We start from the raw sequence: 57671 nt of genomic DNA on the forward strand, positions 1-57671 counted from the left end.
TTGCAGCCTCACGAGTTCGAGCAGTGCTAGAAACGTGCAGATCAGAGCGTTGCGTGATTGCATTGGCTGCAGCAGACGCTTCAACCGCAGCGGTTTGTCTTCGAGCAGCAGACGGCGACGCAGATAATCGATCATTTGCCCTACTGTGACCGCGTCTTCATTCACTTGCAATATAGGACGCTCGTGCAGACGATCGAGAATCGATTGGAATGTCCGCACCAGATCGACAACATCCGCGGCCATCTCCGGCTCGGCGCCTTCGTCTTCTCTAAATTCTTTCAGTGCCGGATTGGTCCAGACCGCTTCCTCGATCTGCTGCTTCTGCAGCAGCATCTGCGCGGCACTTTTGAACTTCTCATGCTCCAGCAGGCGCTCGACTAATTCATTGCGTGGATCTTCCTGAGCTTCGGTCGGGGCGTCGGGATCACGCGGCAACAACATCTTCGACTTGATGTGAATGAGCAGCGAGGCCATGTAGATGAACTCGGCGGCTACGTCCACATCGAGTTGCTTCATTCGTTCTACGTATCCCAGATACTGCGCGGTGAGTTTCGCGATAGGGATGTCGTAGATGTCGATATCCTGCTTGCGAATTAGATCGAGCAGAAGATCGAGGGGGCCCTCGTAGACTTGTCCCACGGTCACCGCGAAAGGGAATTCGCTGGGCTCGCGCTTGATTGGTTGCGTCTGCGTCATCTCACTTCGTCGCCGCCTGCCCCGCAGGCGCTTCGTAATCCTTCGACATCTTCATCGCCACCCGAACTTCCTCCATCGTAGCCTCAGCGGTGCGGCTTGCGCGACGTGCACCATCTTCGAGCAGGTCCCACGCCTCTTGCGGATTCTGCTCGTAATGCCGCCGCCGCTCCTGCATTGGATTCAGCACAGCAACCAGAGCGTCGGCTGCCCAACTTTTGCACTCGATGCAGCCGATTCCCGCGCTGCGACAGCCGGCGTAGACCTTCTGCAGTGTATCGCTAGAACTGAAAATCTTATGCACATCTCCGACAGGGCACACATCCGGGTTCCCCGGATCAGTGCGGCGCACACGAGCCGGATCGGTGACCATAGTCTTTAGCTTCTGCCTGACGATAGCTTCAGGATCGCTCATCAGAATCGAGTTGCCGTATGACTTCGACATCTTGCGTCCGTCGGTGCCCGGCAATTTGGGCGACGGCGTCAAGAGCGCCTGCGGTTCTGGGAAAACATAACTACGCTGCGGATCTTTATCGGCAGACTTGACCACTCGCGGGTAGAACCCATTGAAACGGCGTGCGATCTCACGCGTGATCTCGATGTGCGGAACCTGGTCCTCACCGACCGGCACAAAATCTGCCTGGTACATCATGATGTCCGCCGACTGCAGCAGGGGATAGCCTAGAAATCCGTAGGTGTTCAGATCCTTGTCGCGAATATTCTGCTGCTGCTCCTTGTAGGTTGGCACCCGTTCCAGCCAGCCCAGTGGCGTGATCATCGACAGCAACAGATGCAGCTCGGCGTGCTGCGGGACGTGTGACTGAATGAACATCGTGCACGTCTGCGGATCCAATCCAGCGGCGAGATAGTCCAGCATCACTTCAATCGAGCTTTGCTTCACCGCAGACGTGTCGGCGTAGTCGCTGGTAAGCGCGTGCCAATCGGCGATGAAGAAGTAAGAGTCGTACTGGCGCTGGAGCTTCACCCAGTTGGCGAGTGCACCCACGTAGTTGCCCAAATGAAGTTTGCCCGTCGGACGCATACCGCTCAGGATTCGCTGCCTGCGTCCAGAGGTGTTCGGGTTATGCGTGGAAGTTAGAGATTGAGTAGGAGCGTGATCCATCAAAGTCTTAGCGATAGTAAGCGAACGTCAAAGATACTCATTACTGATCCCAGAACTGCGCCGAGAAAATTACCGCCGAACAGCACTAGCAGCCAGAGGAGGGAAATGCCAGCAATATCAAAGCCGCGACGCACGCCTTCCGGTAGAAAATGTCGGATTACGTGACTGCCATCGAGGGGCGATAGAGGGATCAGATTGAAAATTCCCAGCAAGATATTTAACTCAAGTGCTAGATGAAAGAATAACGCGATCGGCATGAGTGAAGACGAGGTATCGACAATTCCATTTCGTGCAAGCGCTTGAACAATCATCAGTCCATTTATCGAGCTCTTACCGATGATAATCAGTACAACAAAGCAGCCAATCGCCACAACAAAGTTGCTGATAGGGCCCACGACCGCCGTGAGGACGTCATCAAGAACGGGATTCTTGAAGTTACGCGTGTCTACCGGTGTTGGCTTTGCCCAGCCGAGCAGGGGAATACCTGTAATCGCCGCGATCGCCGGCAGGAGAATCGTTCCAACAATGTCGATGTGGCGAATGGGATTGAGCGAGATGCGTCCCAACATCCGCGCCGTGGGATCCCCCAACCGATTCGCCATCCACGCATGCGACGACTCATGCACGCTGATGGCGAACAGAAACACGACGATTTCGAAAACAATGATTACAACCTTGAAATTCATCCGCGGAGATTCGATGGTAACAGGTGCAGGGGACAGGGAACAGGTTGTAGGACGCAGGAAAACAAGCGATTAGCGTCGGCGTCTTTCCTGTTCCCTCTCCCCTGTCCCCTCTAACCGCTCCGGAGCTATCGTCTTCACCTTCACCGTCTTTGCCGGAATTCCAGCGACTACGTTGAACGGAGGCACGTCTTTCGTTGCCACGCCCATAGCGCCGACCAGTCCATGCTCACCGACTTTGACTCCGCTCATTACGGTGGCGTGATAGGTGATGCGAGCTCTCGGACCGATCTCTGTCTTCTGGTTGGTGATGATCATGGAGTCATTGAGGTCGTGCTCGTGGGAGTAGACGTTGGCGTAGTCGGAGACCGAGCTGCCTTCGTGAATGATGAGTTCGCCGCGATCATCGAGCAGAACATACTTATGGATGACGCAGTTGTCTTCGATAGTAAGGTTGTAGCCGAATGATACCTCGATTCCGTGGAACAGCTTCACGTTCTTCCCAATGTGTTTGAGCACATGGCGGGCGATCATGTAGCGCATGCGGTATCCCAGCCAGTGATTCAGACCTAGAGGCGACCGGTCAAACATCATCCAAAGCCAGATCAGTGGCTTGCGCGGCTCATATTTTTTCGCGTCGATGTCCCCGTAATACTCGGGTTCTAGCGTGACGTTGCGCGGATCGAACGAATGAGCAACTGCTCGACTCGCAAGCTGCGAGGTCACCGAAGCGTTATCGTACGGCTCGTTTTCGTCTGCGAGCGCGTAAGGCCGACCGAGGTAAATCTGATGTAGGGCATCGCGCACGACCTCGCTACGATGTGTCGGATTGGGATTGTCGAATTCTTTATCGAGATGATCGATGAAAGCGAGAAAGCTCTTCTCGGCGTCGGGATGAAGCGTGCGGTATTCGTAGCGCGGCATGCAGTTTCGAGAGGGAACCCAAAAATTCTACAAGACAACGTGGAGCCGGGCGCCTCCGCCCGGGTGTTTGGGTGGAATTTCGCGATTGTGGGATTCGGCTGCTGAAGGGGCAAAACATTCACGCAGTTGGCGACCTTTCCAACACCAGGCTGAAGGCAGCCGGCTCCACGCTAGCTTCGCTTTCCCGAAGTGAACTCCGCCAACTTTTTCAGCTTCTCCCGTGCGGCGCCTGAATCCAGAGACTCCGCCGCAATCGGCATTGCCGAAGCAATCGAGTCTGCACGACCTGCAACCACCAGAGCCGCCGCAGCATTCAATAACACTACGTCGCGCCGGGCAGATTTTTCCCCAGCGACGATGTTCCGAATGATCTCGGCGTTCGCTTTCGTGTCCCCGCCCTGAATTTCCGAAATGGGAGCGCTACGCAGCCCGAACTCCTCAGGGGAGATTTCGTACTCGCGAATCTCGCCATTGCGGACTTCAGCGATGTGAGTCGGGCCGGTAATCGTGATCTCGTCGAGCCCGTCTGTCCCGTGTACAACCAGAGCGCGCTTTAGACCAAGCATTTGCAGTGCGCGTGCGAGCTTTTCGACCAGCGCAGATGAATAAACTCCAACGACCTGCGCCGAAGCGTTCGCTGGATTGCACAGCGGCCCAAGAAGATTAAAAACTGTGCGCAAGCGTAGTTCGCGTCGCGCGGGTTGGACGTACTTCATTGCCGAATGCATGGAGGGCGCAAAGAGAAATGCAATGCCAACTGCGTCCAGGCATTCAGCGACCCGCGCGGGCGGCAGAGTGATGTTGATTCCCAGTGCTTCCACTACATCGGCCGATCCGCAGCGCGAGCTCACACTGCGATTGCCATGCTTGGCGACGCGCACGCCCGCGCCGGCAACAGCGAGCGCCGTAGCAGTAGAGATGTTGAAGGTGCCGCTGGCATCGCCGCCTGTGCCGCACGTATCGACCAGAGCGTCGCGTTCCGTGCCGCTCACGTCGAGCGCTGAGTCACGAAGAGCGAGAGGAGCTGAAGCTTTGCGAATCGCTTCCGCAAATCCGACTATCTCCTCGACCGTCTCGCCCTTCATGTGCAGTGCGACCAGCAACGCCGCAATCTGGGCGTCGGTTGCGCCGCCGGAAAGGATTTCCGACATCACGTCGCGCGCAGCGTCGCGCGAGAGCGATTCGCGATGGTTCGCCACCTGATGCAGGGCTTCAATGATCATCGAGGTCTTTTCAAGCTAACTCACTGCAGGGTTGGGTTCAACTGCTGAGGAGATGAATGCGGGACAGAACCGCTGGCGCTAGTCAGCGGTGCAGTCGCTTGTGTCGTGGCGGCGGCACGCGCGCAATTCATGCAGCATCGTGCAACTCGGAGCTGGCCATCTGACCAGCTCCGATCAATCGCCTACCGGCGGCGGTTCTGTTTTATCCTGCTAGACCGGAGAACTCGATGCACAAATCCCTGGTAGTCCTATTCACGGCCACGCTCCTCATCGCCCAAGACGTTCCCAATCCGCCCAAAGACTTCGACGGCAAGAGTTGGTGGGACCACGTCAAGGTCCTGGCCGACGACAACATGCAAGGACGCGAGACCGGAAGTCCCGGTCTGCAGAAAGCAGAGGCATACGTTGTCGATCAGCTCAAGCAAGCTGGTGTCGAGCCCGCGGGCACGCAGGGCTACTACCAGCCGGTGAAGCTCACGTCACGAGCAATCGACGAGAAAAATTCGAGCATGGCGCTGATGAAGGAGGGCAAAGCAGAGCTGCTCACGCTTGGTGAAGACGCGTTCTTCTCCACTCGCGTTGACCTTGCGCCCAAAGTGGAAGCGCCGCTCGTCTTCGTGGGCTATGGATTGAAGATTCCAGAAGAGAGCTATGACGACCTCGCCGGGCTCGATCTGAAAGGCAAAATCGCGGTTGTGTTTTCTGGAATTCCGGCTAATATTCCCGGCCCACTCGGATCGCATTATCAAACCGCCGCAGAGCGATGGAGGGTATTGAAAGAAGCCGGCGCGATCGGTGCACTGTCGATTCCCAATCCGGCATCGATGGACATCCCGTGGTCGCGCATGAGTCTTTCCCGCACGCATCCCAGCATGCAGCTGGTCGGTGCTGAGTTCAACGACACGGCAGGCGAGAAGATCGCGGGAGTTATCAATCCCGAGCACGCGGATAAATTCTTCGCGAATTCAGGACACAAATTTCAGGAAGTCGTCGATGTTGCGAAGGAACGCAAGCAGCTGCCGCGCTTTCCTCTGAACATCTCGTTGCGGGCTCGCACTAAGACCATCAGGCACGATGTGCAATCGGCGAACGTGATTGGCAAGCTCACAGGCAGCGATCCCAACTTGAAAGACAAGTACGTAGTGCTCTCCGCGCATATTGACCACCTCGGCATTGGCGAGCCCATTAACGGCGATAAGCTTTACAACGGTGCGATGGACAATGCATCAGGAGACGCTGTCCTACTCGACGTTGCATCCGCTCTGAAGAGCGCGCAGGAAAAGCCCAAGCGTTCGCTTCTGTTCGTGTTTGTGACGGGAGAAGAAAAAGGTCTGCTCGGCTCAAAGTACTTCACTGCACGTCCAACGGTTCCGAAGAATGCGATAGTGGCCGACATCAACATCGACATGTTCCTGCCGCTGTACCCGATGAAGTCGGTGATGGTCTATGGACTGAATGAATCCGATCTGGGCGATGATCTGCGACGCGTTGCGGAGAAAGATGGCGTCGAGGTGCAGGACGATCCTGAGCCGCAGCGCAACAGCTTCATCCGCAGCGATCAGTACAACTTTATCCGCCACGGAATTCCCGCGATCACGATGAAGGTCGGTTACAAGCCCGGCTCGGCGGACGACAAAACGTTCCACGACTGGCTGCATCAGCGGTACCACGCCCCTTTGGACGATCTGAGCCAACCGGTTGATCAGAGCGCGGCAGGAAAGTATGAGCAAATCATAAGTCAGCTCATGCTGACCATCGCCGACAATTCGAAGCGTCCGGAATGGAAGCAGCAGAGCTTCTTCCGCAGGTACGCCGAGAGTGTCGGGGGGCAATAACAGAACCGCCGACGATAGGCGGTGGGGCAGCCGCGTTTGTTGCGGCTGCGTGCCTTATTAGGTTGCAGATGGCATTGCGCAGCCCGGAGCTGGCCATTCAGTCATCTCCGGCACACATCGACTGCCGACGTTCCCTGAATTCATGAACACGCGCAGAGAATTTCTCACGTCCACGATCTCCTGCGGCATTGCCGGACTCTGCTCCTCGTCGGCCTCCACCGCCATCACAGCTGCGATCCCGAATGGGGAAACACGCTCCTACTGGCTCACTGTTCTGGAAAAAGTCGCTCTACCCGTTCTCGACGGCCTAGCGAAGCGCCGATTAAAGAAAGTGATGCCGGTCGAGGCTGCCTATCCCGGCGATCGTGCCAAGTACACACATCTCGAGGCCTTTGGTCGGTTGCTCGCGGGCATCGCTCCATGGCTTGGCGCCACTGGACTGGATCAATCCGAAGGCACACGGCAAGGACATCTCCTCAACCTCACCTATGCCTCTCTCGATGCTGCTACCGATCCCCGCTCCCCGGATTTTATGAATTTTTCTGACGGCAATCAGCCGCTGGTAGATGCAGCGTTCCTAGCGGAAGGCATTTTGCGTGCTCGCGATGCTCTATGGAACCGGCTGGATCAGCGCGTGAAGCGTCAACTTATCGACGCGCTGAAATCCTCGCGCTCGATTCCCACTCCCGATAAAAATAATTGGGTAATGTTCGCCGCGACGGTTGAAGCTGCGCTACACGTTTTCGGTGAGCAGACGATCGAAGATCGTCTTGAGCGCTGTGTCGAACGGATGCTGAGTTGGTACAAAGGCGATGGCGTTTACGGCGACGGAGAGTTCTTCCACTTCGACTACTACAACAGTTTCGTGATTCATCCCATGCTGGTCGACGTGTTGGCCGTGCTGCAGCAGAAAGACACGAAGGATGCTTCGCAGTACCAGAGTGAACTGAAGCGTGCTCGCCGTTATGCGGAAATTCAAGAGAGGCTGATCGCACCAGACGGGACTTACCCTGCGGTCGGTCGTTCAATTACTTACCGCTTCGGGGCCTTCCACGCGCTTGCGCAGATGGCATGGATGCACGAACTTCCCGAGCTGGTGACACCGGCGCAGGTCCGTTGCGCTCTCACTGCTGTCATTCGTAAACAGATCGAGGCGCCGGGAACATTTGACGAAAACGGTTGGCTCCGCATTGGATTCGCCGGACACCAGCCGACATTAGCTGAAGGCTACATTTCAACCGGCAGTTTGTATCTCTGCGCAACCGCATTCTTGCCGCTCGGACTGCCTCCGTCCGACCCATTCTGGAACAGCGCTGACGCGCCGTGGACGTCACAACAAATGTGGTCGGGAAAAGCGCTTCCGGCGGATCATGCGCTCGTTGATGGGAAATGAAGCATGAAAGATCCGCCGCTGGTAGGCGGTGGGCCGGAGATGGCGAATAGGCAGCTCCGGGTCACGTCGACTCCGAATGTGTCTTAGAAGCAGCCGGAATATCGGAGGCTGTCGAGGGCTCGGTCCAGCGGCGGTTCTGTTTATTAATGCCGTCGCGGCTCTGTCGGTGGGACTGGATTCGGCAAAGGCTTGCCGCTTGGACCGATACGGGCAGGAGTCTTGCCAATCACACCGTCGCTGGTTCCGCGCAGATCTTTCAGAATGCTCTGGCGGTCGCGCGAGTAGTCGGATGCAAGGCGAGTGAGCGCAAGTGTGACGATATCGTGATGATGCAACTCCTCCATGCCCGATTGTCTCCGCGCGTCGAGCCATAGGCGATGGACGAGCATCACGTCTTCAGTTTTTAAGTCAGGATTGTGCGGGCCAATACGGAAGCTCCGCACTTCCGGACCTGGCAGTACGACTTGAAACACAAACTGATGTTTCGGAGGCAATGCACCTTCCCAAGCCTGCCCCATGCGGAACGCCTGCTCCTCGGCGGTCATCTTCGTTGACAATCCAGCCACCACGCGTGCGGCTCCCAGCGAATTCGCCGTCTGCACAATCGCGGAAAACACATCGCGTGCTGGGACGACCATCAGAGAAATGTGCTTTCCATAGCTTTCTGCGATGCTGACGCACTTGGTGAACAGCGTCTGCTCATGATCGCTGAAGATCTGCTCGCTGGAGAGATCGACCTCGCCGCTGCCCGGTCCAGTAAGTCTTGCGGCAAGGACGACCACATCATTCTCCGTTGTGTCGGTACTCTGCAGCACCCAACGCAATTGCAACAGCGTGTTGTAGTCACGAACGGTGACGAGCGTGCAATCCGGACGCACGCCGACGGCTTCACGCTCGATGCGCTCTTCGTGGAGTAGTTGAAAGTGCTCCTTCATCTCCTTTTCCGCGTGCTTGAACTTCTTTGCATTCGTGTGCTCGGAGATAGTGAAAATGACGAAGAACGCCGCGGCGAACATCACGCCGCTGACGGTCGCTACCTTCTTGGTCGCGAGATTCACCAATGCGGTCGTGAGCAGCACCATGAATACTGAGAGAAGACCGAGCGGGATCTCTTTACCGAAGATCCGTATATTCGGAGGAACCTTCCAGCCGCGCTCGCCTTTGTACTTGAAGCGCAGCACCAGCATGGCGAAGCTATTGAAGGTGAAACTCCAGATCACGCCAAACGCATACGCCTCGCCCAGGACATTGACGTCGCCTCGGCTGAGCAGAATCGTGATGATCTGCAGGCCGACGATCAGATTGACGATGCGATAGCTGGTCCCGTATTTACGCTGCGGCTTGCGGAACCAGTCGGTCAGAACTCCATCTTCTGATACACGATTCAACACGCCATTCGATCCAATGATCGAGGTATTGATCGCGCCGGAGAGGATCAGGAAACCAACGACGACGACGAACGTGCGGAAGAGCAGTCGGAGCACCAGCGGGCCGTTGAACCACATCACCAGCTCTGCCAGGAGATTGTTCTCGTAGCTCGCGACTGGCACTTGCTGCGGGATGATCATCACCGCGAGCAGCGTGCCCACTCCAGTAAATAGGAAGCTGTAGATGGCGACGATGATCGCGGCGCGCTTCAGGTTCTTCAGCTTCGGATGCGCGATTTCGCGATTTACTTGGGCCAGGGTCTCTTCGCCGCTCATGGCCAGCACAGAGTGCCCAAAGGCCATAAGGATGCCGAAAAGGCCAAACGCACTGGCGACACTGGTGTGCTGCAGGAATCCGAGCGAGGTCTCGTTGAAGTGCAGGTTCGAAGGCGTCGGCCACGGCGGCAGCTCGCCACCTCGCTTTAACAGCGTGATCACCGCCCAGCCGAGCAGGAGCACGACCATGATGCTGGTGATCTGCATTACGCGGAGGGCCTTGTCGCTCGATTCCTCGATGCCTTTGATGTTTTCCCACCAGTAATAAAGCGTGACCGCAAGACAGATCACGACCGACGCAGTATTCACATTTAGCTGCGGTGTCCCGTGAAACATCGCGTGGATGCCCGGGCCGATCCAGCCGTGGGCGTCCGCTTTGCTGAAAAGCTCGTTAACGAGACCGGCGATGTACTGGCCCGCAGATACTCCCGAAATGGGACCAGTGAGGATGTAGTCAAACATCAGCGCGGAGACGCTGAGCTTCGCCAAGGTCCCGCCGAGCGCTTCCTTGACTACGCGATAGACGCCGCCGCGCACGAACATCGAGCAGCTCTCGACGTACACTGCGCGGACCGCGAACGAGAAGAGCATCACTCCCAAAATGAACCAGGGAGCAGAGCGTCCAAACGCGTCTTCGGCGATGCCGCCGACGTAATAAGCGGATGATCCCAGATCGTTGAGAACGATGGCAGCTGCGCGCCAATACGAGATAAACGTAAGCGCCACCGAAGAGGCGACTACGATTCGTACCCGGTTGGAAGGCGTGAGTATCTGGGAACCAGAGGACATTCGTTAGCAGAACCTGCTGCCAAACTCGTCCCGCAGGCCTGGCGGGCAGAGACAATCAGGCGCTTAGGAGGCTTCGCGAGGTTTAACTGTACGCTTGCGATTTTGTACGGTCAATCTCAGCCGCATCGTCGCTTTGAGCCAGCAGTTCGAGATCTTCGACGAAGCTAATCAGCACAACCACCATCGAGCCCACGATTCCGACTAAGAACAGAACGACGAAGATCCCGGACGCGGTTTGGAGCAGCGCATTCATGCGCTATACATTCTAGCGGATGCGAGAGAGCGGCAGCCGCAATTCTGCAGCACAAAAGACGTATATCCCCCATCAATTAAATTTATTTGGGCGCGGCCAACTGCTCAGATACTCTACTTTGCATTCTGCTCTGCTGCTTTGTGACGAATTCATTCTGAGGAGACGCATGTCGAACGAACTTCGAAATTTTCTCGCCATTCCTTACGACGAATTGGAACAACTGAATCTGGACGCGAAGGAGAAGCGCAAACAGCGAGTTCCGTTCCACGAGGTGCAGGAAGAGCGTCTTCGTTATCTCACTGACGAGAAGCGCATCAAGGCCGTTACCGTCTTATTCAGCGACCTCGAAGGCCGTCTGCACATGCTCGACTACGACAAGAAATTCCTGCTGCGCGCCTACGACAACCTCACATTCGACGGTTCTTCGATTCGCGGCTTCACTGCGCAGCGCGAGAGCGATCTGCGCCTGGGAATCGATTGGGCAGCGTTTTATTGGGCTCCAGCCGACATCTTCGGTCCGGGAAAAGTTCTCGTTTTTGGCGACGTGATCGACAAGGGCGGAACACCTTATACAGCCGACATTCGCGGCATGTTCAAAGAGTGGGCGCAAGCTCTCCACAAGAACGAAGGGCTCACGCTCAATGCCGCCAACGAAATCGAAGGCTTCCTGTTTGAAGGAGCGGATGCGGAACGCCGATATCACGAGACCGCCAAATTCAACTACGTGAACACGGGCGGCTATTACCACTCCCTGCCGGGCGATCCGCTGCGCAGCTTCATCGATACAACTGCAGAAGTGCAGCGTGCCATGGGATTCCAGAATGAGAAGGATCACCCGGAAGTCGCTCCTTCTCAATTTGAAATTAACTATAGTTACGGCGAAGCCGTAGCCGCCGCTGATCAGATTCAACTCTACAAACTAATCTGCCGCCAAGTCGCTACCAAAATGGGATATACGGCGTCGTTCCTACCTAAGCCAGTCGTCGGGGTAAACGGCAGCGGAATGCACACCAACGTCTCTGTTAGTAAAAACGGAAAGAACACTTTCTGGGATCCAAAAGGGGAAGAGAAGCTTTCCAAAAACGGTTGGGGATTCATCGATCGAATTCTCACACACGCGAACGACATCTGCCTGATGCTGAATGCCAGCGTGAATGCATATCGCCGTCTCGATCCTCACTTCGAGGCGCCTAACCAAATCAAAGCATCGCCTGTGGATCGTGGCTCGATGATCCGCATTCCCATCGGCAACGAAAAGACCTCGCGCGTGGAAGTCCGGTCTGTCGGTCCGGATGCGAATCCATACATGGTGATGTACTCGGTGTTCCGTACAGGTCTCGAAGGTGATGTATCGAAGATCAAGAACTTGCGCCAAGCGGAGCGTTATTTGCCGGATAACATTTACACCGCAATTGATAATTTCCTCGGCGCAGAATGGACGACGAAAATGTTGGGCGCCGACGTGAAGGGGCGTTACGCAGACTTAAAGAAAGCGTCAGCCGATCGATGCCCTCGCCTGCTGGGAACATTCGTCAAGACGCCGGAAGTTCAGTATCACCACGATGTCTACAATCAGTACCTCTGGAATTTGTTCTAGAGAGCGCCTATCGCAAGAGTTCAACTTGAAACCCACTCATTGGATTCATGAGTGGGTTTTTTGCATGCCGCCAACTCAGCACGGTTCCTTTGCCACTGTCCTGATCTCAAAGGAAAATTCGCTGATACGGGTGATAGCCTGTATCCGGTAAACTTGCGTTGATGCGACCATCTCCTCGGACCGGATGGCTGCTGGCACTCCTCTCTGCGATCCTGCAGATACTCTGCTTTCCATCGCCGAGTTTCTATTTCCTCTGCTGGATTGCGCTAGCCCCTCTGCTGGTCGCCCTAATTGATCGGCGCTACTCACCGACTATGCTTCGCGGCGTACTACTCGCGTATTGCAGCGGGGTGATCTGGTACGCAGGCACCTGCTACTGGATCTTTCACGTCATGCATGTATACGGCGGCTTGTCTGAGCCTGTGGCCGTCGGGGTGCTCATTTTGTTCTGTCTGTATCTCGCGTTGTATCACGCCCTTTTCGGACTTCTACTTGGGCTGCTCACGCGAAGCCGCTCCTTCGCCAATGGTCGCGTGTTGATTTTGGTCCCAGTGCTATGGGTTGGAGTTGAACTGGCTCGTGCTCATATCACGAGCTTTCCCTGGGATCTGCTCGGATACGCGCAGGTCAACAACGTTCCGCTGACGCGCATTGCGGCCGTCACAGGTGTGTACGGACTCTCGTTCGTTGTTGCTCTGGTAAACACGATCTTTGCACTCGGATTTCTGCTGCCGCAAGAACGACGCCTGGGCGTTGCCCTTGTCGCTTTGCTTGGAGCAGTCGCCCTTCAGTCTGGCGCGGCAGTGCCGTATCCGCCGGTACATCCAGACCATATTGCCGATCTCGTGCAGGTAAACCTTCCTATCCTGCAGACCAATTGGGCTCCTGCCTTTTATGACCAAACCATTGCGCAGCTAGTTCAACTGAGTAGCGAGGCTGCAAAAGCGATGCCTCAAGATTCAAATTCGCGTTTGATTGTTTGGCCGGAGTCTCCCGCTCCCTTCTTTACCAGTGATCCAAAATTTCGACACTGGATGTTCGCGCTGGCGCAAGACTCGCGCGCTTACCTGATCATCGGCAGCCTTGGCGTGAGCCCCGGAAACAAACGAGACAATTCTGAAGTGTTTAATTCTGCGCAGTTGATCGAGCCCGACGGCAGCATGGGCGCGCGTTACGACAAAATCCATCTGGTTCCGTTCGGGGAGTTTGTTCCATTTCGGCGCCTGTTGAGTTTTGCCGAATCTTTAACACATGATATCGGGGACCTCTCGCGTGGAAATGAGCGCAATTCCCTGAACGTCGATGATCATAGAGTCGGCACGTTCATTTGCTACGAATCGATTTTTCCTGATGAAGTGCGCAGGTTCGCGCAAAATGGCGCCGAGCTGTTCGTCAACCTTTCCGATGATGGCTGGTATGGCGACTACGGCGCGCCAGGTCAGCACCTCAACATGGCGCGGATGAGAGCGATCGAGAATGGACGCTGGCTGCTTCGCGCCACCAACGACGGAATCACGGTTTCGATCAGCCCACTAGGGGAGCTGGTCGCTACGGCTCCACGCAACGTGCGAACTGTCCTGCAGGCGCCTTACGGCTTCGAATCGGGAACCACTTTCTACACTCGGCATGGGGACTGGTTCGCGCATGCCTGTGCGATAATTTCAGTACTGGCTCTGATCATGGCCGCGCTCAGCGGACGTTTGCCACAACGGCTTCGCCAGTGATTTCTATGCAGACCGGGGAACCCAAAATGATGGTTGAAGAACTGGAACGCGAATACGCGGCCGTCCGCGCGAAGGCCCATGATCTGCGGGAGTATCTTTGACGCGCCTCGACTGCGCGAGCAGCTCGCCGAAGTAGAAAAAAAAGCCTCCGATCCCAACTTCTGGTCAAATCAGGAACTCTCGCAACAAGCCATGCGCGAACGTAAGCGCATCGAAGCCGCGCTGGCGAACGAGAACGATCTAACCCGTCGCACGCAGGATATCGAAGCTTATTTCGAACTGGCGCGCGAAGGCGAGAACGTCGACGGCGATCTCCGCCGAGAAATCAACAATCTGCGGGAAGTTGTCGACAAGTTGGAGACGCAGACGCTGCTGGCCGGAGAAAACGACGCGCGCAACGCGATCGTAACAATCCATCCTGGCGCGGGCGGCACGGAATCGCAGGATTGGGCGGAGATGCTCATGCGCATGTACCTGCGATGGGCGGAGCGTCAGGGATTTGAAGCCGTCCTGAACGACTACCAGGCGGGCGAAGAAGCCGGCATTAAATCAGCGACGTTCACCGTGAACGGCGATTACGCCTTTGGATTACTCACCGGCGAAATTGGAGTACATCGTCTCGTGCGCATCTCTCCGTTCGATCAGGCGAAGCGGCGTCACACCTCCTTCGCCAGCGTCTTTGTCTCTCCGGAGATCGACGAATCGATTCAGATCGACATCAAAGAAACCGATCTCAAGATCGACACGTACCGCTCGGGCGGTGCGGGCGGCCAGCACGTGAATACTACTGATTCCGCCGTGCGCCTCACCCACATTCCAACCGGCATCGTCGTGAGCTGTCAGAACGAGCGCTCGCAGCACAAGAACCGCGACCGCGCCATGAAGATTCTGCGTTCAAAGCTGTACGAATACGAGTTGGAGAAGAAACGGGCTGAAACCAAGAAGCTGGAAGACTCCAAGCTCGATATTGATTTCGGATCCCAGATTCGCTCCTACGTGCTTGCCCCATATCAGCTCGTCAAGGACCATCGTTCCAAAGTGGAAGTCGGTGATCCCAGCCGAGTGCTCGATGGAGATTTGGCCCCCTTCATTCGCGGATACCTTCTCATGCGCCGTGAAGCAGGCGTCTCCTAAAGCCGAATGCCACGACTCATCGAAATGATGAAGCAGTCGGCCGTGCCGGCGGGCGTGATGCGCTCAGCATCGCGGGGCGCTCTGGCCGTATCTCCAGGAGAAATGCTGGAGATTCTGATTTACCTGAGCGATCACGCCATTTTCGGGGAGCAAGCGCGAATGACATTGGCGGGGTTTGACGAAGTTGGTTCGATAACAGCGCTGGCTGATCCGAACACGTCGCGCGAAGTTCTGCATTATTTCCTTGCTCCCCGCAATCGTCGTCCGAAGCTGCTGCCCGTCTTGTTCGAGAATCCTTCGGTTTCGGACGACATTCTGGCTGCAGTTGCTGAGACTGCCAGTCGCGAAGTTTTCACGATGCTGCTGGTGAGTCCGCGCGTGACAGGCTCGGCGAAGATTCTGAAGCGACTCCTCGGGAATCCCAATATCGCTCCCGAGGAGCACGACTCATTAACACAGAAGCTGTCATCGTTAGGTGTGGATGTGGCGGAGATGGGGACCGTCACCGACACGCACGTTCTGGAGTGGCTCAAAGAACACGCCGCCGAACTAGAAGCCGAGGAGAAGGAAGCCAGACCGTTTGCTCTGATGGGCGGTGTGGACGAGACCGGCGACGAACAGTCCGCCGAAATCACCCCGCAGGCTCTGGAGACGGCAAAAGGAAAGAGCGCGGCGCAAGATGAGCGGCTTTCGGTGTTGCAGAAGCTGGCCAGAATGAAAGTAAGCGACCGCATCAAAGTCGCGATGACCGGCTCGCGCGAAGAGCGCAACATTCTGATTCGAGACTCGTCAAAGCTCGTCTCTTCTGCCGTGCTGGCTTCGCCGAAGGTCAGTGATCAGGAGATCGAAAGCTTTGCCAACATGAAGAACGTGCGCGAGAACGTGCTGCGCGATATCGCGCGGAACCACAAGTTCATGAAGAACTATGTGGTGGTTCGCAACCTGTGCAACAACCCTCGCACCCCGCTTGATCTTTCCTTAGGGCTAATCAAGAACCTGCTAACTCCCGACCTAAGAACGCTTTCGATGAACAAGAATATCCCTGAGACTCTGCGTAAGATGGGTCTCAAGCTCTTCAAGATGCGAACAAGTCCGGGTGGCAAGGGTGGAGAATAGGCGAGTAGTCAGGTCACAGCAGGGAAAAACTATGAAGCCGATCGTCAGCGATGAAATAGGCGAACTGCTTGGTCGGGTGAAGACGATTGCAGTAGTCGGTTTATCTTCCGATCCGATGCGGCCGAGTTTTGGCGTTTCGCAGTACATGCAGCGCAAGGGTTACCGCATCATTCCGGTGAATCCGAACGAGAGTTCCGTTTTGGGAGAGAAGGCTTATTCCACCCTGTCCGAGGTGCCCGAGAAGATTGATGTCGTAGACGTGTTTCGGCGGCCCGAGTTCGTTCCCGAGATCGTGGAAGAAACAATTCGCTCGAAAATTCCTGCCTTGTGGCTGCAGGAGGGAATAATCCATGAAACCGCGGCCAAACGTGCGCGAGATGCAGGAATTACCGTCGTGATGAATCGCTGCATTCTCAAAGAGCACCGCGCCAGAAATCTGTAACTCTGAATACCCCATCGGATAGCACAGATGTTACGGATTTTGTCTTTTTGAGCAATCCGTTTCCCAAGCGTCGGCGTGATCCGTGGTTGGTGTTTGGTTCGAATCGATTTTCAGCGCACGGCAGCCGGAGCTACGGCGTGCACTTCTTCGACAATTGCCTGCCAGTTGATCTTGTATTTAGCCAGCAACTCGTCCGCTTTACCGCTGTGAGGAACCTCGCGCACCGCCAGACGATGCACCCTCACTCCTTCTGGTCCAACTGCCTCAGCTACGGCATCGCCGATGCCCCCGGCCGCATAGTGATCTTCAACTGTAATGATGGTGTTGTTGGTTGCTGCTGCCGCTTTTAGAAGCGCGTCCGTATCCACGGGACGAACGCTGAAAAGATCGATCACCCGGATTGGAATGCCTTGCCTCTTCAGTTCGTCATAGGCCTTCAATGCCTCTGTCAGAGTAATACCGCCAGCGACGACGGTGACTGCATCATCCTTGCTCTGGCGCAACACTTTGGCTTTCCCAATTTCGAACTCCTCGTCGTTCTTATAGATCACGGGCTGCTTGGGTCTTCCGCTGCGAATGTAGAAGATTCCATGGTGAGACGCAGCAAGATCGACGGCGTACCAGGCGCTTACGGCATCGCTCGGATAGAGAACAACGGATTCCGCCATTGCGCGGAAAAGGCTCATGTCTTCGAGTCCCATCTGCGATGATCCGTCTTCGCCGATCGACACTCCTACGTGCGTGCCAATGAATTTCACATTCAGATGAGCGAGGCCGGCCAAACGAATGAAATCTGCTGCGCGGGTAAGGAAGCAGGCGAAGGTCGAAGTGAACGCGATTTTTCCCAAAGCGGCAAAGCCCATCGACATGCCGACCATGTTCTGCTCGGCGATGTAACCCTCGAAAAAGCGCTTCGGAGCGACCTTCTGGAAGAACTCGGTGTATGTGGAGTTCTCAACGTCGCCATCGGTACAGACGACGTTTTCATTAATCTTGCCCACCTGCTCCAGTGAATGTCCGCAGGCCTCGCGCGTGGCGATTTCCTTCCCAAGCTCATATTGAGGAGAAGGAACATGCTTATAGGCACCGTATTGCTTTGGTTTGCCGGTCGGCTTAGACGGTTTCGGCGCGGGCACACTCGATTTGACGAACTGCTTCTCGAGCTCAGCAATTGCTTTGTCAGCTTCTTCTTGCTTCAGTGGCTTGCCGTGCCAGCCATCTTTGTCTTCCAGGAAAGAAACGCCCTTACCTTTAAAAGTGCGTGCCAGGACTACAGTGGGCCGACCTTTGGTCTGCTTCGCGTTGTCGAACGCTTCGAGCAGTTGTTTCGGATCGTGGCCGTCTACGACCAGTGCATTCCAACCAAATGCCGCCCAACGCTGCTTATAAATGTCGAGGTGATGCTGAAGCATGGTTGGTTGGCTTTGGCCGAGACGATTCACGTCCACAATCGCGCAGAGATTGTCGACCTTGTGATGGTCCGCCAGTTCCGCCGCTTCCCAGACCGAGCCTTCGGCGTTCTCGCCATCGCCGAGCAAGGCGTACGCGCGAAAATTTGATCCATCGACTCGCGCATCCAGCGCCATGCCGAGCGCGACGCAAATTCCTTGCCCTAGAGAACCTGTCGGAACAGAGACGAACTTCAGAACCGGAGTCGGATGGCCTTCCAAATCGGAATCGATTCTCCGCAGCGTAAGCAGATGCTCGCGCTTGATGAATCCCAGCTCTGCCCAGGTGGAATAAAGAACTGGGGCAGCATGACCTTTCGAGAGTACGAATTTGTCGTTGGCGGGATTGTGGGGATCTTGCGGATCGAAATTCATCACCGAGAAGAAAAGGCACGCCATGATCTCAGCGGCAGACATGCAGCTGGTGGGATGTCCGCTGCCGGCGGCGGTCGTCGCACGGATCGAGTCAATTCGGAGTTGCGTTGCGATATTGTGAAGAGAGTCGAGCAGATCTTGCGAGTAAGCCACGGGGAGCTCCACGAGTGAAGTGGAATGCGGGTACAGTTCAGTCTATTTTCCGACGGCAGGGAGGTCAATTCGACGGCAACAGCCTATTCACCACGGAGACTTTTCAGCTTTGTCATTCCGAACCGCTGCCGTTGCGGTGAGGAATTCCTATTGACTGCAATGGTCTTCGCGTATGCGTAAGATCAATTGTCGCCGTGAGGTTACTCGAAAGTCTTCTCCCTGCAACACGCAATGCAGTCGATAGGGATTCCACCGCCAAACGGCAGGCCTCGGAATGACAAGACAAAGCAAAGCCTAGCCGCGGGGCAAGAAAATGTCGCGTTCCAGTCGCAGATCCAGCATCTGGCCCTTGTTCAGTCGGATGTTGCGTCCCGTCAGCAAGCCTGCTCCAGTTCCGAGTCCGCCGCCAACGCCGGCGCCAATGGCCGCACCTTTTCCGCCCCCCGCCGCTGCTCCAGCCATCGCGCCGATTGCTGCCCCCGCAGCCGCAGTTTCAACCTCACGACGCGCATCGATCTTCGTGTGTTTGATCTCGCCTTCTGGCCCAGTGTCACTCTGGACGCTGTGCTCGCCAGGAACGCCGGCGACCATGGCGGCGAGTGGCACCCAACCGTGACGAGTCTTGATCTCGTCGAAGCTCAAGAGCAGTTGTGAGTGGAATCCGCGCTGCACATCGCTGACATGGCCTTTGAGCTCGGAGCCCATCGGAATCGTACTGCCGTCTTGCGCGACAAGATCCTGCGAGAGCTTGGCTTTAAACTTCTTGCCGACAGAGTCCTTGCTGCTGTCGAGGGTATCTTTCAGCTGGACTTCGAACTGGGTGTCCGCCGGAATCACGTTTTGAGCTGTTGGACCCTGATTGCGGTTGGTGAGCACCGGTCCCTGACCCTGGCTCATGTCGATTTGTGCAAACGCTCCCAATGCCGGCGCAATCGTAAGGCCCAGTGTTGCGGCCGCGGTAATCCATAGCCTTTTCATGCAGCTACCTATCCTCCGAATCCGCAAAGCGGACACTCATTTCGATGATGGTTTAAACCCAGAAATGCGGCAAAAGTGGCGACAGGAAGGTAACCAGTGCAAATAGCTGATTTCACGCTGTCCGGCTGGTTACCATTAGCTACCTTCAACCGCCCATTTAGAACCCTGGTAACGCAGCCAGCTACTTTCTTTTTGCCTGAAGCCACAAAGCTGCATCATATTTTTCAGCAGGATGCTGTCATTGGGCATCTTGAAAGTGGGGGTCCAGACGGGCAATGGACAAGAACAAACAACTCACATATGGCCTGGGCGGCCTGGGAGTGTTGCTGGGAGGACTCGGCGTGTTTCTCCTGAGCGACCGTGGCCGCGAGATTGTACGCAACGTGGCACACCATTTAGAGCGAGCCCCTGAGAGCATCGAGCAGTTCACAGAGGCGACTCAGGTGGAACTCGATCGCATTCAGCAGACTCTGAACCAGATCGCAGCACGACTCGAGGCGACTAGCTAAGCTTCGGCCATACACACAAGCTGCACTCCCCATCAGGTCCTTCTTTCCCGAAAATCGACGCCAAACAAAACAGGATTCCCTGGGGCGAATTCGGCAGCGAATTGTTTATCTTGCCAGCTCGTATTCTTCAAATTCCAACCAACGGGCAGACTTGACCCAGACCAGGGAACGTCGCAACGATTAATTGGAATTTTGCAGTTAAATGCTGAATACAGCATCACTTGCCACAGCGCGTACAACGACCCGAACTCAAAAGCAGGGTATCGGCAGCGAATCCTAACGTTGACTGTGCGGTTCAGCTTCGGAGTCAAGCGGCAAGAGAGTTTTGATACTCTGTCCTCATGCTCACCTGCAGCGCAATTTTGTTCGATTTAGACGGTGTTCTCGTGGACTCCACGCCTGCAGTCGAGCGGGTCTGGCGCAAGTGGGCCGAGGACCACAACATCGATCCCGACTACGTGATGCAGTGGGCACACGGCCGACGCTCCATCGAAACGATTCGCCGCGTGGCTCCGTACATGGACGCCGCCAAAGAGAACGTCAACGTGGAGCGCCGAGAGATCGAAGATCTTGAAGGTGTGACCAAGATCGAGGGGGCATCGGAACTGCTAGCCTCAATCCCTCCAGACCGTTGGACGATTGTGACCTCGGCAACACGTCCACTCGCCGAAGCACGCATGAACTACGTAGGTCTGCCGCTTCCCAAGGATGCGATCACAGCGGAACTCGTCGAACGCGGAAAGCCACATCCAGAACCGTTTCTGAAGGGTGCGCAGTTGCTAGGTCTTCCTCCTGGCGAATGTCTCGTAGTCGAAGACACTGCAGCAGGCATTGCTGCTGCCAAAACGGCCGGCATGATGGCCATTGGCCTCACGACTACCTATCCCGCTCACGATCTCCGAGAAGCCGATGTGGTGGTTCGCTCCTGCGCTGACATCCGAGTCGAAGTAAGAGAAGGCCAGGAAGACGAACTCAAGCTCCAGCTCTATTTCGAGTACTCCCCTGCAGAAATCTAGACGGATTCATTTCGACCATTCCGGCTTAAAATAGGGAGTGCTTGCCCCTCTAGAACAACCAGCACCACCTATTCCATCCAAGGAGTCCGCATGGCGCTAAGCCGGACGGAGCAGAAGAAGACCGCAGTTGCGGAACGGCCTCAAGAAGCAAAAAGCTACGCGGGACTCACCAGCGAACAACTGATCCAGATGTACCGGATCATGTATATGTCGCGCCGGATCGACGACCGCGAGATCCTCCTCAAACGCCAGCAAAAAATCTTCTTCCAGATCTCCGGCGCCGGGCATGAAGCGCTCATGGTCGCTGCTGCGTTTTCCTTGAAGGGCGGCTACGACTGGTTCTATCCCTACTATCGCGATCGAGCGCTCGTGCTTGCACTCGGTGTTACTCCGGAAGAGCAGTTGCTTCAAGCGGTGGGCGCTGCGGACGATCCCGCTTCGGGCGGAAGGCAGATGCCCTCTCACTGGGGGCACAAAGGCCTGAACATTGTTACGCAGTCGTCACCCACGGGAACCCAACTGCTGCAGGCGATCGGATGCGCCGAAGCCGGACACTACCTCAATCGTCACCCAAAAGCCGCCGAGCGGCGTGATCCCAGCGACTATTCCGGATATAAGGACGTTGTCTTCCACGGAGACGAAGTGGTCTATGTCTCCTGCGGTGATGGCACCACCAGCGAAGGGGAATTCTGGGAAGCGATCAACGGCGCTTCCAACATGAAGCTACCCGTCCTGTTTGTCGTTGAGGACAACGGCTATGCCATCTCTGTGCCCGTCGAAGTGAACACCGCGGGCGGCAATATCTCCAAGCTGGTTTCCAATTTCCCGAACTTCTATTTTGCCGAGTGTGACGGCACTGATCCGGTTGAGTCATATGCGGCGATGCAGGCTGCAGTGAAGCACTGCCGCTCCCGCAAAGGTCCGGCCTTCGTTCACGGGCATGTAATTCGTCCGTACTCGCACTCGCTCTCGGATGACGAGAAGCTCTACCGTCCGGAGTCGGAGCGTTCCCGCGACGCACAGCGCGATCCGATTACGCGCATGCAGTTGTTCCTCATTCGGGAGAACATCCTCGACGAAGAGGCGATCAATAAACTGGAAAAAGACGTCGATCGCGAGATTCAGCGCGCGACAGATCACGTCTTGGGCGCGCGCTTCCCTGAGCCAGTCACGATTAAGGAGAACCTATACTCGCCAAGCCTGGACCCGACTTCTGCCCAATTCGAAACTCAGCCCAAGAGTTCCGGCGCAGAGAAGACAATGGCCGATCTCATCAACGCCTGCCTGCGCGATGAGATGAAGCGCGACGAGCGCATCGTGATGTTCGGTGAAGACGTCGCCGACTGCAGTCGCGAGCAATACCTGAACGAGAAGCTGGTCAAAGGCAAGGGTGGAGTTTTCAAACTCACATCAGGATTGCAGTGCTCGTATGGTTCCGACCGCGTCTACAATTCGCCCCTTGCCGAGGCATCGATCGTGGGACGCGCGACCGGTCTGGCGACTCGAGGACTGAAACCGGTAGTTGAAGTCCAGTTTTTCGACTACATCTGGCCGGCATTCCACCAGATGCGCAACGAATTGCCTGTGATCCGCTGGCGCTCGAACAACGGCTTCTCTTGTCCGGCCGTGATTCGCGTGGCCGTCGGCGGATATCTCACGGGCGGCGCGATCTATCACTCCCAATGTGGCGAGAGCCTGTTCACCCATACTCCGGGAATGCGGATCGTCTTCCCCTCCAACGCCCTGGATGCCAATGGTCTACTGCGCACTGCAATTCGCTGCGATGATCCCGTGCTCTTCCTCGAACATAAACGCCTCTACCGCGAAACCTTCGGACGCGCTCCGTATCCCGGCCCCGACTACATGATCCCATTTGGGAAAGCCCGCATCGTTCGTCCGGGTGATGACATGACGCTCGTGACTTATGGCGCGACCGTCCCGCGGGCTTTGCAAGCAGCTCAGCGCATCGAGCGCGAACTCGACATCAGTGTCGAATTGATCGACCTGCGCACGCTGAATCCTTACGATTGGGAAGCCATTGCGACTTCTGTAAAGAAGACCAACCGCGTGATCGTCGCGCACGAAGATACGCTGAGCTGGGGTTACGGCGCCGAGATAGCTGCGCGAATCGCCGGAGAACTCTTCGAGCATCTGGACGCGCCAGTCAAACGCGTGGCAGCGCAGGATACATTCATCGCCTATCAACCGCTGCTCGAAGACGAAATCCTGCCCCAGGCTGACGATTTCTATCACGCCATTCAGGAACTGGCGGAGTACTGAGAGAGCTGCTAGCTTCTAGCTGCTAGCTCCCAGCTAACAGTCGGCGTTTTCGGTTTTTGCTAGTAGCTAGCGGCTAGCGGCTGCTCTCCTTTTATGGTCCTCTCAGGAATGTTCTCCGGCGATGAACGCACACGCAAAGAACAGGAGATGCGCGAGCAGCATCGTCTGCCTCCTGGACAGTCCCTCACGCTCAAGTGGCCAGTTCTGCACTATGGATCAATCCCGCGTTTCGATCCGGAGCACTGGGATTTTCGCGTAAGCGGCCTGGTTGCTCACCCGCTGCGGTTCACCTGGAACGAGTTCAATCAGCTTCCCAGAATTCAAACCACCAGCGATTTCCATTGCGTGACGCGCTGGAGCCGCTTCGACAATCGCTGGGACGGCGTGGCAATCGGAGAAATTCTATTGCGCGCAGCTCCGCTGCCGAGTGCGACCCATGCGTTGATCCATGCTGAGCAGGGCTACACCGCAAACGTTCCGCTGGCAGATTTGGATCGCGATGATGTCCTGCTGGCTAGGCATCATGACGGCGAGCCGCTGACGCCGGAGCATGGCTATCCCTTGCGGCTAATTGTTCCGCAACTTTACGCGTGGAAGTCTGTGAAGTGGGTGCGCGGCCTGGAACTACTCAATCATGATCAGGCAGGCTTCTGGGAGCAGAACGGATATCACATGCGTGGTGATCCGTTTCAGGAACAACGATTCGATACGGATGGAGAACGACGGGCAGTACAACAATCGTCAGTACCGTCCGCGGCAGCGGATGGGTAAGTGCTGAATGTGAATCACCCATCCGCTACCGCGGACGGTACTGACGGTGCGATTAGGCTTCCTTCTCGTCGAAATCAGCGAGCGACAGGTTCAGATTTCCTGCGTTGGTCGCATAGCCCAGCGCGGTGGCTTTGCTGATGACTCCCTCGCGCGTCATGCCTTCCAGAACGCCGTCGAAGTACTGCATGCCTTCTAGCTCGCCATCTCTCATGGCGTCGAGCAGTGATTGGCCTTCCTTCTCGCCTTTCTGAACGTAATCGCGGGTGCGCATCGTGGACTTGAGAATCTCGATTGCAGCTACTCGCCCTTGCCCGTCTTTTCTGGGCAGCAGCCGTTGCGAGACGATGTAGCGGAAGGATTGCGAGAGGCGATTGCGGATTGCAGTCTGTTCCGCAATTGGGAATTCGCCGATAATTCGTTCTACTGTTTTTGCCGCATCGATCGTGTGGAGAGTCGAGAAGACCAGGTGGCCGGTTTCGGAAGCGGTCATCGCGATTTCAATGGTCTCGCGATCACGCATCTCTCCAACGAGGATTACTTTGGGCGCCTGGCGCAGCGCCGCACGCAGAGCCAACGCAAATGTAGGAGTATCGCTGTGCAATTCCCGCTGGTGAATCGTCGATTTGCCGTGCGGGTGCATGAATTCGATTGGATCTTCGATCGTCACGATGTGATATGCCTTCGTCTCGTTAAGCAGGCGGATAATGGCGGCAAGCGTAGACGACTTGCCCGAACCCGTCGGTCCCGTGACCAGCACGATCCCATTCTTGAGGTTGCAGATCTCTTTAAGCTGTGGCGGAAGCTTCAGATCGTCAAACGATGGGATGCCCATCGGGATGATACGCATCACAATTGCGTACGTGCCGCGCTGGCGAAACACATTAATACGGAATCGGGCCAGATCGGGAATGCTGTACGAGGCATCGCACGCGCCGTCGTTTTTCAGTGTTTCTGCTGCGCGTTTGTTCGTGCCGATAAGGTCCGCAGCGATACGCGCGGTGTCCTGCGCGGTGAGAACCGGCAGTCCGGGAACGACAACGAGCTGTCCGCTTAACTCTACCTGTGGCGGGCGAAACGGCGAGATGATCAAATCGCTTACGCGGGGATTAAACTTCACCATCGCCGAGATCAGGGCCGGTGTCGAAAAAGTTTGCTGCGCCGGTTTTGCGGCTGCGCCCTGCGGAGTGACAGATGTAGTAGTTGGCGTAGTCGCCATAAGGTCCCTTCTGAAACTAAATTTATCGGCTACTTCTTGACGATCGCGTTGTACCCGTCGCTGGCCAGCTTGCTCTTCATGGCTTCAGCATCTTTCAGTTCGGCAAACGGGCCGACCTGTACGTGGTAGAGATTGTCGCTGCCATTGTTCGAAGAGATGAACACTGGGTAATTCTTCTTCTGCAGGGCTGAGACCAGAGCCTGTGCGTCTTCCTGCTTCGTGACAGCGGCGACCTGCACGGTAATGGCTCCCGAATCGGGAGTCTCAGCATTAGCCGAAGTATTTGTTTGAATCGCGGCAACTGGCGTAAGAGTTGGGGAAGGCGCCGGGGCAGAGTCAGTGTTCGATGCGCTTTGGTTTTGTGGCGGAGCTTGATCGACCTGCGCATTTGCAGCGCTGTTCGGATCGCTCGCCGGGAATGGCGGCGCATCTTGCGCCACAGCGGGAGCAGTCACAGTGACGCCGGCCAATGGCTTAGCACCGCTGGAAGCGCTGGTCTTTCCCGACTGTCCAGTCTGGATCGCCATTGGACTCGCACTGTGTCCGACCGAGTAGCCCAGTCCGAAGAATGTTCCACAAAGAAGCACGAGACCAAAGAAGATGGCCAGCAGCTTGCCCGTGCCCAATACGATCTCGGTGTCTTTCTCCTGGTCAACCTGTTGCGAAAGCATTGTTGTTGCCATATGTCTAAGCGGTCTTGTTCGCCTGCGAATGTATTTCCAAAATCTTGTTGAAGCTGTTCATGAACTCAAGCGGCAGCGGGAAGACAATCGTCGTGTTTTTTTCGACGCCGATCTCGGTCAGCGTCTGCAGATACCGAAGCTGGATGGTGATGGGCTGGGTCGCCAGTACCTGCGCTGCATCCGCCAGCCGCTGTGCGGCTGAGAATTCGCCTTCCGCATGAATGATCTTTGAACGCTTTTCACGTTCGGCTTCCGCTTGCTTTGCCATCGCGCGCAGCATGCTCTCCGGCAGATCGACCTGCTTCACTTCGACGTTAACCACTTTCACGCCCCACGGCGCGGTGTGCTGGTCAAGGATTGTCTGAATTCGCAGGTTCAACTTTTCGCGATGCGAGAGCAACTCGTCGAGTTCGACTTCTCCCAAAACGGAACGAAGCGTAGTCTGCGCAAACTGCGAAGTCTGATAGACGTAATTGGAAACTTCGACAACCGCCTTATTCGGATCGATCACGCGCAGAAAAATAACCGCGTTTACTTTCAGCGTAACGTTGTCGCGCGTGATGATGTCCTGCGGAGGAACCTCGAGCGCTTCCTGCCTGAGAGAAACGCGCACCATGCGATCGATCGGACCAAAGACCAGAATCACTCCCGGACCTTTGGCACTTGTCAGCAACCTGCCGAGCCGGAAGATTACGCCGCGCTCGTATTCAGCGAGAATCTTGATCGAACTAATAAGGTAGAGCCCAACGATGATGATGATGGCGTAGATTAGGTAGTCCAATTTCAAGTCCTCGCCTTGCCGAAAGATGTACGCTGGGCAACTGGAGCGGATTTTACCCCAGAAGGTCAGCTACTTAGCTCAAGCATATGCCTGAGTTGAAGTTACGAGAGTGTGTTGATGGAAGTGGAACCAACAGGTACACCCGCCGTGGCCGGCTCGACCGTCAGAGTGAGGTCGTGGACGGCGGTCACCCGAACCGAACTACCCGGATCAATCGGAACCGAAGCGTGGGCGTTCCAGATTTCGCCGTGAACAAAGACCTTTCCGTCGGGTCGAAGCAGGGTCTGAGCAACGCCAATCTCGCCGATCAGGCCGCGCTCTCCGGTCACGACCTTGTTGCGCCGCGCGCGTACGGCGATGTCCACCAGAAACATGGTTATTAACCCGAAAGGTACGCTGACGGCGACGGCGGTGAGCAATCGAATCCGCATCTGCGGGATTGGTCCGTCGACCAGCAGCAGAGCGCCCAGGATCAGCACGGCAGTACCCCCGAGACCAAGCGCACCATGCGTTGCAAACTTGGCCTCAAGAGCGAACAGCACAAACGCGGTGATGATCAGTGCCACGCCGGCAAAACGCAGCGGCAGTAAATTCAGCGCAAAAACCGCGAGTATGACGAAGATGATCCCGATCACGCCGGGAATCACCGCTCCGGGGTGGTTGAATTCGAAGTAGATCGCGAGCGCACCGATAATCAAAACCAGAAATGCGGTATTGGGATTGATGAGGAACCCGAGTATTTCTTCCTTCAGCGTGAGTCCATAGTCATCTATGTGCGCGCCGGCAATATGAAGCGTGACCTTCTGACCGTCGAAGCGCGTGACGCTCTTGCCATCCATTTGCTTGAACAGATCAGTCGTATCTTTTGCCACGTAGTCGATCAGGTGCTGCTGCAGCGCTTCCTGATCGGTGAACGACTTCGATTGCCGCACGGCACTCTCAGCGACCTCGACATTGCGTCCGCGCTTGGCGACGAACGATCGCATGAAAGCGGCCGAATCGTTCTCGACCTTCTCCTTCATGATGGGATCCATGGTCGTGCCCATCAGCACTGGATGAGCTGCGCCGGTGTTCGTGCCCGGCGCCATCGCGGCGATGTCGGCGGACTCGAGAATGTAAAAGCCCGCCGAAGCGGAGCGGCTTCCGGTGGGGTAAACGTAGACGATGACAGGAACCGGAGAGGCAAGAATCTTGCTGATGATGTTCCGTGTGGAATCCACCAGTCCGCCGGGCGTGCGAATTTCGATCAACACTGCTTGCGCGTGCTGTCTGCCGGCTTGCTGGATTCCACGCTCGATGTACTCGTCGGAGATTGGATTGATGGTTCCATCGACCGCGACCCGCAGCACGTCTGCGCGAGCTGATGCCGCCATGCCGATTACTGCCAGGAGCATCAGCGCGAACCAAATTGGGAATCGACTTTTCACTGGTTTTGCGGCGCCGCGCTGCTCAGCTTGGACTCAAGCTGCTGCTTGAGCTGCAAGGCAGAGGTATTATTCGGTTCCATCCGGAGCGCCTCCGCGACAGCCTGATTGGCTGCGTCCAGCTTATTCTCTTTGAGATTGAGCTGTCCCAAAGTTACATACGCGTCCGGCGTAGGTTGAGTTCGCAGAGTTGAGTCCAACTCGGTACGCGCTCCGGTCAAATCGTTGAGCGCAATCTGCGCATTGGCGAGGCCGACGTGGGCCTCGGCATTCTCCGGATCGAGAGCCAGCGCTTTGCGGAAGTTGTCGCGCGCCTCCTCATAGAATCCCTGCCGCAACTGCTCCTTGCCCTCATCGACGTGCATGGCCGCATGCTTCTTCGGATCGGAGTGCGCCATCTGCGCTTCTTCGGCCTTCTCGATGGCGAACGCAAGCTGGCGGAAGGAAGCCTCGTCATAGTTGCGCTTGATGCGCTCCAGCGGAGCACGCATTCCGGCGGATGAACCGGTAACGGTGTCGAGGTAAGCCTTGGCCTCAGTGTCTGACGGGCGCAGAGCCAGCGTTTCCTTCAGCTGCTTGGTAGCTCCCGCCGTATCTTTTACTCGTGCGAGCGACAGAGCCAGGTTGAAGTGATAATCGGCATCGGTAGGGTCCGCTTGCACCGCACGCTCTAAATATTCCACTGAGCTTGGCTTCCGCCTGCGGGCTTCGACGACTCCGAGGTTGTTGAAAACCTCAGTAAGCGGCAGACGCGAGGCCACGAAGTTGAAAGCATCTGCGGCGCGGTCCAGATTGCCGGAGTAATACGCCGACAGCCCAAGGAAGAAGTTCGCTTCTGCGGCGTGCTTATCCGAAACGGGAATCTTGCTGAACCACGAGATCGCCGAGGCGTAGTCACGCTGCGCAAAGTAGGTCTTGCCGAGCTGCAGCATGGCTACGGAGTAATTCGGGTTGAGCCGTACAGCTTCTTTGAAGTGACGAATCCTGTCGGCTGCGTCGGTCGCAATTACGCCGCGCACGTAGTTTTCCAGCGCGTCCAGGCGAATGTCCTTGGTTTCGGCGATGAAGTCCTGCTTGGTTGCGGCGAGGTCAGGACGAATCTGATGCATCAGGTCCCAACTTGTGCCCGCCTGGATATCGGTGAGCTGCAGCAGCGATCCGATTTCGGTCACCGCGGGAGATAAATGAAGGCGGCGCATGTCGAGGAGCTGCGCCTTTGCCGTGAACATGTTGCCGTCGTAGTTGTAGTTGCCGAAGACGACATAATCCACGTCCATCTGCTGCGCGATCAGCAGCAGAGTGGCGCGCGAGAGTTGCGCGTTGGCCGGTACGCCTACTCGATCGAATGCGTTCATCCGGTCTTCGCGGCTGATCACGAACGTGTTTTCCGACTGCATCCGCTGGCCCAGTACCTCCGCGAATGCCTCGCCAATCCATTCCAGTCCAGGAGCTTTCGAGTCGTTATGAAAGGGAAGCACGAGCACAACTTTGTTGCTCGGTTGGGAGGCCTCACTGAGTGCTGCCTTGGCTGGCGCGTGTTGTGCCGTCAAGTTCGGGAGTCCCAAAATGGCGCAGCACACGGCCAGGCAAGCGAAAATGCGGGTACGACTCAAGATAGGGAGATTATATCTCTGGAATTCGGCAGCTCGGCTCAGCTCGCCTTGGCGCGATCGGCCAGCGCCAGATGGTGAAACCGCATACTTGTGACCTTCACATCTTCGCCGGGATAGTTGCGCGCAGCTTCGATTTCTGCAATGCGCAGAGCATTGCGCATGTGTTCCGAACAGAGATCCATGCGAACGGGATGTCCATTGGAAAGTTCAACAGCAACTCTGTAATGAGCGAGGTTCTCGCACCGCGCGAATTCGCGCAGATTGAGATGCTTAAGACGACAGTCTGGTAGTCGGCGCTGCACTGAGCTGGTTTCTGGGCTTTATCGAATGGATTCGTCCCGCCACTCAAATGTTGCACTCACACGTGGGCGCAGTCGCGAACGCGCAAGGTCAGGGGAACAGAAGGAACAGAAACTGGAGCGGGAGACGGGGATCGAACCCGCGACATCCGGCTTGGGAAGCCGACGTTCTACCGCTGAACTACTCCCGCTCAGCAGAAGCTTCGGGCAACATCTTAACAGCATGACTGGAGGCCGTCACACATAGGGCCGCCGGACTCCACGTCCGGCAAAGACTCTCACCATACCCTGCACACCTGGTCTGCCGGCTTTGTCATCGGCTGATCCGGCTTGCAGGAAAACGCTTGCGTGAACTCCGGCATATTTACGACTACGCCATTGATGCGGTACTCCGCAGGCGAGTGCGGGTCGGTTAATGCGCGCAATCGCGCATCTTCGGGACGATCATTCTCGCAGGCCCACTGCGCGAAACCCACGAAGAAGCGCTGATCGGGCGTGAGATTGTCGACCGGCTGCAGGTTCTTGTCTGCCGTGGCGCCTTTCCAGGCGATGTACGCGAGGATCTCGCCGCCGAGATCGGCCACATCTTCGCCCAGCGTCAGCTTGCTGTTGATATGGACGTCATCTACGACGACGTACTTCGCATACTGGTCTTCGACGCATTGCGTGCGCTGCATAAATTTGTTGGCATCGGCCTTCGTCCACCAGTCTCGCAGATTGCCCTTAGCGTCGTACTTGCGGCCCTCATCGTCGAAGCCGTGTGTAAGTTCGTGGCCGATGGTGCCACCGGTATCGCCGTAGTTGGGAGCATCATCCATCTTGGCGTCGTACAGCGGCGGCTGCAGGACACCGGCAGGGAAGTTGATGTCGTTCATTGACGGGTTGTAATACGCGTTGACCGTCGGCGGAGTCATACCCCATTCGCTGTGGTCGACCGGCTGACCAATCTTGTTCAAGCGGCGATGAGCCTCGAAGAAGCTCGCATTGCGCACGTTGCCAAGGAAGTCGGTCGCGGTGATCTTCACCGAACTGTAATCGCGCCACTTGTCCGGATATCCGATCTTGTTGCGCATTCCTTGCAGCTTCAGCAGCGCCTGCTGTTTCGTTTCGGGACTCATCCAGTCGAGCTGCTGAATGCGCTGCGCCATCGCATCTTCGATACGTCGGACCATATCGAGCGTGCTCGCCTTCAGCTCCGGCGAGAACACGCGCCGAACATAAGCCTGCCCAAGAGCTTCGCCGAGATCGTCGTCGACGTACTGCACGCATCGCTTCCAGCGCGGCTGCTGCTCTTTCGCACCACGCAGATACTGGCGATAGAACGCGAAGTTCTCGTCCACGAACGGCTGTGACAGATACGGCGAGTAGGCGTTCGCAACGTGGAAGCGCAGATAATTCTTCCATTTGTCGAGCGGTTCGGACGCCAGCTCGGCGTTCAGTGCTTTGAAGAAAGGTGGGGCGGTGACGTTCAGAATCTCGAACGACGGCGCCTTTTCTGTCTTGAAGAAAGCCGCCCAATCGAAATTGGGAGCGAGTGTTTCGAGTTCCGCAACCTTCATCTTGTTCTTGCGCTTGTAAGGATCGCGACGCTCCACGCGCGTGAGCGATGCCTGCGCCAGGCGCGTTTCCATCCGCATTACATCCTGTGCTTCTGCCTGCGCTTTGTCAGGCGAATCGCCCAGCAGCTCGAAAACTTTCTGCACGTGTTGCAGATAGCGCTCGCGGGTCTCTTTCGATTTCGCATCTTCCTTCGTGTAGTAATCGCGATCTGGCAGTCCGAGCCCGCCTTGATTAATGCCGGCGATCTGCTGCTCGGAGTTGTCAGGATCCTGAATCGAGGATGCGCCGAACATCGTCGCCGCGGGTGATGCCTCAAGCTGCAGCCGCGCAACCAGCGGTGCGAGATCATGTACCGATTTCAAATGTGCGATCGCTTCCAGGTCCGGCTTGATGGCCTGGATGCCACGGCTATTCACCGCAGCTTCATCCATGCACGCGGCGTAGTAGTCGCCAATTTTCTGCATAACTGCATCGCGCTGCTTCGTGCGCGATGCGTCTTCGAGAATGCCGCGCAGGAACTGCAGATTGTCCTGGTACAACTTGCCGTACACGCTCCACGAAGTCTGGTCCGGAGGAATGGGATTCTTCTTCTGCCATCCGCCGCATGAATACTGATAAAAATTCTCGCAGGGATTGACCGAGCGATCGATCGAGGTCACGTCAAGACTGGGCGAATAGGGAAGGGTCGCTTCCGTGCCGGACACAGCGGCTGAGGCGCTCGATTGGGCAGTTTGTGCGCACAGTGATCCGATACAGAACACGAACAAGGTGATGGTCGCGAAAGTTCTCATTCAAATCAGCTCCGAATCCGAACGGAAAGAGTAGCAGAAGCGTGGGCTTTTTCCATGCATGGAGGATGTAACCGAAGCCGAATCAGCCTCTACGATATACAAGCTGAGACGAATCAATCGCAACCGGTCCTGAGTGGGATAATCGGGAGTAGAGGCTGATTGCTATGGACGATCGCGAATCTGCTTTTCAACACACCCGCCGCCATTTTGTACGCACGTTGCCCGTTTTAGGAAGCGCAGCCGTTCTGGCGTCCACTCCTCTGTTTGGGCAGGAGAAAGAGAAGGAAGACGAAGAGGTCTCAACGAACGAAGACCTCATGCGCGAGCATGGAATCCTTAAGCGTGTGCTGCTGGCCTACGATGAAATCATCCGCCGCATTCAGGCTAATAAAGATTTCCCGCCGCAGGCTGTGACAGATGGTGCGACTATCATCCGCAAGTTCATCGAGGAATATCACGAGAAGCTGGAAGAGGAGCACCTGTTCCCACGCTTCCGCAAAGCCGGCAAGCTGGTGTCGCTTGTGGATACGCTTTTGAAACAGCACCAGGCGGGGCGGCGCGTCACCGAGCGCGTACTGGCGACAGCATCTTCGCTGAAGAGCCGGGACGATCGCAATCGGCTGGCAAACGATCTCGAGGCGTTCGTTCGCATGTATGCGCCACACGAGGCGCGTGAAGATACGGTGCTCTTTCCCGAGCTGCACAAGATCGTTTCACCGCATGAGTACGACGCAATGGGCGAGCAGTTCGAGAGCATCGAACGAAAAACCTTCGGCGGCGATGGCTTCGATATCTATGTCGATAAAGTCGCGGCTCTGGAAAAGCAGTTGGGAATTTACGATCTTAACCAGTTCACACCGAGATAATCTTTAACGCCAAAACAAAAGGGGACGAGAGTCGTCCCCGGTATTGCTCGTTTCAGAGCTGCTACTTCTGCACGCTGGTGCGCAGAACATCGGTGCTGCTCGGCGTATCTGGCTTCGCGGTGTCCTCCGCGGTTACGAAGATGTCGAAGTTGTGATATGGCACCGAGGTCTTGAAGCTGGCCGCTTCGTCCTGGGTATTCACGCGCAGCTCTCCTAAGATCTGCGGCTGCTGGCCCGACGGCTGAATCCATACGATGTAATTTGAGTGTGCAGGACTGAGCCGATCGGCTGGCGCCAGATGTTTTGCCTCCAGCTCGATTGCCAGATTGCCATTCCGATCGGTGTTCACATGCACCACCCCCATCGCCGCCGGATTCGATTCTCCAGCGCGCATCTTGAATTGATCGGCTAATGCTGCCGTAACAAACAGCAGCACTGCCGCGCCGATTAGTGTGATCGTCTTGCCTGATTTCATTTGGAAGCTCCTCCCGTATCTGTTTCATAAAGATGAAGAGTGCGGAACACGGCGTTGTCCAGCGGTCAACACGCGCCTTCGCCGTTAGACAACGAAGACAATAGTAGGTTCCTGTACACTCTCCGGCTGAGGATTCGAAATGCGAAAATCGCTGCTTTCATTGCTGCTCATTGTCTGCTTAAGTCTGATTCTGTCAGCGCAAACACAGAAGCCTTCCGGATGGCCTCCCAGTGCTGATCACACGACCATTCCACTGTGGCCGAACGGTGCGCCGGGATCTTCGACTGCAAAGGGACCAGAGCAGGACATGACGACCAGCAAAGACCATCAGGTCGCCGGACGTGCCGTGGTGCGTCTCGGCAACGTGAGTTCTCCTACGGTCACGCTCTATCTAACACACTCTGGCTCAGCCAGTGCAGACGGCGGTCCAGCAGTGGTGGTTTTTCCGGGAGGCGGGTACCGTATCGTCGCTATCGACCTTGAGGGAACGGAAGTCTGCGATTGGCTGAATTCGATCGGAGTAAATTGCGTGCTGCTGAAGTATCGTGTGCCCGATACCGGTCCATTTCCCAAATCGGAAGCAGCGCTGCAGGATGCGCAACGCGCGGTGGGCATGGTCCGTGAGCATGCGGCAGAGTGGCACATTGATCCGAAGCACGTCGGAGTGCTTGGATTCTCGGCCGGTGGACACCTTGCCGCGGCTCTGAGCACGCACTATGACCGCCGTCTTTATCCCGCAGTGGACGCCGCCGACCGGCAGAGTTGCCGTCCCGATTTTGCCATCATCATCTATCCCGGCTACCTTGCGTTTTCAGAGAAGAACTTTCAATTCAATCCAGACATTCCGGTGACTTCGTCCACACCTCCAGCGTTTATCGTGCAGGCAGAAGATGATCCCGTACACGTAGAAAATGCGGTTGAGTACTTCATGGCGCTAAAGAAGGCGGGAGTTCCAGCCGAGCTGCACACGTATGCACAAGGCGGCCATGGATATGGACTGCGCCCAACAGCGCTCCCCGTAACCCATTTGCCGCAATTAGCTACGACATGGCTGCACACGATCGGAGTGCTGCCGGGCAGCGGAGAGTAGACGCACAAGCGTTCCATTCACGGAAATGCTTTCCGGATCTTCACCGTGCGGTCGAGGTCATCGACGACCTGAAGCACCTTCAACCGCAAGTCGGGATCGATGTTGCCGGCCTGCAGCCATGAATGAACCTGAGCGTCGGCCTGCGGTGACTGCTGTCCGTCAATGAATGCACCAAGCCAAGCCAGCACGAAAAATATTTTGCGCTCGCGTTTTACCTGCGGCAGCGCCTTCAGTGCCGGCTCCAGGTATGGAGCCGTGAGTTCCGACTGATTCCAGTAATTGAACGCGGCGAGGCTCTGCTCGACCCAATCTTCAGGGCGGTCAGCGTTGCGTAAATAGTCGTCAAAGTATTTCTTCTTGCTGGCCGCATCGGGACGCGCGGCTTCGGCCACATAAGCGTATTTGAGACCGTCGCCCGAGTGATCGCGCTCCCGTTCTGCGGCGAAGATCTTGTCGGCTTCGGTATCCTTTGTTGCGATCAGAGCAGTGACCATGCTCCAGCGATCTAGCGGACGGAGCTGAACTCCGGGTACTTGAAGTTTACCGTTTAACAACCGCTTCAAGCCAACCCGTCCAAAGTCGGTTTCGGCCACCGCACGGAAGGTTCGAAACCAAATGATACGCAGTCCTTGTTCCTGCGAATTCAACATGCAGTAATGCGCGAGTTTCTCGAATTCCGGCACACGTTCAGCTCGCGTTTGCTGACTGATGTACCGATGCAGCGCCGTTACGGTATGCGCGGTCAAAGATTGCGCCAACGACTCGTTCGTTTCGTTGGGAAGGAGTCGCTGCGTCAGGGACAGATATTTCTGGGGACCAAACTGCGCTTCGCGCACTGAGTCCCAGAGCGATCCCCAGAGCAGCGTGCGTTCGAACAAGTCGTCTATGTCACCGAGTCTCTGCTCGACTGCGGTCTGGCTCGTCGGATCGAGAAGGAAGCGGCCGTAAGCATAATCCTGATCATTGGCAAACACGAAAGCAGGGCACGCCTTTCCCGCAGCCGCAGCCACGGCTGCCTCAGCGGTTCCCAATTCGGCGCGAAGACGCACCGGCGCAGAGTTGCCGTACGAAAGCAGTATCTGAGTAGCGATCGGCCATACGCCGCCTTCGTTCAGGACATTGTGCTGTCTGAGCGACAAGTTCGTTAATCGGCCGTTGCTGCAGTTCCAGGAGACGTCCACCTGCGGCATGCCGCGCCGTCGAATCCATGCATCTGCCCAGTCAGAAAGCTTGCGGCCTGACGCGTGTTCGAAGGCCTTTACCAGATCGCTCCACTCAGCATTCCCGTATTGGTGCTCTTTCAGGTATATGCGGAGACCATCGCGAAAGTGTTCGTCGCCAAGAATGAAGGCAAGCTGACGCAGCAGCCCGGGAGCTTTTGAGTAGACGATCGCGCCGTAAGCTGACTTGGCGTTCTGCAGGTTGTCGATGTCCTGATAGATCGGCGTAGTTCCCAAAGTGGAATCGATCGCATAAGCTGCCGGTTTGATCGAAAGATAGAATCGCTGCCAAACGTTCTCAGTGGGCTTGAGTTGATCCAGCGTGCGGTACGCCATGTATTGCGCGAAACCTTCTTTCAACCACAGGTCGTCGAACCAGCGCATGGTGGTGAAATCGCCGAACCACTGATGTGTGAGCTCGTGTAGAGTGAGCAGATCACGGCCGATGCGGTCGCTGTGCGTGGGAGCGGTGCGAAACAGGACCGACTCTTCGCGAAGAAAGGTTGCTCCAGCGTGTTCCATGCCGCCATAGGCAAAGCCTGGAATGAGGACGAGGTCGTATTTAGGAAACGGGAATGGCTGCGCGAAATACTCGGCGAGGAACTTCATTCCAGCCGCCGTCACCTGCTGGAGCTCGGGGACCTCGGGAAGCGCTTTTTCATATTGGGATTTACGGACATAAACGCCTGGGAGGCCAGTCGTTTCGTGCACCTTGCGGAATGGGCCGGCCGCGAAGGCAAATAGGTAGGTGCTGATGGGCTCGCTTTCAGGAAAGATGGCCTGAATTCGATTGCCACGGTCGAAGAACTTACCTGACGTGTTCGAAATCGCCATCCAGCTGTTTGGAATCTGCAGAGTCAGGCTGAAGCGTCCTTTTAAATCCGGCTGATCGAAGCATGGGAACGCCATGCTTGCATCCATCGGAACAAAAAGCGTGTAGAGGTACTCGCTGCCATCGTCCTTGTCTTCAAACTGAGTGATCGCCTTTCCCGCTGGCGCTACCGGAGAGGCGAAATCGAGACTGATCTGGTTTTCTCCCACTCTGAGCATTTCTTCGGGCAGCAGAATGTGTCCGTTCTCGGTTTGGACCAGAGCCTCCTTATCGTTTATTCGAAGGTTGCTCGCGGCACCGTCGCGATAGTCGAGTAGGACTGCTTCAGGCGACTTCAGTTCGAATGTGAGTTCCTCGTGTCCGATGGTTGTTGCCGCGTGAGGCACGAGCGTGAAGGAAAGATGATAGCGAACGTTGGAAATGAGGCGAGCACGCTCTTGCGCCAGCTCCCGCGGGATTCCGCTCGGTGCGGACGCGAGACAAGGAATGGCGAGAAGAAAAACAAAAGAAATCAAACCGACGCAGCGCATAGCCGAGCAGTGTAAACGGCGATAGCGCTAATTGAGAAGTCAAGCCCTGCAAAGCCGGCGGGTTATTGATGAATAGAAAAGAGAGCAGATGATCGGAGGTTCCCAGAATGGAACTCTGCCATCAAATTATAGATGTACGGTAGTCGACCTCAGCGAGACTAGGCTGCTGCGCGACTTGGAGCGGCGAAATCCAAAGCACACGAAAGGGGGCGGCGACAATGGTCGAGTATCCGTTGCTTGGACGGAGCTTCTGTCAGGCGGCCTTTTTCTCGGCTGATCTGAATGCCGGCAGGCCCTTTTGCTTGCGGTGCCAGATGTAGATTCCCGCCGCGATTCCGCCGAGGACGGCCAGACCAATGAGGGCCCAGATGATCGGCTTTGAGTACTTCTGCATGCCCGCAATAAGCGCCTTGCCGTAGAGGCGGCCGAGCCACGCGACAATGCCGTAGCGAACCAGTCGTCCCGCGGAGTAGGCTGCCAGGAACTTCGTTCGGGGTACCTTCAAGACGCCGGCAGCGAGCAGGAATGGCGAAAGCGGAAATGGTGGAGGCAGCAGTGCGGGCACCGCGACGGCGCCCAACCCATACTTCTCGCTCCAGCGATAAACTTTCTTCAGTTTCTTTTCAGGAATCCGGTTTTCCAGACCTTCCTTGCCGCCCTTCACGCCGATGCCGTAAGTAATGTATGCGCCGATGGCGGAGCCAATGGTTGCGGCGATTACGAAAATCCACCAGTGCTGTGGCGCTCCTGCGACAAGCAAAATGATGAGGATGTCCAAACTTCCCGGAGTGGGAATTACGGAAGCGTCGGCAATGCCGAGCAGTATCTCGCCGATAGGCCCGAGCTGCCGGATTTTTGCCCACACGCTGCTCGCGATGATCAGCTCGGCTGTCACATTTGGTCCTGATTGATTTAGAAGCGATTTCTCAAGGCCGAGTTGCGGATTTCGAGTTCGCGTGCAAACCGCAGCTCTGGTACGGGAGGCAGGACCTTCAATTCGGCCGCCAGCTCGAAGAACAACTGCATACCGGTGAGGTTTCCCGCATAAAGGCGGTACTGAATATTCTCAGCGAGGTAGCTGGTGATGAACTCAGGCGAGAGATCGAGCTTGGTCGACCACTCGGTCGCGATCTCCGACAAGTGCGCCAGACCGGCATCGCGGGAGGCGCGGAATACTTCCGTAACATAAGCGAGTTCGTCTTCAGAGGCAGCGCCGCCGCGAACCGCCCAGAAGGCGAAGACGAATGGTTTGCCGGTGAACAACCGCCATTCATGGGCCAAATCCCAGGTGAGGTACCGTGACCGATCCACCTTCAGCGCCGGGTCGCCGATCAGCAGCGCGGCGTCACTGACGGCGAGCATGGTACCGAGCTGCGGCTCTGCGGGTACGAATCGTGCTTCCTGCTTCCAGTGCTTGGCGAATAGCACCTGGATCAGCGCTGCCGATGATCGCGAGGAGCTGTCGAGAGCGACAGTACGAATCTGCTCCAGGGGCACATTGCTCACGAGCAGAATTGAACGTACAGCGCCATCGCTGGCGATAGCTATTTCGGGCAAAATCGTCAGATTTTCGATGCTTGTATAAGCTGCCACCGGGATAATCCCAATATCCGCTGAGCCGTCCGCCAGCATCTGAGCACAGCGAGATGGAATGGTGTAATCAACCTGGAAAGTGCGCAACAACTCTTCACGCTTAGAGCCGTGCTCGAAGTTCCACATTAGAGGAGCCGTGTTCAGATAGCTGATTGCGGAGACGCGTAGTCGAGGCATTCACGTGATGGTAGCAGTTGTGTTGTGCCTGCGGCGCACGCGTTGACCCTCCCCAACCAGCGTGTTACTTTCAAGGGTTGCCCAGCGCGCTCTGGGCCTCACTATCTTCCACTGACAAAAGGTATCCACTTGAGTCCCACCGCCGAAGCCAATGTTGCGCTCCGTAAGACTGCCTTGAACGCGGTCCATCGACAAATGGGCGCGAAGATGGTCGATTTCGGCGGATGGGACATGCCCGTTGAGTATTCCGGCTTGATCGCCGAGCACTTGGCCGTCCGTACAGGTGTCGGGGTGTTTGATGTAAGCCACATGGGCGACATCCTCATTCGCGGCCCGCAATCCCTCGACGCGGTCCAGCACATCAGCATGAACGACGCTACCAAGCTCCAGGCTGGGCAGGCGCACTACTCCGCGCTGCTCTATCCTGAAGGGACGTTCGTCGATGATGTAATCGTTCACAAGCTAGGGGATAACGACTATCTTCTCGTGATCAACGCTGGAACACGCGAGAAAGACGTGAGCTGGGTGCAGAAGAATGTCCGCGGATTTCGATGTCATGCGCAGGACCTCAGCGACTACTACACCCAGTTAGCCATCCAGGGGCCTCGCGCAATCGATGTCCTGCGCAAGCTCACCAATGCCGATCTGGCTTCTATCAAGAATTACTGGTTTACTTACGGCACGATTTGCGGGCTGCCGAATACAATGATCGCCCGCACCGGCTACACCGGCGAAGATGGATTCGAGATTTACGTCCCATCGGACGAGCCGACCAGCGCAAGAGTGTGGAACGAAGTGCTCGAAGCCGGAAGAGAATTTGGCATTCTGCCTTGTGGCCTTGGTGCGCGCAATACGCTGCGGCTCGAAGCGAAAATGGCCCTTTATGGTCATGAAATATCAGACACGATTAACGTTTGGGAAGCCGATCTGGTTCGCTTCTGCAAAATGGAGAAGCCGGAGTTCATCGGGCGCGATGCACTACAGCGCGCCAAGGCAGAAGGGCTCAAACGCATTCTCGTTGGGCTGGAGATGATCGAGCGCGGCATTGGACGTGATGGTTACAAAGTATTCAGTGAATCCGGAGATGAGATCGGATACGTCACCAGCGGGTCCCCAGCGCCGTTCTTGAAGAAGAACATCGCCTTAGCGTACGTGCCGCCGAGCTATTCCCAAACTGGGAGCGTGGTTCTGGTGCAAGTGCGCGCGCAAAAGATTAAAGCGCAAGTTGTGCCGACGCCGTTCTACAAACGCCAAAAGAAATAAAAGGATCGATAGCAATGGCCTTTCCTCCAGCTTATCGCTACACGCGCGAACACGAATGGATCAACGTGGACGGAAACCAGGCCACGATTGGCATCACCGATTATGCGCAGAACTCGCTCGGAGATATCGTCTTCGTGGAATTACCTAAAGTTGGAGATGAACTCACGGCAGGGAAGAGCTTCGGAACGGTCGAGTCGGTAAAGGCAGTTTCGGAGCTATACGCTCCGGCCTCGGGAAAAGTCGTGGCCGTCAATCCAGAGTTGGCGAATGCGCCGGAGAAGATTAACTCCGATGCCCACAGCTCCTGGATGGTGAAGATCCAGCTTGCGAATGCCGGCGAGGTGAACAAGCTGCTTTCTTCGGACGATTATGAGAAGTATGTGAAAGAGGAGGGCGGACATTAGGAATTCGCGGTGTCATTCTGAGCGCAGCGAGGAATCCCTACTTTAACGAAAGTTTGTGGGTTCGGTAGAGATTCCTCGCTGCGCTCGGAATGACAAAGGTCCCAGATGCGTTATCTTCCAAAATCTCCTGCCGACCGCGAGCAGATGCTGCGCGAGATCGGCGTTCATTTGATCGACGATTTCTTTAAAGCAATTCCCGGCGAATATCGCCTGAATCGCGATCTCAAGGTTCCGCGCCAGATGGCGGAATCGGAGATCATCGATTACTTCCGCGAACGCAGTCACGAGAACGCCGCCGGATACGCAGTTTTTCTCGGAGCCGGCGCATACCACCACTATCGTCCGGTGATTATTGATGCGCTGGTGCAGCGTGGTGAATTTCTCACTTCTTATACGCCATATCAAGCTGAAATTTCGCAAGGCACGCTGCAGGCAATCTTTGAATTTCAGACCATGATCTGCGAGCTCACCGGCATGGAGATTGCCAATGCCTCAATGTACGACGGCAGCACTGGAGCGGCCGAGGCGATCCTGATGGCAATGCGTGTGACCGGAAGGGAACAGTCAGTCATCGCGCGCACGCTGCATCCAGAGTACCGCGAGGTGATTCATACCTACCTCCACCATCGCGGCTTCCCGATGCACTTCGTCGGCTATGAGGAAGAGACCGGCGAGATCAATTTGGATGAACTCGAACGAACCATAACAGATCAGACCGCATGCGTGCTCATCCAGAGCCCGAATTTCTTTGGATCCCTGGAAGATGTTTCTGCAGCTGCACAGATCGCGCATCGCAAAGGAGCGTTGCTCGTGGTCTCGATTGCTGAAGCGCTGTCGCTTGGAATTGTGAAGCCCCCCGCGGAGGCAGACATCGTTTCCATGGAAGCGCAGTCCTTTGGAGTACCTCTTGGATTCGGAGGGCCCTACGACGGTGTGCTCGCTGCCAAAGAGAAATATGTTCGCCAAATGCCCGGGCGCCTCGTGGGCGAAACCAAAGACAAGAACGGCCAGCGTGGATACGTGCTCACACTCTCAACGCGCGAACAGCACATCCGCCGCGAGAAGGCCACGTCGAACATCTGCACTAATCAAGCCTTGGTAGCGTTGATGTCCACCATATATATGGATGTTTACGGGCGCGAGGGGCTCAGGGAGCTCGCGAAGCAAAATCTCGCCAAAGCGCACTATGCAGCCAATCAGTTTGGGAAAAAGGCAAAGCTGCTCTTCGCGAAAGGAAAGCGCTTTAACGAATTTGTCGTACAGACGAAAGAAGATCCGCACGCTATCAACGACCGGCTGCTCGAAAAGAAAATGATTGGTGGATTCCCTTTGAAGAAGTTCTATCCCGAATTGGGCAATGCAGCTCTGTGGTGCTGTACGGAGATGAATACGCGCGAGCAGATAGACGCCGCAGTCCAGGCGGTGGAAGCGTGAAGCCGCGCAAAGTTTCGCAGCACGTAAACCAGAACGAAGGACTGATCTTCGAGAAGTCCTCGCCCGGAAAGAAGGCGTATAAGCTGCCGCCGCTCGATGTACCCGATGTCGATCCTGAGAAGCTACTTGGCGAGCACGCGCGCGAAGATCTCGGCGTGATGCCGGAGGTAAGCGAGATCGAGATCATCCGCCACTTCACCCGACTCTCCACCTGGAACTATGCGATCGATCTCGGCATGTATCCGCTGGGCTCATGCACGATGAAGTACAACGCGCGGGTGAACGAGTTTGTCGCGCGACTCGAAGGCATTGGCAACGCGCATCCCTACCAGCCGGAAAAGATTTCGCAAGGCGCCCTGCGGATCATCAAAACACTCCAGGAATGCCTGTGCGAGATCACCGGTATGGACTCAATCACGCTGCAGCCTGCCGCCGGCGCTCACGGCGAATTCACCGGCATTCTGCTGATCCGCGCGCATCACGAATCAAAAGGGAACCCGCGCAAGAAGATCATCATTCCCGATTCGGCTCACGGCACCAATCCCGCCACGGCGGCGATTTGCGGCTACGAGATCATCAACCTAAAATCCAACTCGGAAGGTATGGTTGATTCCAGCCTGCTCGCGTCCGTGGTGGACGACACCGTAGCCGGCATGATGTTGACCAACCCAAGCACAATCGGAGTCTTCGAGAAGGACATCCACCGCATCGCCGACGTGTTGCACGATAAAGGCGCGCTCCTCTACATGGACGGTGCGAATATGAACGCCCTGGTAGGAAAGACGCGGCCTGGCGACTTCGGCGTCGATGTAATGCACCTCAACTTACACAAGACCTTCTCAACCCCGCACGGCGGCGGCGGTCCTGGATCGGGACCGGTGGCGTGCAAGAAGTTCCTCGAAGCGTTCCTGCCGACTCCGGTGCTCACCACACGCCCAGACGGAAAACTAGGTTTCGAGTACAACCGCCCCAGATCGATCGGCCGCGTGCGCGCCTTTTATGGCAATTTTGGAATGTTCGTTCGCGCGCTTGCGTACATCTTCGCGAACGGGCCTGATGGCCTGCGCCAGACAACGGAGGATGCGGTTCTCAACGCCAACTACATTCGCAAGAAGCTGGAGGGGGTGTACGACCTTCCGTACAAGACAGGATCAATGCACGAGGTCGTCTTCAGCGATCGTCTGCAGACCCAAAACGGTGTTAAGACCGGCGACATCGCCAAGCGGCTGATCGACTATGGTTTCCACCCATATACGACCTCCTTCCCCTTAATCGTGCCCGGCGCACTGATGATCGAACCGACGGAAAGCGAATCGAAGGAAGAACTCGATCTGTTCGTCGAAGCGATGAAGGCCATAGCACGCGAAGTGGAGGAGGACCCGCAGCTCGTCGTAAGCGGCCCTCACAACACTCGTGTTGCGCGAATGGATGAAACCACGGCTGCGCGAAAGCCTATCTTGCGGTGGAAGCCGGAACAGAAGACCCAAGCTAAATCGGCGGAGAAGCCTGAGCTGGTGGAGACCAGATAGGCATACCTCGCCGTAGCGGGTTTTACTCCGCTCGATCATCCGATGGCCCGATCACCCCGATTCCTTGTAAGCTATAACTGACCAACCTCGAAGCGCGCCCGTAGCTCAGCTGGATAGAGCGAATGCCTCCGGAGCATTAGGTCGGGAGTTCGAATCTCTCCGGGCGCGCCATTACGAATTTGCCGGCAACGAATCCCAACAGCAGTTGAGAAGCCCATCGTTAAAACAGGTCCACATAGCACACATCCATTCCCGAAGCAGGAAATATCACTTGGCCGCATCCTCCAAGCCTCCTATGGACATCGCAAAGGAGAAGTGCTATCGTTCCTTTGCGGATCACAAAGGAGAGCCATCCAATGACGGAGCCGAAGTCGGAAGTCTTTCAAGGGACGCTCGATCTCATGGTGCTCAAAACGCTAGAGGCGATGGGCCCATTGCACGGCTATGGCATCGCGCGCCGAATCGAGCAATTGAGCGAGCAGTTGTTGCGCCTGAATGAAGGCACCGTTTACGCCTCGCTTTTGCGACTCGCGCAGAAGGGCTGGATTCGATCTGAGTGGGGCACTTCTGAAAACAACCGCAAGGCCAGGTTCTACTCAATTTCTGCCGCTGGCCGCCGTCAGCTCGCACGAGAGGCAGAAAATTGGGAGCGGTTCTCAGGAGTAATCGGCCGAATCCTGCAGATGCAAGGTGAGGGCTAGTCACATGCTGACTGCTATGCGAGTTCTTGCGTCTCGATGCTTAGGCCTATTTCGCCGTAACCACTTTGATCATGCAATGGATGAGGAGTTTCACTCACATCTCGAAATGCTGGTGGATCACTTCGCGAGTCAGGGCATGACAAGAGACGAAGCTCTGCTGGCAGCGAAGCGGCAGTTCGGAGGCGTCACGCAGATCGAAGAGGACCTTCGAGAGCGTTCCAGCCTCGCCTTTGTCGAATCGTTGTGGGCAGATGCACGATACGCGCTTCGGCAAATGCGGAAGTCTCCGGCTTTCACGGCGACCGCTGTTCTGACGCTGGCGCTCGGCATCGGAGCCAACACTGCGATCTTCACCCTGATTGACGCGCTGATGTTGCGCATGGTGCCGGTCGAACATCCGCAGGAACTCTACGAGGTCCAGTTCCGAGCCCCGCAAGGTGGGCAGCCGCGTGACTCGATTACCAATGCTCTATGGGAGAACCTGCGTGCGCGGCAGAACGTCTTTTCGCAGGTCGCGTCATGGGGGCGAGATGAATTCAACCTCGCGCCGGGGGGTGCTATCCAGCGCGCGAATGGTGTCTGGGTCAGCGGCGAATACTTCAGCATGCTTGGAGTCGCGCCCGCAGTAGGGCGACTCATCACAACGGCCGACGATCAGCCTGGCTGCGCCGACGTCGCCGTCCTGAGCTATGACTTTTGGCAGCGGCACTATGGCGGGGTGGCGGCGGCGGTCGGGAGTACCCTCGCGCTGAATGGGCATCCGTTCACAGTCATTGGTGTGTCCGCGCCTGGATTTTATGGGCTGAACGTTGGCAGTAAGTTCGAAGTCGCAGCGCCGAATTGCTCGACGCGGCTGCTCGATGGCGACCGGCCCCGCCTGGCCGAGCGCTCATATTGGTGGCTACGCGTTGTCGGACGCATCAAGCCGGGAGTGACGCCGCAGCAATTGAGCGCGCGATTGGCAGCGGTCTCGCCCCAGGTGTGGGAGGCGGCACTGCCGCAGGACTGGGATAAAGACGCGCAGAACAACTTTCGTCATCGCACGTTTTTCGCGGTGCCGGCAGCAACTGGGCTGAGCGATCTGCGGCAAGATTTTGGCCAACCACTGGCGGTATTGATGGCGGTGGTCGCGGTCGTGCTGCTGATCGCGTGCGCGAATGTCGCGGCCCTCATGCTGGCGCGCGCTACCGCGCAACAACGCGAGATCGCTGTGCGAATGGCGCTCGGCGCGAGCCGGCTGCGGCTGATTCGCTATCTTCTGACGCACGCGATGCTGCTCTCGGCGGCCGGGGCCGCTGCCGGATTACTCATCGCGAAATGGGGAACGACAATACTCGTCACGACCTTGACGACGCGGGGCCGCACTGTGTTCCTCAATCTTTCGCTCGATTGGCGTGTGCTGGCATTCACCAGCGGCATCGCCCTCGCGACAGCAATGCTGTTCGGCATTCTGCCCGCGTTTCGGTTGACCCGATTGCCGCTGACAGCGGCGATGCATGGCGCAAGCGCGGGCCGGACGGAGCGTATCTCGCCATTGCGACGCTGGATTGCGGCGGCGCAGATCGCACTCTCCCTCGTGCTGCTCGTCACCGCAGGATTGTTTCTGCGCAGCTTCACGAAACTGATACAACTCGATCCTGGTTTCGATCGACACAACGTGCTGCTTGTCAACGTCGACCTGCGATCTACCAATTTGAAATCTGACCAGTACATCGCGACATTTGACGCGATCCAATACCAGCTGCGTGCACTCCCCGGTGTAGCCGCCGTGTCGCGCTCGCGCCTGACGCCGCTGCAAGGCGGCAATTGGGACACCCTCGTCTTCGCTGACAGCGACACCGGCATGAAAGCGCATGACGATACCTTTCTTAATGCGGTGACGCCCGGCTACTTCGCCATCCTGCGGACGCCGCTGCTTTCAGGTCGTGACTTCAGCGCACAAGACCGAACGGGCGCGCAGCGGGTCGCGATCGTAAATCAGACGTTCGCCCAGCAGTCGTTCCCCGGGCAGGACCCAATTGGTCACATCCTGCGCATGTCTCAGCCTGACGGCACCAAGGGCCCGCCGATCCAGGTGATCGGCGTTGCCGCCGATGCGAAATACAACGATCTGCGCGAACCGATGAAGCCGACCGTCTATCTGTCCGTCGCGCAGCTCACCGCCCAGCAGAGCACGAAAAACAGTTTCGAGCTGCGCACTACGCTACCCCTCGCGACGATGCGGAGCGCCATCGAGGCCGCAATTGCCGGCGTGAGCCGGGAGGTTCCGCTCGAGTTCTACACGCTGTCGGAGCAAGTGGACGATACGCTGGTACAGGAGCGCCTGCTCGCGATGCTCTCCGGCTTTTTCGGCGCCGTCGCGCTGTTGCTGGCGATGATTGGACTCTACGGTGTGCTCAGCTATCTGGTAACGCAGCGGCAGACTGAGTTTGGCATTCGCATGGCACTAGGCGCAAAGCCGAGTTCGATTTTGCGGCTGGTCATGAACGACACGTTTGCGATGTTGACCGGCGGGATTGTTGTCGGCGTTGGCCTGTCACTTGCAACTGTGCAGCTTTTGCAGAAGATGCTGTTTGGTCTCTCCCCGCATGATGCCACGACGATGTTGATCGCAATCGGCGTACTCGCAGGAGTCGGATTGCTTGCAGGATTTCTGCCGGCGCGCAGAGCGACCCGCGTAGATCCGATGGTGGCGCTGCGTTACGAATAGGTGAGCAGATGCAAGCTGGAGGTTAATCACATGCTGACAACGATGCGAGTTCTTGCGTCTCGATGCTTAGGCCTATTTCGCCGAAACCACTTCGATCATGCAATGGATGAGGAGTTCCAGTCCCATCTTGAAATGCTGGCGGATCGCTTCGTGAGTCACGGTATGACAAGACACGAAGCTCTGCTGGCCGCGAAACGGCAGTTCGGAGGCGTGACGCAGATCCAAGAGGACCTTCGCGAGCGTTCGAGCCTCGCCTTCGTCGGATCGTTGTGGGCAGATGCACGCTACGCACTTCGGCAAATGCGGAAGTCTCCAGCTTTCACGGCGACTGCCGTCTTGACGTTGGCGCTCGGCATCGGGGCCAACACCGCGATCTACAGCTTCATGGAATCGATCCTGCTGCGCTCGCTGCCCGTGTCCGACCCCGAATCGCTAGTGGTTTTGAATTGGCATAGCCGACCGCCGTATGACGGCAGCAAGCATTGGGTGCACGTGATGCACGGAGTACAAGGCATTGCCTGGAAGGGAAACAACGGCTCCATGGTTAGCGGAATGTTCCCGTACCCCGCGTTCGAGACGTTTCGTGAGGACAATCCTGTATTTTCCACGCTCTTCGGATACTTCAACGCGCGAAACCTCAATCTGAGCGTACGCGGGCAGGCTACAAGCGCTAACCTGGAATATGTTACTGGCGAATATTTTCGCGGGCTGGCAGTGGCGCCCGCTGCAGGACGTCTGATCGATTCCGAAGACGATCGCGCAGGCGCAGCGCCGGTCGCGGTAATCAGTTTTGCTACAAGCGAAAATCGTTTTGGAGGACCGGGGAATGCGATTGGACAATCGATTCTCGTCGACAACATTCCCTTTACGGTGATTGGCGTCGCACCGCCGGAATTCTTCGGAGTAGATCCTGCGATCTCGCCGGATCTCTACGTTCCGTTGCACACGAATCTGCTTATAGAGGGCGCCGCGGCGACTCGTCTGTATGGTGACGGAAATTTCTACTGGATCGAAATGATGGGCCGCCTGCGTCCCGGCGCAACCATGGCCCAGGCGCAGGCGGCGCTGGCTCCTCGTTTCCATCAATGGGTTGCCACCACTGCGAGCACTGACGGTGAGCGTGCCAACCTGCCCGCGCTGACTCTCAATCCCGGGGCGGCCGGTCTGGGTAGCTTGCGCCGCCGATATTCCAAGCCTTTGTACGTGCTGGTAATGATGGTGGGATTGATCCTGGCGATCGCGTGCGCGAACATCGCCAACCTGCTGCTGGCAAGGGCCGCCGCGCGTCGCTCCGAAATGGCTGTCCGGCTCAGCCTGGGAGCAAGACGGTTCCGCGTGGTGCGGCAGTTGCTTACCGAGAGTGTGATGCTGGCTTCGCTCGGCGGAGCACTAGGCGTTTTGTTTGCAATCTGGGGCGTGCGATGGCTGACGTTTCTGCTCTCCAAGGGGCAGGAGAACTTTACGCTGCACGCGGAATTGAACTGGAACGTGCTGGGTGTGACTGTGGCGCTCTCAGTTCTGTGTGGGTTATTGTTTGGTCTCGCTCCAGCGATTCAGTCCACGCGTCCGGACGTGATGCCTGCGCTAAAGAATGGCTTCGGCGGTGGACCGCGCCGCCGCGCGCAGCACGTTCTGGTGGTCGCTCAAATCGCGCTCTCTTTTCTACTACTGTTCGCGGCGGGTCTATTTCTCCAGACACTCAATAAGCTGCACTCCGTCCAACTGGGATACGCACGCGAGAACATCCTTCTGTTTTCGTTGAATGCGCGCCAGGCCGGACATCGCGACCCGGAGATCACCACTTTTTACACCGACCTGCGCAACCGCTTGGAATCGATTCCCGGAGTAAGCAGCGCAACGCTTTCGCAATCCTCCATCATCAGCGCCGGCCATGCCGGGACAACATACAGGGGACCAATCAAGATCGGCGATGTCACCGTCCAAGGTGCAGGCGTGATGGTCGTAGGACCGCGTTTTCTCACAACGATGCAGATTCCCATTTTGGAAGGACGCGAGATTGACGACCACGACCAACCAGGCTCCACGCCGGTTGCAGTCATCAGCGAACGTATGGCGCGGACCTATTTCGGAAACGAGAATCCGATAGGCCGGCGCATCACGTTCCTGGACGAGAAGCGCGATCTCGAAATCGTCGGCGTCTCGGCGAACGTGCGCTACGGTGATCTGAAAGAGGACGACAGTTCAATGACCGTCTTCGCAGCGCTCAGCCAGACTTCTCCTGAGCGAGTGACCTACGCGTTGCGCACTGCAGGTGATCCGCTGAGCTATGTCAGCATTGTGCATGCGATCGTGCGTGAGGCAGATTCACGCATACCGGTCACAAACGTGATCACACAGGCTGGGGAAATCGATCGGACGATCAGCCAGGAAGTCACCTTCGCGAAACTGTGCACAGCCTTCGCGGTTCTCGCTCTCCTGATCGCGTGCGTGGGACTCTACGGGACGATGTCGTACAACGTCGCGCGGCAGGTCGGCGAGATTGGGGTCCGTATGGCCATGGGCGCGCAACGCGGCGCAGTGGTGTGGATGATTTTGCGCCGTGTTCTGATACTCGCCGCGGTGGGGCTCGCGATCAGCATGCCTGCCGCATTGAGCGCCTCCCGGCTTATCAGATCGTTCCTCTTCGAGACCCAACCGAATGACCCGCGAACCCTGGCTGTGGCCGCTGTCATCCTCCTGAACGCGGCGACTCTCGCCGGCTATGCGCCGGCAAGAAGAGCTTCTCGAATTGATCCGCTGGCAGCTCTGCGGAATGAGTAAAACACCATCCTCCGCTGAAGAGAAAAGAAAACCGGAACGAAGATAGATCCAATGAAAATTTGAGAGTACCCAAGGTGGCCCTGATCTGCTGCGTGTAGCAGCGTAGCATTCTCGTTTCCAATCGCCTTTGCTATCTTGTTGGGACGCTCCGGAGGTGACGAAGCATGGATCGCCGCGAATTTACGAAACTCTCGACTCTAGCACTGGCAGGGGGATATCTGCCGAGAACCGCCTATGCCGGTGTAAACAAGCCGGTCGGCTATGCCGCGGTCGGACTCGGCAGGATTTCCGACATCTTCATGCGAGCATGCGCAAACTCGCAGACTGCGAAGATCACCGCGCTCGTGACCGGACATCCTGACACCAAGGGTGTGAAGTATTCCGGGATGTATGGCATCCCAAAAGCCTCGATTTACACTTACGAGACATTCGATCACATCCGCGAGAACCCCGAGATCGATGCCATCTACGTGGGGCTGCCGAACAGCATGCACGCCGAGTACACTATCCACGGCGCGCAAGCGGGAAAGCACGTGCTATGCGAGAAGCCGATGGCGATCTCGAGCGCCGAATGCCGCAAGATGATCGATGCCTGCCGCCAAGCGAAGGTCAAACTGATGATCGGCTACCGCGTGCAATACGAGCCAATGTGGAATCAGGCAATCGGGATCATCCAGTCTGGGCGCATCGGGCAACTACAGTCTTTCCGCGGTGGCTTCTTCGGGCAAGAGCGGGCTGGAGAATGGCGACTCACGAAGGCTCTCGGCGGAGGCGGCTCGCTGATGGATTTAGGAATTTATCCTCTCAACGCCATTCGCCACATCACCGGCGAGGAGCCGGCGAATTTCACTGCCGTAACCGCCACGCGCGATCGCAGCGGCCGCTTCAGCGAAGTGGAACAATCGCTCGAATGGACGATGAAGATGCCTTCCGGAATCATCGCATCGTGCGGATGCTCGTACGGCCAGCGCGGACCCAGCTTCCTGGCCATCAACGGCGAATCCGGCTACCTGGTAATGGAACCCGGCTTTAACTACGACGGTCTCCGCCTGCACGGAGAAGTCGGCGGAAAACCGATCGAACAGGTGAGCACAGAGAAACATCCATATCAATTCACGATCGAAGCAGAACATTTCGCTGACTGCGTCCGCAATAATAAGGAGCCGAATTCGCCAGGCGAGGAAGGGTTGAAGGACATGCTAGCCATCGAGGCGATTTACCAGGCAGCCGGCGCGCCAATTGCTTGACCTCGCAGTTTTCACAAGGTGGGAGGCCATGCAATTATGCGGCGAAAGAGACTTTCAGATGGGAACCCACGCATTTATGCGTGGGCGAGGCTTTAGCCTCGTGTCGAAGGACAAAAAAGATTCCCGGCTTTAGCCGCGGGCTTTGCCTTTATTGAACCTAACTCAAAGTTCCAACCTGGCCACGGCTAAAGCATCCAAGCACTGGATTACTAGAAGGTTGCGTTTCATGCCATAGACGCTCTGATTGCACAAAACGCACGCGACAGGAGCTGTTGCAGAGACGGCACGTTGCGATTCTATGAAGGGCCAGCAGCTAGTGTTTGGCTCGACAGGAGGGATTGCAGTGTTCGGCTTAGGACGCGCGCTCCAACTTGTTTTGAGATGAATGTCTTGGCTCCCATCCACATGGACATCTCTCGTGTGGTGAGATTATCGAGAACACTCCAGACAATCAACGGAACTGCTGATCTCAGTTCCGGTGCGTTGCGGTAGCGCGTGAGCACTTCAAACCCGCTTTCCCCCGACAGTTCGTAATCAAGCACAATCAAAGCAGGCGCGCGCAGATTGCCACGTTCCAAATCAGCAAACGCTTTAAGGGCGTCAGAAGAATTGGCAAAAATGCTCATTTGGTAGGGGCCCAGCTTTCGCAGCACAGCCCCAAATGTTTCCACATACGAAGGATCGTCCTCTATGAGCCAGATCCTCTCGGGATTCCGAGCTTTGAGAAGAAGCTTGTTGGTCGAGCCCGCGCCATGAAGCTGGCGAGCAGAGTCAGCGATCGGATTCTCCTCTTCACTATTCCGTTGCTGCAAAAGAGGAGAGTGTCTTACCCAAGCATCAATCTCATCAGTCAGCGCCATAACCGAAGTGCGTGCCCGGCCTGCGACGCGGCGCACCGGAAAAGAGTAGCTATGCTCGTAACGTTGGATGGTCCTCACGCCACGCCCGACATACTGCGAGATCTCCTTCCAGGAATTGAGAATACGGCCGTCGCCCATAGATGTTCAGCGTACTTGCAGATCAGCGTCTTGGATGCGCCCAGTTCGGCCAAAGGCTTGAAGTGTGAGTATCTGAGAATACTTCGCTGCCCAGTAGCCTGTGCTAGACACCCTATGCTACGACAACTTCGGAGCCACGAGCGAATGAAGGGGTCACGCCCGACGGGATTGCGCGAGACATCACGGCAAGTGCGAGCCTGATCGGAGCTTGGGAACGCGGCATAGCTCGCAAACATCGAATCGCACGCTTACAATAAAAAACCCGGAGCAGAGGCAACGTATTCTCATCTAATTTCCCGATTCAGGAAAGCGTTCCGTCTGTGTCCGATTTATCGATGAAGCGCGGTCAGTGTTTCACTTGCCCCGCCCGACATGGCGAAGCATGCCGAGCAGCAGCTCAGCGTCTGCGCTCGACAAATTCAAGCGGTACACCAGGCGCCGCACCTTTTCTTCTGTGGCGGATCGTCCGTCGGAGTTCGTGTAGCCGGTTGCGAGCAAGGCTTCTGTGAGCACGCCACTAATCCGTTCCAGTTGTTGAGCGTCCGCTGTATCGTCGTTTTTTGGTTCCGGAATGGAACGCTCTTGGCGAATCAATTCGTATAAACAGACCGCCACGGCCTGTCCCAAATTCATGGAGATATTGCATTCAGACGTGGGAATACGCAGCAGCCAGTGGCAATGGCTGAAATCGCGGTTGGAGAGCCCAGTTTTCTCCGAGCCAAAAAGCAGGGCGACTCGGCTGCTTTGAGAGTTGATGATTCCCGCCGCTTCTTCCAACCGCCACACTGGATGCTGAATTTCGCGATGGCTCAGCGCCGTCGTTCCCACAACGAGTCCGCAGTCAGCCACGGCATCGGCGATGTTCGTGAACTCCTCTGCGCCCGCCAGCACCTCGGAAGCCCCAACCGCTGAGCGCGCCTCCCGAAATGCGACCTCATAAGGATTCACGACGCGCAAGCGTGTGAACCCAAAATTGCTCATCGCCCGAGCCGCAGCGCCGATATTCAGCGGATTTCGCGGGCGTACCAGCACGACACGCAAATGAGAGTGAATGCCTTCGGGCAAGATCCTCATTCCAGCTAATCGATATCGGCAGGGGACCATCTTTAGGTTTTTCCCTTGCTCTTCCCGCGAGACACTCGCGGGTCGAAAAGTCCTCCGCTATACTGTCGGGCATGGATGTCGAGCGCGTTATTGATGAAATTCAGCAGCTAGAGGAAATGTTTGAAGCTCCTGATATTAGACCATTCAACGCAAGCCATATCGCCGCTGCGAATCGACAGCATGATCAGAGGCTAGCGCGCAGCCCGTGGTTTCGGCTTTGGCAGGATTTTGGTGTCTGCTGCCGAACGGAGGCTCCCGTAATCCGACTACCCGAATAAGTCCGGATCACGCCTCGAACTTTGACGCTGTACATAACTCATCCAAACAGAGGTTGATTACCAGGAGCTGTTGGAGAATCCAAAGTTCGACACCGAGAAAGAAAAAGGTCCGCAAGCAGCAATGTGCGGAAAGCCTGAACGTAGAAAGGCCGGAGGGGCAGAATCACAGTGAAAAATCAGAACAGGCGCGACCTCGAAAGGCAATGGTCGGATCAAGCGAAAAAAGCGGCTAAGAACATGTCAGGGGGCAAACAGCCAACAGGTAAGCCGCAGGTTGGCGGTCGAGCTCCAGCCCGAACCGGCGGACAGAAGCGCGGAACGTAAACCAGCCATGAGTTGTACTAGCTATCTTTAACGTCCGCTCCTCCGTTGCTTCCAGGCTCCGGGAGACCTGCATCTTCGTCGCGCTTCTGTTGCTCCATCGCTGCACGTTTTTCCCTGCTCTTGCGGGCGACTTCCGAGAACTTGCCTTCGGGCTTTTTGGGTTCATCGTTTGCCATTTGGTGATGATGACACAAGAGGACGAGCCGGGTGGAATTCAGAAGATCGCCACTCTGACCTTCAAAACCCACACATTAATGATGGTTGCTGCGTGAGAAGTGGAATGAGTTAAACCACCGCGTCAGCTGCGCAGGCTCGTGCTCACGTGATGGCCATTCGCCTGTTATTGAGTAAGCCTTGGCTCCGACGCAGTAAACGGCTTCCTGGTATCGAACATTGCCAACCTTTCGGGTGGACTCCAGGCCTACATTCCCATCAAGGGTCACATCCTTAACAATCATGTCGCGAAGGTCGCCGCGTGCATTCTCTGTAGCGAATCTAAGATTGGCCACGATTTGCTTACAGTCCGGGCGATCTCCGACATGTATTGCCGCCGCAACACTGGGACTTAGATTCCAACGGTAGACCGCTACATCGTCGGCTTTCGGATCAGGATGAATGTCGGGTGTAGAAGGAGCACTGATCATGAATCCGTCCGAAGCATACACATAGTCCTGCCATTGCTTCGGTCCTTGATTCACCTGGGCGAAGCAAGTCGCAATGGCAGATGCAAGAAACAATACGATGATGTTCGAGCAGCAGGACGTCACGGATTTGAGGCCATTATAGCGACTGCTTTATCGAACGCCAGGTGCCCCTCGACGCGCGGGAAATTCGCGCAGCGGGTGTACGAATCCGGACGGCGCTGTTCGGAAGTCGACGCCGAGTCCGTGATCGGGAAGACCCACCTACGCAAAAAGCACCGTCTATACAGGATTTCATTTTGCGTTCTTTGGCACGGCGCGTGCTACGTTGATGGTGCAAAACTGCGTTCCGATCAGGTCAAAGCTTCTAAGCTGCTAAGCTCCTGAGCTGCTAAGCCCAAGCCGGGCGTGGGTGGTTTTTAGCTTAGAAGCTGAGCAGCTTAGAAGCTCAGAAGAGCCATCATCGCGGCGATGAGTTGTGAGGGTACTCGTATGCCTGTTTTTTTTAACGATGTGCGCTACGCGCTACGTCAGATTCGCAAGAGCCCGGGATTCACGCTGATAGCTGTCACGATGCTGGCACTCGGAATCTGCGCGAACAGCACAGTTCTGAGCTGGATCGACGGCACCATGCTTCGCCCGATTCCAGCAGCGAGAGATACGGGCGATCTGGTGAGCGTAATGCGGGGTGAACGGAATGGTTCGCCAACTCCGCCATTCTCCTACCTCGACTACCGCGATCTACGCGAGCGGAACCGCAGCTTCGATGGAATTCTGGCGTATCACCACGACTGGGCTGCCTTGACCGATCGCGGCGGTGTTCCGGAGCGGATCTATATCGGGAACGTCTCGTGGAACTATTTCGACGTGCTCGGTGTGAAGCCCATATTGGGCCGCTTCTTCTTGCCGGAGGAAGAGACGCGTCCCGACGCCGTACCGTATGTTGTGCTGGGTTACTCGCTCTGGAAGACGCGCTATGCAAGCGATCCTGCGATCGTGGGCAAGTCCATTGAAATTGCGCGGCATCCCGTGACCGTCATCGGCGTGGCTCCTAAGGGCTTTATTGGGGCGATGCCCGGAATTCGGCAAGACGCATGGCTGCCGCTCAATCCGTTGGGGAGTGAATGGCGGTTAACCCACCGCAGCGTGACCTGGCTGAATGTAGTGGGTCGAGTGAAACCGGGAGTGCGCAGGGAAAATGCGGCACAGGATTTGGACACGATCATGCGGCAGATCGTGACAGCCTATCCGAAGGATCACCTGGGTACGAACACGATCACGCTGGACCCGATGTGGCGATCCCCATTCGGCGCCAATGGCTACATGTCATCCACGCTGCCGATTCTGCTGGCAATTGCGGGTGTGGTGATGTTGCTCACGTGCGCCAATGTGGCCACACTCACACTGGTGCGGTTTGTGGCGCGCCGTCGCGAGATTGCCATCCGACAATCGCTGGGTGCGGGGCGTGCCCAACTCGCGCGTCAAATGCAGCTTGAAGGAGTGTTGGTTTCCATTGGCGCGGGAGCGATCGCAATTCTGCTCACGTTTTGGACCGCGAAATCGCTGGCGCTCTTCATTCCGGCGAACGCAAATCCGCTCGCACTGAACACCGCAATGGACCAGTACGCGGTGGGGGGAATTCTAGCGCTCGTGGTGCTGGCCAGTTTGCTCTGCGGAACCTTCCCGGCATGGCGGTCGTCGCAGCTTCCTCCAGGCGAAGTTCTGAAGGAGGAGTCGGCGAGCACTTCGCGCGGGGCGAGCAATCAGCGTCTGCTCAACGGGCTAGTCGTGACGCAGATTGCGCTATCGCTCGCTCTGCTAGTCTGTTCAGCCCTGTTTCTGCGGACCTTGCGCAATCTGGCAAACGCGAACCCTGGATTCGAAGAGGATCACATCCTGACTGCGTCGGTGGGTCTGAATATTTTGGGATATTCCAACGAACAAGCAAACCTGCTTCGCCACAAGATTCTTGATCAGGTATCGCTATTGCCGGGAGTAGAAGTCGCTTCGCTCACGGACTGGGTACCTCTGGCTTTGAGCAGGAAAACTGAGGACGCATATCCGGATGGGTATGTTCCGCGTCCGCATGAGTCGATCGAAGTAGGAAGGGCCGGCGTGACCCCGCGGTATTTCGAAACGATGCAAATTCCCATTCTGGAAGGACGCTCTTTCACCGAGAACGACGACGAAAAAGCGCCGCGAGTGCTGATTGTCGATCAAACTGCAGCGAACCGCTACTGGCCGGGGCAGGACCCGTTGGGAAAAAGACTCAAGATCTGGAACCTCCAGTTTACGGTTGTAGGAGTCGTCAAGAATTCGAAGCATGTGCTGGTGAGCGAGCAGCCGGGACCGATGATCTACACGAGCTACTTCCAGATTGGGGGTCCCGAAATGATCGTGCAGCTGAAGACGCACGGGAATCCGCAGGATCTGGCTTCGCCGGTCGAGACAGCGATTCACGAGATCGACAACAGGCTACCGGTGTTCGATGTGCGGACGATGCGTGAGACGACACTGATGGCACGCAGCTTTGCAATCGTACAGAGCACGCTTTCAGGCATATTTGCGACGATCGCGCTTATCCTGGCGGCGATTGGGATTTACGGCGTGGTCGCCTACCGGACAGAGCTGCGCACACACGAGATCGGAATTCGCATGGCTCTTGGAGCAACACGAGTTAACGTGCTGCGTCTGGTCCTGTGGCAGGGGGTGCGCCTGACGGTCATCGGCTTGGCGCTTGGGCTCGGGTTGGCGTTTGTGCTGGCGCGCTTCATGCGAGGGATGCTCTACGGCATTTCGTCCACCGACCCGCTGACCGCCGCCAGCGTTTCTGTGCTTCTGGCGGGTATCGCGATTTTGGCTTGCTGCCTGCCGGCGCGGAGAGCAATGGAGGTCGATCCGGTTAGGGCGATTCGGGCTCAGTAGCCGGGTGCGATCGTCGCCGC

The 57671-nt window shown here is 56.6% G+C and carries 46 protein-coding genes and 2 tRNA genes; 23 read left to right on the forward strand and 25 right to left on the reverse strand.

Features of this window, described 5'->3' with window-relative positions; translation table 11 throughout:
• The 5 genes from VFU50_17630 to trpD all read right to left on the reverse strand — a co-directional run.
• Positions 1-696 (reverse strand): segregation/condensation protein A (locus VFU50_17630; GenBank protein ID HEU5234686.1); only part of this gene is annotated, 696 nt, incomplete at its 3' end.
• A gap of 1 nt (position 697) precedes the next feature.
• Complete coding sequence (trpS, locus tag VFU50_17635) at positions 698-1816, reverse strand: tryptophan--tRNA ligase (protein ID HEU5234687.1); 1119 nt, start codon at positions 1814-1816, stop codon at positions 698-700.
• Positions 1816-2502 (reverse strand): site-2 protease family protein, encoded by a 687-nt coding sequence (locus VFU50_17640; protein HEU5234688.1) that lies wholly within the window; start codon positions 2500-2502, stop codon positions 1816-1818. The genes trpS and VFU50_17640 overlap by 1 nt, the downstream gene beginning before the upstream one ends.
• 69 nt (positions 2503-2571) lie before the next feature.
• Positions 2572-3423: an acyltransferase gene (locus VFU50_17645; GenBank protein HEU5234689.1), complete on the reverse strand. Its 852-nt coding sequence runs from the start codon at positions 3421-3423 to the stop codon at positions 2572-2574.
• A gap of 170 nt (positions 3424-3593) precedes the next feature.
• Positions 3594-4646 carry an anthranilate phosphoribosyltransferase gene (gene trpD, locus VFU50_17650; GenBank protein ID HEU5234690.1) on the reverse strand — a complete coding sequence of 351 codons (1053 nt, stop codon included), beginning with the start codon at positions 4644-4646 and terminating at the stop codon, positions 3594-3596.
• A 227-nt stretch (positions 4647-4873) separates the two neighbouring features.
• On the opposite strand from trpD, the gene VFU50_17655 reads away from it, so the two are divergent.
• Positions 4874-6481: a M28 family metallopeptidase gene (locus tag VFU50_17655; GenBank protein ID HEU5234691.1), complete on the forward strand. Its 1608-nt coding sequence runs from the start codon at positions 4874-4876 to the stop codon at positions 6479-6481.
• 142 nt (positions 6482-6623) lie between these two features.
• Complete coding sequence (locus VFU50_17660) at positions 6624-7874, forward strand: DUF2264 domain-containing protein (GenBank protein HEU5234692.1); 1251 nt, start codon at positions 6624-6626, stop codon at positions 7872-7874.
• A 143-nt stretch (positions 7875-8017) separates the two neighbouring features.
• On the opposite strand, the gene VFU50_17665 is transcribed toward VFU50_17660, so the two are convergent.
• Both VFU50_17665 and VFU50_17670 read right to left on the reverse strand, forming a co-directional pair.
• Positions 8018-10366 (reverse strand): APC family permease, encoded by a 2349-nt coding sequence (locus tag VFU50_17665; protein ID HEU5234693.1) that lies wholly within the window; start codon positions 10364-10366, stop codon positions 8018-8020.
• An 82-nt stretch (positions 10367-10448) separates the two neighbouring features.
• Entirely contained in the window at positions 10449-10619 is a 171-nt protein-coding gene (locus VFU50_17670) for a hypothetical protein (protein HEU5234694.1), read from the reverse strand.
• Between the two features lie 166 nt (positions 10620-10785).
• Here VFU50_17670 and VFU50_17675 point away from each other — a divergent pair, with 166 nt between their 5' ends.
• The 5 genes from VFU50_17675 (at position 10786) to VFU50_17695 (ending at position 16632) form a co-directional block, all read left to right on the forward strand.
• Positions 10786-12216: a glutamine synthetase family protein gene (locus VFU50_17675; GenBank protein HEU5234695.1), complete on the forward strand. Its 1431-nt coding sequence runs from the start codon at positions 10786-10788 to the stop codon at positions 12214-12216.
• Positions 12217-12377: 161 nt separating this feature from the next.
• The gene (gene lnt, locus VFU50_17680; GenBank protein HEU5234696.1) at positions 12378-13940 is read left to right on the forward strand and encodes an apolipoprotein N-acyltransferase; all 1563 of its coding nucleotides are present in this window, start codon (positions 12378-12380) and stop codon (positions 13938-13940) included.
• Positions 13941-13969: 29 nt separating this feature from the next.
• Positions 13970-15074, forward strand: a protein-coding gene (gene prfB / locus VFU50_17685) for a peptide chain release factor 2 (GenBank protein ID HEU5234697.1) whose coding sequence is annotated in 2 segments (ribosomal slippage) — positions 13970-14038 and positions 14040-15074 — 1104 coding nt in all. Because the reading frame shifts where the segments join, the coding sequence is not laid out codon by codon here.
• Between the two features lie 6 nt (positions 15075-15080).
• Positions 15081-16190 (forward strand): hypothetical protein, encoded by a 1110-nt coding sequence (locus tag VFU50_17690; GenBank protein HEU5234698.1) that lies wholly within the window; start codon positions 15081-15083, stop codon positions 16188-16190.
• A gap of 31 nt (positions 16191-16221) precedes the next feature.
• Positions 16222-16632, forward strand: coding sequence for a CoA-binding protein (locus VFU50_17695; protein HEU5234699.1), 411 nt, complete (start codon positions 16222-16224; stop codon positions 16630-16632).
• Positions 16633-16742: 110 nt separating this feature from the next.
• Here the strand turns inward: VFU50_17695 and VFU50_17700 are convergent, their stop codons facing one another.
• Together VFU50_17700 and VFU50_17705 are read right to left on the reverse strand one after the other, a co-directional pair.
• Positions 16743-18608 (reverse strand): transketolase, encoded by a 1866-nt coding sequence (locus VFU50_17700; GenBank protein HEU5234700.1) that lies wholly within the window; start codon positions 18606-18608, stop codon positions 16743-16745.
• Positions 18609-18902: 294 nt separating this feature from the next.
• On the reverse strand, positions 18903-19586 hold the full coding sequence (locus tag VFU50_17705) for a hypothetical protein (protein ID HEU5234701.1): 684 nt from the start codon (positions 19584-19586) through the stop codon (positions 18903-18905).
• A 275-nt stretch (positions 19587-19861) separates the two neighbouring features.
• Here VFU50_17705 and VFU50_17710 point away from each other — a divergent pair, with 275 nt between their 5' ends.
• The 4 genes from VFU50_17710 to VFU50_17725 all read left to right on the forward strand — a co-directional run bounded on the left by VFU50_17710 (position 19862) and on the right by VFU50_17725 (position 24162).
• Positions 19862-20095 (forward strand): hypothetical protein, encoded by a 234-nt coding sequence (locus tag VFU50_17710; GenBank protein ID HEU5234702.1) that lies wholly within the window; start codon positions 19862-19864, stop codon positions 20093-20095.
• Between the two features lie 341 nt (positions 20096-20436).
• Positions 20437-21111 carry an HAD-IA family hydrolase gene (locus VFU50_17715; protein ID HEU5234703.1) on the forward strand — a complete coding sequence of 225 codons (675 nt, stop codon included), beginning with the start codon at positions 20437-20439 and terminating at the stop codon, positions 21109-21111.
• A gap of 90 nt (positions 21112-21201) precedes the next feature.
• Positions 21202-23391, forward strand: a complete 2190-nt coding sequence (locus VFU50_17720; GenBank protein HEU5234704.1) for a dehydrogenase E1 component subunit alpha/beta — start codon at positions 21202-21204, stop codon at positions 23389-23391.
• Positions 23392-23484: 93 nt separating this feature from the next.
• A complete protein-coding gene (locus VFU50_17725; protein ID HEU5234705.1) occupies positions 23485-24162 on the forward strand; it encodes a sulfite oxidase-like oxidoreductase in 678 nt (225 codons plus the stop codon).
• Between the two features lie 52 nt (positions 24163-24214).
• On the opposite strand, the gene VFU50_17730 is transcribed toward VFU50_17725, so the two are convergent.
• The 8 genes from VFU50_17730 to VFU50_17765 all read right to left on the reverse strand — a co-directional run bounded on the left by VFU50_17730 (position 24215) and on the right by VFU50_17765 (position 32529).
• On the reverse strand, positions 24215-25378 hold the full coding sequence (locus VFU50_17730; protein ID HEU5234706.1) for a PilT/PilU family type 4a pilus ATPase: 1164 nt from the start codon (positions 25376-25378) through the stop codon (positions 24215-24217).
• A gap of 29 nt (positions 25379-25407) precedes the next feature.
• Entirely contained in the window at positions 25408-26049 is a 642-nt protein-coding gene (locus VFU50_17735; GenBank protein ID HEU5234707.1) for an SPOR domain-containing protein, read from the reverse strand.
• Between the two features lie 16 nt (positions 26050-26065).
• The gene (locus VFU50_17740; protein ID HEU5234708.1) at positions 26066-26848 is read right to left on the reverse strand and encodes a slipin family protein; all 783 of its coding nucleotides are present in this window, start codon (positions 26846-26848) and stop codon (positions 26066-26068) included.
• Positions 26849-26943: 95 nt separating this feature from the next.
• Positions 26944-28269 (reverse strand): nodulation protein NfeD, encoded by a 1326-nt coding sequence (locus VFU50_17745; GenBank protein ID HEU5234709.1) that lies wholly within the window; start codon positions 28267-28269, stop codon positions 26944-26946.
• Positions 28266-29879 (reverse strand): tetratricopeptide repeat protein, encoded by a 1614-nt coding sequence (locus VFU50_17750; GenBank protein ID HEU5234710.1) that lies wholly within the window; start codon positions 29877-29879, stop codon positions 28266-28268. The genes VFU50_17745 and VFU50_17750 overlap by 4 nt, the downstream gene beginning before the upstream one ends.
• A 38-nt stretch (positions 29880-29917) precedes the next feature.
• The gene (locus VFU50_17755; protein ID HEU5234711.1) at positions 29918-30061 is read right to left on the reverse strand and encodes a hypothetical protein; all 144 of its coding nucleotides are present in this window, start codon (positions 30059-30061) and stop codon (positions 29918-29920) included.
• A gap of 233 nt (positions 30062-30294) precedes the next feature.
• Positions 30295-30369: transfer RNA gene (locus VFU50_17760), tRNA-Gly, on the reverse strand.
• 87 nt (positions 30370-30456) lie between these two features.
• Positions 30457-32529: a M13 family metallopeptidase gene (locus VFU50_17765; protein HEU5234712.1), complete on the reverse strand. Its 2073-nt coding sequence runs from the start codon at positions 32527-32529 to the stop codon at positions 30457-30459.
• A gap of 164 nt (positions 32530-32693) precedes the next feature.
• On the opposite strand from VFU50_17765, the gene VFU50_17770 reads away from it, so the two are divergent.
• Positions 32694-33395 (forward strand): hemerythrin domain-containing protein, encoded by a 702-nt coding sequence (locus VFU50_17770; protein HEU5234713.1) that lies wholly within the window; start codon positions 32694-32696, stop codon positions 33393-33395.
• A gap of 61 nt (positions 33396-33456) precedes the next feature.
• Here VFU50_17770 and VFU50_17775 read toward each other — a convergent pair whose 3' ends face one another.
• Positions 33457-33870 (reverse strand): hypothetical protein, encoded by a 414-nt coding sequence (locus VFU50_17775; GenBank protein ID HEU5234714.1) that lies wholly within the window; start codon positions 33868-33870, stop codon positions 33457-33459.
• A gap of 139 nt (positions 33871-34009) precedes the next feature.
• Here VFU50_17775 and VFU50_17780 point away from each other — a divergent pair, with 139 nt between their 5' ends.
• Entirely contained in the window at positions 34010-34960 is a 951-nt protein-coding gene (locus tag VFU50_17780) for an alpha/beta hydrolase (protein ID HEU5234715.1), read from the forward strand.
• A gap of 17 nt (positions 34961-34977) precedes the next feature.
• On the opposite strand, the gene VFU50_17785 is transcribed toward VFU50_17780, so the two are convergent.
• From VFU50_17785 to VFU50_17795, 3 genes are all read right to left on the reverse strand, one after another.
• Positions 34978-37542 (reverse strand): M1 family aminopeptidase, encoded by a 2565-nt coding sequence (locus tag VFU50_17785; protein ID HEU5234716.1) that lies wholly within the window; start codon positions 37540-37542, stop codon positions 34978-34980.
• 253 nt (positions 37543-37795) lie between these two features.
• Entirely contained in the window at positions 37796-38437 is a 642-nt protein-coding gene (locus VFU50_17790; protein ID HEU5234717.1) for a VTT domain-containing protein, read from the reverse strand.
• A gap of 17 nt (positions 38438-38454) precedes the next feature.
• Positions 38455-39312, reverse strand: coding sequence for a menaquinone biosynthesis protein (locus tag VFU50_17795; protein HEU5234718.1), 858 nt, complete (start codon positions 39310-39312; stop codon positions 38455-38457).
• 129 nt (positions 39313-39441) lie between these two features.
• On the opposite strand from VFU50_17795, the gene gcvT reads away from it, so the two are divergent.
• The 9 genes from gcvT (at position 39442) to VFU50_17840 (ending at position 51381) form a co-directional block, all read left to right on the forward strand.
• Entirely contained in the window at positions 39442-40575 is a 1134-nt protein-coding gene (gene gcvT, locus VFU50_17800) for a glycine cleavage system aminomethyltransferase GcvT (GenBank protein ID HEU5234719.1), read from the forward strand.
• Between the two features lie 14 nt (positions 40576-40589).
• A complete protein-coding gene (gene gcvH / locus VFU50_17805; GenBank protein HEU5234720.1) occupies positions 40590-40979 on the forward strand; it encodes a glycine cleavage system protein GcvH in 390 nt (129 codons plus the stop codon).
• 105 nt (positions 40980-41084) lie between these two features.
• Positions 41085-42413 (forward strand): aminomethyl-transferring glycine dehydrogenase subunit GcvPA, encoded by a 1329-nt coding sequence (gene gcvPA, locus VFU50_17810; GenBank protein HEU5234721.1) that lies wholly within the window; start codon positions 41085-41087, stop codon positions 42411-42413.
• Positions 42410-43942 (forward strand): aminomethyl-transferring glycine dehydrogenase subunit GcvPB, encoded by a 1533-nt coding sequence (gene gcvPB, locus VFU50_17815; GenBank protein ID HEU5234722.1) that lies wholly within the window; start codon positions 42410-42412, stop codon positions 43940-43942. The genes gcvPA and gcvPB overlap by 4 nt, the downstream gene beginning before the upstream one ends.
• Before the next feature lie 94 nt (positions 43943-44036).
• A tRNA-Arg gene (locus VFU50_17820) sits at positions 44037-44113 on the forward strand.
• A gap of 185 nt (positions 44114-44298) precedes the next feature.
• Complete coding sequence (locus tag VFU50_17825; protein HEU5234723.1) at positions 44299-44643, forward strand: PadR family transcriptional regulator; 345 nt, start codon at positions 44299-44301, stop codon at positions 44641-44643.
• Positions 44644-44659: 16 nt separating this feature from the next.
• Entirely contained in the window at positions 44660-47353 is a 2694-nt protein-coding gene (locus VFU50_17830) for an ABC transporter permease (protein HEU5234724.1), read from the forward strand.
• A gap of 42 nt (positions 47354-47395) precedes the next feature.
• Positions 47396-50134 carry an ABC transporter permease gene (locus tag VFU50_17835; GenBank protein HEU5234725.1) on the forward strand — a complete coding sequence of 913 codons (2739 nt, stop codon included), beginning with the start codon at positions 47396-47398 and terminating at the stop codon, positions 50132-50134.
• A gap of 164 nt (positions 50135-50298) precedes the next feature.
• Entirely contained in the window at positions 50299-51381 is a 1083-nt protein-coding gene (locus VFU50_17840) for a Gfo/Idh/MocA family oxidoreductase (GenBank protein ID HEU5234726.1), read from the forward strand.
• 296 nt (positions 51382-51677) lie between these two features.
• Here the strand turns inward: VFU50_17840 and VFU50_17845 are convergent, their stop codons facing one another.
• The 4 genes from VFU50_17845 to VFU50_17860 form a co-directional block, all read right to left on the reverse strand.
• Positions 51678-52379: a response regulator gene (locus tag VFU50_17845; GenBank protein HEU5234727.1), complete on the reverse strand. Its 702-nt coding sequence runs from the start codon at positions 52377-52379 to the stop codon at positions 51678-51680.
• Between the two features lie 354 nt (positions 52380-52733).
• Positions 52734-53453, reverse strand: coding sequence for a TrmJ/YjtD family RNA methyltransferase (locus VFU50_17850; protein ID HEU5234728.1), 720 nt, complete (start codon positions 53451-53453; stop codon positions 52734-52736).
• 649 nt (positions 53454-54102) lie between these two features.
• A complete protein-coding gene (locus VFU50_17855) occupies positions 54103-54261 on the reverse strand; it encodes a hypothetical protein (protein ID HEU5234729.1) in 159 nt (52 codons plus the stop codon).
• A 75-nt stretch (positions 54262-54336) separates the two neighbouring features.
• Complete coding sequence (locus VFU50_17860; GenBank protein ID HEU5234730.1) at positions 54337-54852, reverse strand: hypothetical protein; 516 nt, start codon at positions 54850-54852, stop codon at positions 54337-54339.
• A gap of 366 nt (positions 54853-55218) precedes the next feature.
• Between VFU50_17860 and VFU50_17865 the strand changes: the two genes are divergently transcribed.
• The gene (locus VFU50_17865) at positions 55219-57651 is read left to right on the forward strand and encodes an ABC transporter permease (protein ID HEU5234731.1); all 2433 of its coding nucleotides are present in this window, start codon (positions 55219-55221) and stop codon (positions 57649-57651) included.
• Positions 57652-57671 lie beyond the last annotated feature (20 nt).

The organism is Terriglobales bacterium, assembly GCA_035764005.1.
Taxonomy (GTDB): domain Bacteria; phylum Acidobacteriota; class Terriglobia; order Terriglobales; family Acidobacteriaceae; genus Gp1-AA112.

Coding starts and splice junctions, on each gene's coding strand:
- trpS (HEU5234687.1), bottom strand. CDS start 1,816: ATGGATCACGCTCCTACTCAATCTCTAACTTCCACGCATAACCCGAAC.
- VFU50_17640 (HEU5234688.1), bottom strand. CDS start 2,502: ATGAATTTCAAGGTTGTAATCATTGTTTTCGAAATCGTCGTGTTTCTG.
- VFU50_17645 (HEU5234689.1), bottom strand. CDS start 3,423: ATGCCGCGCTACGAATACCGCACGCTTCATCCCGACGCCGAGAAGAGC.
- trpD (HEU5234690.1), bottom strand. CDS start 4,646: ATGATCATTGAAGCCCTGCATCAGGTGGCGAACCATCGCGAATCGCTC.
- VFU50_17655 (HEU5234691.1), top strand. CDS start 4,874: ATGCACAAATCCCTGGTAGTCCTATTCACGGCCACGCTCCTCATCGCC.
- VFU50_17660 (HEU5234692.1), top strand. CDS start 6,624: ATGAACACGCGCAGAGAATTTCTCACGTCCACGATCTCCTGCGGCATT.
- VFU50_17665 (HEU5234693.1), bottom strand. CDS start 10,366: ATGTCCTCTGGTTCCCAGATACTCACGCCTTCCAACCGGGTACGAATC.
- VFU50_17670 (HEU5234694.1), bottom strand. CDS start 10,619: ATGAATGCGCTGCTCCAAACCGCGTCCGGGATCTTCGTCGTTCTGTTC.
- VFU50_17675 (HEU5234695.1), top strand. CDS start 10,786: ATGTCGAACGAACTTCGAAATTTTCTCGCCATTCCTTACGACGAATTG.
- lnt (HEU5234696.1), top strand. CDS start 12,378: ATGCGACCATCTCCTCGGACCGGATGGCTGCTGGCACTCCTCTCTGCG.
- VFU50_17690 (HEU5234698.1), top strand. CDS start 15,081: ATGCCACGACTCATCGAAATGATGAAGCAGTCGGCCGTGCCGGCGGGC.
- VFU50_17695 (HEU5234699.1), top strand. CDS start 16,222: ATGAAGCCGATCGTCAGCGATGAAATAGGCGAACTGCTTGGTCGGGTG.
- VFU50_17705 (HEU5234701.1), bottom strand. CDS start 19,586: ATGAAAAGGCTATGGATTACCGCGGCCGCAACACTGGGCCTTACGATT.
- VFU50_17710 (HEU5234702.1), top strand. CDS start 19,862: ATGGACAAGAACAAACAACTCACATATGGCCTGGGCGGCCTGGGAGTG.
- VFU50_17715 (HEU5234703.1), top strand. CDS start 20,437: ATGCTCACCTGCAGCGCAATTTTGTTCGATTTAGACGGTGTTCTCGTG.
- VFU50_17720 (HEU5234704.1), top strand. CDS start 21,202: ATGGCGCTAAGCCGGACGGAGCAGAAGAAGACCGCAGTTGCGGAACGG.
- VFU50_17725 (HEU5234705.1), top strand. CDS start 23,485: ATGGTCCTCTCAGGAATGTTCTCCGGCGATGAACGCACACGCAAAGAA.
- VFU50_17730 (HEU5234706.1), bottom strand. CDS start 25,378: ATGGCGACTACGCCAACTACTACATCTGTCACTCCGCAGGGCGCAGCC.
- VFU50_17735 (HEU5234707.1), bottom strand. CDS start 26,049: ATGCTTTCGCAACAGGTTGACCAGGAGAAAGACACCGAGATCGTATTG.
- VFU50_17755 (HEU5234711.1), bottom strand. CDS start 30,061: ATGGATCTCTGTTCGGAACACATGCGCAATGCTCTGCGCATTGCAGAA.
- VFU50_17765 (HEU5234712.1), bottom strand. CDS start 32,529: ATGAGAACTTTCGCGACCATCACCTTGTTCGTGTTCTGTATCGGATCA.
- VFU50_17770 (HEU5234713.1), top strand. CDS start 32,694: ATGGACGATCGCGAATCTGCTTTTCAACACACCCGCCGCCATTTTGTA.
- VFU50_17775 (HEU5234714.1), bottom strand. CDS start 33,870: ATGAAATCAGGCAAGACGATCACACTAATCGGCGCGGCAGTGCTGCTG.
- VFU50_17780 (HEU5234715.1), top strand. CDS start 34,010: ATGCGAAAATCGCTGCTTTCATTGCTGCTCATTGTCTGCTTAAGTCTG.
- VFU50_17785 (HEU5234716.1), bottom strand. CDS start 37,542: ATGCGCTGCGTCGGTTTGATTTCTTTTGTTTTTCTTCTCGCCATTCCT.
- VFU50_17795 (HEU5234718.1), bottom strand. CDS start 39,312: ATGCCTCGACTACGCGTCTCCGCAATCAGCTATCTGAACACGGCTCCT.
- gcvH (HEU5234720.1), top strand. CDS start 40,590: ATGGCCTTTCCTCCAGCTTATCGCTACACGCGCGAACACGAATGGATC.
- gcvPA (HEU5234721.1), top strand. CDS start 41,085: ATGCGTTATCTTCCAAAATCTCCTGCCGACCGCGAGCAGATGCTGCGC.
- VFU50_17825 (HEU5234723.1), top strand. CDS start 44,299: ATGACGGAGCCGAAGTCGGAAGTCTTTCAAGGGACGCTCGATCTCATG.
- VFU50_17830 (HEU5234724.1), top strand. CDS start 44,660: ATGCGAGTTCTTGCGTCTCGATGCTTAGGCCTATTTCGCCGTAACCAC.
- VFU50_17835 (HEU5234725.1), top strand. CDS start 47,396: ATGCGAGTTCTTGCGTCTCGATGCTTAGGCCTATTTCGCCGAAACCAC.
- VFU50_17840 (HEU5234726.1), top strand. CDS start 50,299: ATGGATCGCCGCGAATTTACGAAACTCTCGACTCTAGCACTGGCAGGG.
- VFU50_17845 (HEU5234727.1), bottom strand. CDS start 52,379: ATGGGCGACGGCCGTATTCTCAATTCCTGGAAGGAGATCTCGCAGTAT.
- VFU50_17850 (HEU5234728.1), bottom strand. CDS start 53,453: ATGAGGATCTTGCCCGAAGGCATTCACTCTCATTTGCGTGTCGTGCTG.
- VFU50_17855 (HEU5234729.1), bottom strand. CDS start 54,261: ATGGCAAACGATGAACCCAAAAAGCCCGAAGGCAAGTTCTCGGAAGTC.
- VFU50_17865 (HEU5234731.1), top strand. CDS start 55,219: ATGCCTGTTTTTTTTAACGATGTGCGCTACGCGCTACGTCAGATTCGC.